22 protein-coding genes are annotated in these 42,169 nt (G+C 51.3%); 17 read left to right on the top strand and 5 right to left on the bottom strand.

Annotated features, from left to right (window positions below; translation table 11 throughout):
• The coding region (locus tag B036_RS29060; protein ID WP_044102529.1) for an SdrD B-like domain-containing protein at positions 1 to 7,669 on the top strand (7,669 nt) is incomplete at its 5' end.
• A 316-nt stretch (positions 7,670 to 7,985) separates the two neighbouring features.
• The gene (locus B036_RS0111670; protein ID WP_026231902.1) at positions 7,986 to 15,221 is read left to right on the top strand and encodes a T9SS type A sorting domain-containing protein; all 7,236 of its coding nucleotides are present in this window, start codon (positions 7,986 to 7,988) and stop codon (positions 15,219 to 15,221) included.
• Positions 15,222 to 15,394: 173 nt separating this feature from the next.
• Here B036_RS0111670 and B036_RS0111675 read toward each other — a convergent pair whose 3' ends face one another.
• Positions 15,395 to 17,176: a glycoside hydrolase family 15 protein gene (locus tag B036_RS0111675; protein WP_020568904.1), complete on the bottom strand. Its 1,782-nt coding sequence runs from the start codon at positions 17,174 to 17,176 to the stop codon at positions 15,395 to 15,397.
• A 398-nt stretch (positions 17,177 to 17,574) separates the two neighbouring features.
• Here B036_RS0111675 and B036_RS0111680 point away from each other — a divergent pair, with 398 nt between their 5' ends.
• The 12 genes from B036_RS0111680 (at position 17,575) to B036_RS0111740 (ending at position 34,165) form a co-directional block, all read left to right on the top strand.
• Entirely contained in the window at positions 17,575 to 20,706 is a 3,132-nt protein-coding gene (locus B036_RS0111680) for a PD40 domain-containing protein (RefSeq protein WP_020568905.1), read from the top strand.
• Between the two features lie 359 nt (positions 20,707 to 21,065).
• Positions 21,066 to 22,097 (top strand): FAD:protein FMN transferase, encoded by a 1,032-nt coding sequence (locus tag B036_RS29065; RefSeq protein ID WP_020568906.1) that lies wholly within the window; start codon positions 21,066 to 21,068, stop codon positions 22,095 to 22,097.
• A gap of 86 nt (positions 22,098 to 22,183) precedes the next feature.
• Positions 22,184 to 23,080, top strand: a complete 897-nt coding sequence (locus tag B036_RS0111690; RefSeq protein WP_020568907.1) for a DMT family transporter — start codon at positions 22,184 to 22,186, stop codon at positions 23,078 to 23,080.
• Between the two features lie 84 nt (positions 23,081 to 23,164).
• Positions 23,165 to 24,625: a BamA/TamA family outer membrane protein gene (locus B036_RS0111695; protein WP_020568908.1), complete on the top strand. Its 1,461-nt coding sequence runs from the start codon at positions 23,165 to 23,167 to the stop codon at positions 24,623 to 24,625.
• 3 nt (positions 24,626 to 24,628) lie between these two features.
• Entirely contained in the window at positions 24,629 to 25,513 is an 885-nt protein-coding gene (locus B036_RS0111700; protein WP_020568909.1) for an NAD kinase, read from the top strand.
• 945 nt (positions 25,514 to 26,458) lie between these two features.
• Entirely contained in the window at positions 26,459 to 27,286 is an 828-nt protein-coding gene (locus tag B036_RS32005; RefSeq protein ID WP_020568910.1) for a hypothetical protein, read from the top strand.
• Positions 27,287 to 27,514: 228 nt separating this feature from the next.
• Positions 27,515 to 28,834, top strand: a complete 1,320-nt coding sequence (locus B036_RS0111715) for a hypothetical protein (RefSeq protein WP_026231904.1) — start codon at positions 27,515 to 27,517, stop codon at positions 28,832 to 28,834.
• Between the two features lie 310 nt (positions 28,835 to 29,144).
• The gene (locus B036_RS0111720; RefSeq protein WP_020568912.1) at positions 29,145 to 29,696 is read left to right on the top strand and encodes an RNA polymerase sigma factor; all 552 of its coding nucleotides are present in this window, start codon (positions 29,145 to 29,147) and stop codon (positions 29,694 to 29,696) included.
• A gap of 8 nt (positions 29,697 to 29,704) precedes the next feature.
• On the top strand, positions 29,705 to 31,330 hold the full coding sequence (locus B036_RS0111725; protein WP_020568913.1) for a hypothetical protein: 1,626 nt from the start codon (positions 29,705 to 29,707) through the stop codon (positions 31,328 to 31,330).
• Positions 31,331 to 31,342: 12 nt separating this feature from the next.
• Positions 31,343 to 31,954, top strand: coding sequence for a hypothetical protein (locus B036_RS0111730; RefSeq protein ID WP_020568914.1), 612 nt, complete (start codon positions 31,343 to 31,345; stop codon positions 31,952 to 31,954).
• Between the two features lie 219 nt (positions 31,955 to 32,173).
• Positions 32,174 to 33,553 carry a cytochrome P450 gene (locus B036_RS0111735; protein WP_044102532.1) on the top strand — a complete coding sequence of 460 codons (1,380 nt, stop codon included), beginning with the start codon at positions 32,174 to 32,176 and terminating at the stop codon, positions 33,551 to 33,553.
• A gap of 33 nt (positions 33,554 to 33,586) precedes the next feature.
• Complete coding sequence (locus B036_RS0111740; protein ID WP_026231906.1) at positions 33,587 to 34,165, top strand: Maf family nucleotide pyrophosphatase; 579 nt, start codon at positions 33,587 to 33,589, stop codon at positions 34,163 to 34,165.
• A gap of 248 nt (positions 34,166 to 34,413) precedes the next feature.
• Here the strand turns inward: B036_RS0111740 and B036_RS0111745 are convergent, their stop codons facing one another.
• From B036_RS0111745 to B036_RS0111760, 4 genes are all read right to left on the bottom strand, one after another.
• A complete protein-coding gene (locus tag B036_RS0111745) occupies positions 34,414 to 35,682 on the bottom strand; it encodes a glycosyltransferase (protein ID WP_020568917.1) in 1,269 nt (422 codons plus the stop codon).
• A gap of 6 nt (positions 35,683 to 35,688) precedes the next feature.
• The gene (locus tag B036_RS32010) at positions 35,689 to 36,015 is read right to left on the bottom strand and encodes a PLD nuclease N-terminal domain-containing protein (RefSeq protein ID WP_020568918.1); all 327 of its coding nucleotides are present in this window, start codon (positions 36,013 to 36,015) and stop codon (positions 35,689 to 35,691) included.
• Between the two features lie 43 nt (positions 36,016 to 36,058).
• Positions 36,059 to 37,708 (bottom strand): M1 family metallopeptidase, encoded by a 1,650-nt coding sequence (locus B036_RS0111755; RefSeq protein WP_020568919.1) that lies wholly within the window; start codon positions 37,706 to 37,708, stop codon positions 36,059 to 36,061.
• Positions 37,709 to 38,031: 323 nt separating this feature from the next.
• Positions 38,032 to 38,934: a DUF3137 domain-containing protein gene (locus tag B036_RS0111760; RefSeq protein ID WP_020568920.1), complete on the bottom strand. Its 903-nt coding sequence runs from the start codon at positions 38,932 to 38,934 to the stop codon at positions 38,032 to 38,034.
• 519 nt (positions 38,935 to 39,453) lie between these two features.
• Here B036_RS0111760 and B036_RS0111765 point away from each other — a divergent pair.
• From B036_RS0111765 to B036_RS34105, 3 genes are all read left to right on the top strand, one after another.
• Entirely contained in the window at positions 39,454 to 40,287 is an 834-nt protein-coding gene (locus B036_RS0111765) for an outer membrane protein assembly factor BamD (RefSeq protein WP_020568921.1), read from the top strand.
• Positions 40,253 to 40,600: a DNA-directed RNA polymerase subunit omega gene (locus B036_RS0111770; RefSeq protein ID WP_020568922.1), complete on the top strand. Its 348-nt coding sequence runs from the start codon at positions 40,253 to 40,255 to the stop codon at positions 40,598 to 40,600. Before B036_RS0111765 ends, B036_RS0111770 begins: the two co-directional genes overlap by 35 nt.
• A 183-nt stretch (positions 40,601 to 40,783) precedes the next feature.
• Positions 40,784 to 42,076, top strand: coding sequence for a bifunctional phosphopantothenoylcysteine decarboxylase/phosphopantothenate synthase (locus tag B036_RS34105; protein WP_020568923.1), 1,293 nt, complete (start codon positions 40,784 to 40,786; stop codon positions 42,074 to 42,076).
• Positions 42,077 to 42,169 lie beyond the last annotated feature (93 nt).

Raw genomic sequence — 42,169 nt, forward strand, 5'->3', positions numbered from 1 at the left:
TACCGGTTCTATCGACATCACTGTCGGTGGCGGTACGCCGGGCTACACTTACAGCTGGTCTGGCACCGGCGTTGTTGCTGGTGACGAAGACCAGAGCGGTCTGACGGCCGGCATCTACAGCGTGACGGTAACGGACGCCAACGGTTGTATGATCGATGAGACCTTCGAAATTGAAGAGTCTACGGATCTGGAAGCTACGGTTGCTGATACGGACGTTCTCTGTAACGGCGACGACAACGGAACCCTGACGGTAGTAGTAAACGGCGGTACGCCAGATTACACTTACGCCTGGAACACAACTCCTGCACAAACTGGCGCTACGGCTACTGGTCTTGTTGCTGGCACTTACTCAGTGACGGTAACGGACGCTAACGGTTGTACCGAGACTGCCGAAGGCACGGTTAACGAGCCTGAAGTCCTGATTATCGATGAAACGATCACTGAGCTTGACTGTAACGAGTTAACCGGCGCGTCCATTGATCTCACCGTAACTGGTGGAACTACGGATTACAGCTTCGAATGGACCGGACCTGGTGTAGTACCAACTTCTGAGGATCAGACGAACCTTGGCGCTGGAACATACATGGTGGTAGTAACCGATGCAAACAATTGCATTGCTACTGAAACCTACGTGCTTGCACCTGCGTCCTCGCTTGAAGCAAGTATTGGGAATGATACAATTTGTCCTAATACAGATCAACTCGGTAGCCTTACCGTAGTGGCAACGTTGGGTAGTGGAAACTACACCTACCAATGGGATGCTGCTACCGGCGGTCAAACAGAAGCTACGGCAACTGGTTTGGCGGCAGGAACCTACACGGTTACAGTCACTGACAACGATTCAGATTGTTCCATTGAAGTAACTGGAGAAGTTATTGAAGATACCGATGCTTGTGCCAGCCTTGGCGACTACGTCTGGTTAGACACTGACGAAGACGGTGTTCAGGACGATGACGAAGAAGGTGTATTTGGCGTCACGGTTAATCTGAAAGACGCAGCTGGTAACGTTATTGCTACAACGACCACTGATGAGGAAGGATTCTATATTTTCGAAAACCTGGCTCCGGGCACTTACAGTGTTCAGTTCGTACTGCCTAATGAGTTCCTATGGACAATATTGGGTGAAGTTGCAGGTACAAACGAAGATGTAGATAGCGATGCGAATCCTGCGATGGACGGTATGACGGAACAGGTAACACTGGAAGAAGGAGAATTCTACCCAGACCTTGACGCTGGTATCGTTCCTGAAATTACCTGTGCAATCATTGCTGAGGTAACAATTGATCCTGAGTGTAATGATAATGGTACGCCAACATCCCCTGGTGATGACTTCTACACCGTTACTGTCTTAGTAACTGGTGAAGGAACATCCGGACAGTGGGTGAGCAGCCGCCTGGACGTCAATGGTAACCCCATCACTGGCACCATTGGTGAGCCATTCATTTTCCGCCTGCCTGTTGTACAGGAGGGTGGGGACTTCTCGGACATCACTATCAATTTCTCCGACTCGGAGGATGCTGAATGTGTGGCTATGGTCACGTTCACGCCAACGGAATCCTGTTCCGATCAGTGCCTGATTATCGCCAGTAACACCACATCACCATACTGTGATGATAATGGTTCACCTTCCGATCCTCGTGATGACGTTTTCTACTTCGGTATTACTACTCTTGGTAGAAATGCAGTAGGTAGTGGATGGACAGCCACTCTTGGAGACGGACGTGTCGTTGGTACCGGAGATTACGGAATCGAGAATATGGAAGTAGGACCATTCACCATGCAAGATGTAGTGGATGGAAGGGTTACAGTCACCATTAGTGACAATGACAGTGATGGCTGTATCTCCGTTGTACGTGTAAACGTAGCGGGACTGACCTTCCCTTGTTCTGATGAATGTTCTATCTCCGTTGAGTTTGACGGCCCAAGCTACTGTTCCGACAATGGCACGCCAAATGACAACAGCGATGATGTATGGTACGCGGATGTTATCGTAAGTGGACGCAACTTCGTCCGCTGGACATCTCCAGACCTGAACAGCGGTGGTGGTAGCCTGGCACCAGGCCGTTACACTTTCGGTCCTTACCCGAACCCTGAAATCGCCAGAGAGATCACGATCACGGTTGAGGCCGTTAACGTTGACAATGAGTGTACAGCTACGACAACGTTCACCTCTCCCGGTGAAAGCTGTTCCGAGGACTGTGAGATCGAAGGAGCAATTCTGGACATCTACTGTGATGACAATGGTACACCTGCGGATTCTACCGATGATGTGTTCTTCGTAGTGGCTACCGCCAGTACGGTAGGCACCAACAACGGAAACGAAGGCTGGGTACTCCGTGACGGTAACAGCCGACTTGCTCCCATCATCGGTGTAGGACCGATCTTCGGTAACACCTACACTTTCGGTCCGTTCCCATTACACAATGCGGACGGTACCCTGAGAACGACGGCCTACTTCCGGATTGAAGATGCGACCAGTTTCTACTGTCGCGTGAACTTCCCGGATACTGAGCTGCCGGGTACTTGCTCGCCGGATATTATTGAATGTGATCTGGATGTTACCATTCTCGATACGGAATGTGATAACAACGGTACCGCAACGGACGGAAGTGATGACACTTACTCCTACACTATCCTGGCCACTGGCGCAATTGGTGACTACACCGTAGTCTACTCCTCACCTGCAGGACGCGCGAACGACCGTGGTACCTTCGGCGTAACGGAAACGTTCTCTGGAGTTGACGTTGATTTCAACGTGAGCGCTGTAATCATTCCTGATGATGACAACTGCGACGAGCGGGCTTCGCTCTTCGTTCAGTCTACTGGTGAATGTGTTGACTGTCAGATCAGTGTTGTCGAACTCAGCAATGAGTGTGATGACCAGGGCACGGTTGATCCATCAGATGACACCTTCGTAGTTACCCTCCAGGTAAACCACGAGGGAGAAGGCACCGCCTACATGGTGGATGTTCCCGGCCAGTCACAGGTCATTGGTACTTACCTTGGTAACCCGACGGTTACGCTCGAATTCCCGATTGCGGGTAACGAGAACGTATTACTGACGTTCATCGACATGACCTTCCTGGGTGCCTGTGACTTCACCATCATGGTGGAAGCTCCGGAAACCTGTAGTCCATGTGAACTGATCGCAAGTGACGTGGTAGAAACACCATGTGATGATAATGGTACTCCAGAAGATGGAAGTGATGACTTCTTCACGGCAACCTTCACGGTATCTGGCGCGAACGCAGGTGCAAACGGATGGATCTCTGAGAGCAATGGAATGTCTATCTCCGGCGCCTACGGTGAACCATTCACCCTCACCCTGCCTACCGGTACTGGAAACCTTACGTTCGAAATAGTCGACGCTGATAATGCTGACTGTGGAACGACCATTGAGGTGGAAGTACCTGAAAGCTGTGTAGTGGTCCCTGAATGTGACCTCACCGCAGAAGTGACAACCGATCCGGTTTGTAACGACGAAGGTGGCTACACCTTCACGGTTACGGTGACCAACTCGGGAGATGCTTCTGATAATGGCTGGGTAGCTGATAACGGACAGTCTGGTCAGTACGGTGTGGAAACTACCATTACGGTAGCTGACGCTTGTGATGACATCCGGGTTGTATTCCGTGATGCAGACCACGCTGACGATGACACTTGTCTCGATGTAGTCGAGGCAACTGCTCCTGCAATCACCATTACTGCTCCTGATGATACCGACATGGTTGATGATGGCGGAACGATCCGTGATCTGATCTGTGACGATTACTCCGGCATCTTCGGTGACGGTGGCGCGCTGACGGGTACACCAACCATTACCGGATGTGGTATCGAGTCAACGGACATCATTGATACTTACCTCAGTGGCGGTCCGGATGCTGATCCGACCAGCTGTGAGGCTACGGTGATCCAGCGTGTATTCACGGCAACGGCTTGTAACGGGTTGATGGTGGCTGATACGCAACGGATCACGATCCGTAAGCCACAGGTTACTGATATAATCTTCCCTGCCGGACCTGTCGATTTCGACTGTGAAGGTGATGGTTTCCCAACCGATGCTAACGGCAACCCTGCTACTTCGGTAACGGGTATCCCGTCCATCGTAACGGTCTTCGGTGGCACTATTAGCTTCGACGATGTCTTCTGTGGCACGCTCAGCGTATCCTACAGCGACGAAGAAGAGCAGACCTGTAGCGGAACCATGACGATTACGCGTACCTGGACTGCCGTGGACGCTTGTTCTGACGATGTAATTACCGCTGAGCAGATCATCCGTACGGGTGACTTCAGCGCACCGGTAGTAACGTGTCCGATCAGTAACCACTACTGCCCAATCCTGGAGAATGACATTATGCTCTTCCCAATGGATCACTTCGACTGTGTGGCTAACCTGGAAGTGCCAACTCCTGAAGTAACTGATGCCTGCTCTGACAGCTGGACGATTGTTACCTACGTTGTTGACAACCGCGGTGAAGGTGATACGCTCTTCGTGATCAACGAAGGTGATCTCCGTGACATCACACTGCCTGCTGGCGACTACGTATTCCGTTACCGCGTAACGGATGATTGTGGAAATGTCGGTACGACTGACTGTATCTTCCGCGTAGCAGATACGCAGGAACCTGCGGCTATCTGTATCAGTGACATCAACGTTAGTGTTGGAGGCTACGGCATCGCCCGCGTCTACAGCCAGATGATTGACCTGGGCAGCTACGACAACTGTGGTCTTGACAGCATCCTCGTTCGTCGCCAGATTCTGGTTGATGAGGTAACTGGTGACACCCTTGACATTCCTACCTGGAGTGCATGGGGACCATACACTGAAATGAATTGTAACGATGCTGGAAGTGTTGTTGTCGTTCAGCTCCGCGTAGTTGACTTCGGTGGAAACGAAAACATCTGTACTACGAATGTTGCAGTCGTTGACAATACCCTGCCATACTGTACTGGCCTGGAAGACATCTTCCTTACTTGTACAAACGTACCAGCAGGTATTGACTTGACCGATACGGTTGATCTCCAGAGCACCTTCGGTACGCCGGTCGTAATTGACAACTGTGCTGCAGATGCCATTGAGCTTTCTCCGATCGTTGATCTTGATGAATGCTTCGGTGCCGGAACTATTACACGCCGCTGGTTAGCAATTGACCGTGTCGGTAACGTGAGCGCCCAAGAGTTTACTCAGGTAATTACGATTACTGCAGACCTCGGCTTCACCCTGGTAATTCCTAAGGATACGATCACTGATTGTCTCGATGCTGCCCAAGGCTTCGATGTCTTCGGACTCAGCTGTGCTGACATCAGCGTAACCTTTAAGGATACACTGGTAGAAACCCTGGCTTCTGATGGTGACGCATGTATGGTTATTGAGCGCCATTACACGGTTATCAATAACTGTGTATTCGATCCTGAAACGGACACCCTGATGGTGATTTCACGTGATGAGGACTGTGATGGTCTGGAAGGTGAATCTGTTTTCTACGGTATCGTCTCCGGTGACTCTACTTACGTGGATGTCGATACGACGTTCAACAATGCCATCCCTGCTGCGGGTACCCGCGGTACGGAGTGTACTGGTGAAACTAACCGTGCGGGCTACCTACGTTCCTTCGCCAATACTGGTGGATGGTCGTACACCCAGCGTATCGTGATCTTTGACGAAACGCGTCCAGTCCTCAACTTCGATGTGCCAGATACCTTCTGTGCATCTGAAGAAACCGACTGTGAAACGGTTGTTGAGATTCCGATTTCTATCTCAGGCGAGTGTACTGCTGCCGGTGCTAACTGGTTAGTCCTGATCGACCTTGGTCGTGACGGCAACCCGAATATGCGCCTGCCGGCTGAACTGGCGGTACAGGGTACTTTCCCGAACTACTTCATCAAGGCTGCTCTGCCAATTGGTCAGCATAACCTGATGATCCGCTACACTGATGGATGTAACAACTCCGAAGCAATAGCTATTCCGTTCGAGATCGTTGACTGTACTATTCCTGACCCGATTTGCTACAGCGGCCTGATTGCCAACCTTGACAATCTGGAGACTCCGGTTGTCGGAACGGACGGTGAACTGATCGAATCCGGAGTAGTGGTAGAGGCAGGCCGCCTGGCCAGCTGTAACGTTGAAGACTGTAGCGGACCGCTGCGCTTCTCCGTGAACCGCATCGGTGACGTACCTCACGTTGACAGTACTTCTGTTCTGCTGACTTGTGATGATCGTTACACCGTAGACCTGGAGGTTTACATGTGGGACAACGCTTTCAATCCGTTTGCTGTCCAACCTGATGGAACGGTTGGCGGACCGAACTGGAAGGTTTGTACGGTAGAAGTACTTGTACAGGATCCTGACCTTGTTTGTAACGACTGTAACGCTGATGGCTCGCTTACCCTTGGTGGTGGTATTACCACTTCACGTGGAATCACACTTCCTGGCGTTGAGCTCGAACTCGCAGGAACTACCAGCAGCATGGTGCTGAGTGGTGATGACGGTAAGTATGCCTTCCCTGGCGTAAATGTCGGCACTTACACGATCACACCTTACAAAGAGGATGATGCCGCCAACGGTATCTCCACACTGGACGAGTTGATCCTGCAGCGCCACTTACTGGGCATTGAGCTGATTACCGATCCGATGATCTTCATGGCTGCTGACCTTAACAACAGCGGTGACCTGACGATTATTGATCGCCTGCTGATGCGTAATCTCATCCTTGGAAATACGGAAGTACTTCCTGATGGAGAAACCTGGCGCTTCGTGCCGGTCAGCTACTTCGACGGCTCAAATACCATCGAACTTGACCGAATGATGGAAGCTCCGCGATCCATCAAGCTCTCCGATATCGAATCCTGCCTCTCTGGCAATGATTTCTACGCCGTTAAGAAAGGTGACCTCAATAACTCCGTATTCATTAGTGCTTCCAACGGCACCATCCTGAATGGTACCCGTGGCCGGAGCTCTAACGATACGCACCCACTGGAAATCGAAGAGCGCCACCTCAAAGGTGGTGATCTCTTCGACCTCCCGGTAAGGGTACGAGATATTCAACAACTTGCTGGTATGCAATTCACCCTTGACTTCGCTACTGATGCTGTTGAAATTCAGGGAGTAGTTCCTGGTTTGTTGGATCAATCTCAACTTGGAGTAACCCAGGTTTCCAGAGGCTATGTTTCTGCAACCTGGACCCAAAAAGAGGAAGTTCGCTCCGGTGAAGCAGTACTCTTTACGGTGCGCCTGCGTAGCCTGCGTCCGGTATCGATCAGTGACGCTATTTCCTTCATTGATAACCCGACCTACTCTGAAGCCTATCAGATTGGTACTGAAGAGCTAGTAGACCTCGCACTGAACATTACGGAGGTAAACACAGGAACTCCGGTCTTGATTTCAGATCCCGGTATAGGACTCGAACCCGCCATCGTACTTTCTCAAAACTACCCCAATCCGTTTAAGGAGGAAACAACAATCTCCTTCACTTTACCGGAGGCAGGTGAAGCAACCCTCAATGTATACGACCTGAACGGACGTGTCGTTAAGGAGTTCTCCGGAGAGTACGCTGCAGGTGAGCATGCTGTGAAGCTTCAGGGAAAGAACTTCCCCGCTGAGACGCTGATTTACACACTAACATTCAACGGTCAACGCCTGACCAGAACAATGCTCCGTGTGCGCCGATAAGACATCTATCTGCTGATAGATGTCGTAAATAAGGGAGAATGGTAGTACTACCATTCTCCCTTTAAATTTTCTACGAAAATTGATTAACTTTGCATTATGATTTAGGTACACAATTCACTAAATTGTGTCAGCTCCTTCAGAGAGCATATTCGGATATTATTGAGCGGCCTGATCTCCCTTCTATTTGAAGGCCATAGAGAGCTTATCTACACACAAATATTGGATTAATCTAGCTCAATGCACCTTGCTGGTACATTGGCTATAGTTGGTTTTATTTTCTGCTTTGCGTTATTACTAACACTTGAACAACAACAACATGTATTTTCATCTTCCCCATCCGGGAAAGCTTGCGTATAGCAGGCTTCCTTTTCTGTTATTGCTTTTGCTATTTTCTTTTTTCGCAAAAGCTGAAGGAACGGCTAATCTCAGAACTTCTGATGGAGATCCGGTGATGCTCTTTGTGGGTAATCCAGACTTTGGCAATTTTGCTACTTATTCCAGCGCGGAGAATAGCCGTTTGAACTTCAGCATTGCAGCAGCAGGTGAAGTTGTCTATTTTGGAATGGCTCGTGCCTTCAGGAGCTCCGGAGTTCCTGAATCATTCGGACAATATAATTTTCGGATTAAGAGCGCCGCTGATGGAAGTGTTGTTTTTGGTCCAATCCGGATTAATGCTGACCGGGAGAACCTGACCAGTTTCGAGCAGGCTCAACTGGGACCAGAGGCACTTGTTGCCGGTGGTTATCCTACAGATCAGAATACTACATTTGAAGCTCCTGCAGCAGGAGAATACTATATTGAGTTTGATCAGGTTGGCAGCCGTCCACGGTATATTGGTATGTGGGACATTACGATTGCCAGCCAGGGTGTAGAGCAGGTTGGCCGGGTATACTCACGGAACTGGGCCTTTAGGGTACCAGAACTTGAACCGCAATTACCTGAATGTGCTTTCGGTGCAGAGTTAAGTACAAAATTTTTCTCTTATACGTCGGACGGGTTTGTTACGGAAATCGACTTTACCGATTCAGGCTTTCAGCCATTGTCCTTTAATCTCGCCTTTAACCGGTCGGGGCCCGGTGAAACCGGTAATCTTTTGCTCGACCGCCAGTCGATCGCTGAAGAAAATGCCACCAATAACGTAGCGGAGCATCTTATCTTTCTTGAAGAACCAGATGCGAACCTTTTCCCGGACGGCGCTTGTGGCAGCGTTGAAGTCTCCGGTGCCCTGACTTGCCAGGAAGACGATACGTTCTGTATACCAATTACAGCAACATTGACGGGACAGGTTCAAATCTTGCTTGATTTCAATAGTAATGGTGTTTATGATGCAACAACTGATCGGCTTTTAGCTTACAGATTTACTGACATTAACAGCCTTGAAGCTTGTGTCCCCTGGGATGGGGTACTTGCTGATGGAACGCGGCCCGCAGATGGCGCGACTGTGGACATTATTGTGGACTATACCCAAGGTGTTCAGCATTGGGCTTTGTACGACGGCGAATTGATGCGGAACGGGTTCTGTGTCACCCCCGTTCGGCCTATCTGTGGCGAAGCCGGTACCACACCCTTGTACTATGATGACATCAATATTCCGGACGATCCGGGGAATGGCGCGCCCAAACGGGTGCTTACCGGTTGTGAATGTCGTACGGGAAACTGTCGTACCTGGACGAACTTCGATGCTTATGCTTCGGAAGACTGTAGCGTAAACAACGATAACACTACGGGTTACGGTGACCGGAATACCTTGAACACCTGGTGGTTTGCTTCCAGCCGTACGGTTACTTCATTTGATGTGCCGATTGATGCTGTAAGCGTTGATGGCCCTCTTATGCATTGTCCTGAAGAGGACGTAGCGCTGATGCTCAACTATGCAGCCGCGAACGAGATTGAAACAGTCCGGTGGACCGGCCCTCAAGGTCCGATTCCTGCGTTTGACAATGAGCAAAATGTAACGGTAGGCCAAAGCGGTATTTATACCGTAATCGTTACCGATGAGTTCGGTTGTGAAAGCACGGGGAAGTATATGTTGATGGATGTGGAATGCGACCTGAACCTGGTGTTACTAGGTGTCGCATGTGACGATAATGGAACGGATACCGACGCAAGAGATGATGTATTCACTGCAAGGGTCCGGGTGGAGGGGGCCAACAGCGCCAACTTTGTTTCTGGTGGCGTAACCTATGATTATGGTGTCGAAATTGAAATAGGTCCGTTCCCCATTGCTGGTGGAAATGTTGTTTTTTCTGCTACGGACGCCATTTATGACTGCTGCACAGAATCGATCAACATCAACGCTCCAATGGCCTGTAGCGATGGTTGTGCCATCACTACTGGTGATATCGTAAATACGACCTGTATCGATCCGGGAACTCCAACCGACCCTACTGATGATGAATTTACGTTTAGTCTGATCATCGACGGTATTAACCTGGGCGATGGCTGGACTGATGGTGAGGGCATGACCGGTAACTACGGCGAAATGGTAACCTTCGGCCCATACCTGATCGCTGATGGTGCCCAAAGCTTTGAATTTACCGATGTCGATAATCCGGATTGTGTACTGTCGGCCACCGTTCAGCCTCCGATGCCTTGTTCCGATGAGTGTATTTTGGAACCGGAAATCACTAACGCCATTTGTGACGATAATGGGACGCCGTTTGACTTAACCGATGATGTTTATTTCTTTGACCTCATGGTCGCAGGAACAAATACAGCATCCCCTGCCTACAGCCTCAACGGGATTGGCGCATCTTTCTACAACCAAACGATCACTTTTGGCCCATTCAGGAGCCTTGATGCTGACTACACCTTTGTTGTCACAGATCTTGGCGGAGGAGAAGCCTGTACGATTACGTTTACACTTCCGGAAGCTCCGGCAGGGTGTGAACCAGCATGTAGTCTGAATATCGAAGACGCCAGAGTAGTTTGCAACGACTTTGGAACCGAGGACGAAGAAGACGACGAATACGCGATAGAGATTCTGGTAACAACTGAGAACCCGCTTTCGAGTGGATGGGAATTGCCTAATGGCACCCAGGGTGCTTTTGATGAATACGTAAATGTTGGAAGAATCTCTCCCGGAGCTGGAGAACTGAGCGTAATGATTTTTGAGCAGGGGAACCGTGAATGTACTGCCGCAGTAAATGTGACTGCTCCGTCGATTGAGGTGATTTGCCCTGACGATGTAACGGAAATCGACCATAAGGTCGGCCTGCAAAGGTTCGGTGGTGAGCTTACCACCAATAGTGAATTTGAGCCCGCGAACCAGGAAATCTGCTGGCAGCAGGATGAAGTGCTAGACGGACAGCGTCGTTACTTCGGCCGCTACGCCATCAGCCGTATGGAAGAAGGGGCCACGGGCCTACGACTGTTCAGCTTCTACCTATATGCTCCTGCAGAGGTAGAGCTATTGGGAGCCGTGTTCAGCCAACAGTTGGAAGAAACGCTGGATTGCTGCCACCTGACCAATGATGGGCCGGTATCAGCAGCTCCCACCAACGCTCGCTCTCTCCCCATTATCCCCGACAGCCTGCGGCCGGATGGTATGGTGCTGCAACAGCGGTTCTCCGTAGCGCTTCGGCCCGATCAAATCTACACCCTGATCGTCAGCAGCCCGAACGCCGGGGTGGTAAGTGATTACGAATGGCTCGTAGTTTCAGCAGAACAGGAAGAACTGTTTGTTCAGATGGCTGATGGGCCAGACCCGGTCAGCACTTTCAGTAGCGGATCGGTAGTCTTTGACCTGCTGAACTTTGAATTGACGGGCTTCCTCAATGACCCGGCTTCCATCGCTACGCTGGGCGGCCCGGAAGTAGAAGACCTTTGTGGTGTTGCGAACATTGCCTTCACCGATGAGGAGCTTGACACCTGCGACCGCGCCCAAATTGTGCGCTCCTTCGGCCTTGACCTGGGAGATACCACCCTGATGGAGGTGTGTGAGCAAAATATCAACTTCCGTGCCCTGGGTATTATGGACATCACCTGGCCCGAATCCCAAATCCGCTTCGGCTGTTCGGATACTTTCCCAACCGACCTGAACAACCACCCCGCGCCAAGCTATACTGGCTATCCCTACGTTTACCGTGGCGGTGTACCAGTTGCGCTCAGCACGCCGACACTCGATAACCTGATAATCGACTACGCAGATGTTGAGGCGCTCCGGCCAGACGGAGGAACAAATATTCACCGGACCTGGACGGTACAGGACCCGTGCCGTTTCACTTTCAGAACCTATACCCAACTGATCAAACTGGAAAATAATGGACTGCCGTTCTTTACGTGCCCGGTGACCAACCACTATTGCCCGATCGTAGAAGAAGACATTATGCTATGGGCAACTGGTTTCGAAGATTGTCTTGCAGACATCGAAGTCCCTCAACCAGAACTGGCCAATATCTGTGACTCTGCCAACTGGGTCTTCACTACTGAAGTACTCCGCCTGGAGCTTAATGGAGATACGACCCTTTACCGTTCGCTCGAACTTGGCGATAGCCGCCTGGTGGAAGATGTTCCTCCCGGGGATTATTTCCTCCACTTTATTGGCTCTCACCCGCAGGAAGTTATCGAGGATCGTTATTGCCGGATTCGGGTGGCTGATCTTTCCGAGCCGGTTACCGTCTGTAAAACAACGGTTAACCTTTCTCTGCCTGGTAGCGGGCAGATTACTGTCCCGGTCAGTATCGTCAATCAGGGGAGCTACGACAATTGTGGCATAGATACCCTCCAGATTCGTCGCTGGCGCGCTGACAGCACCGGCTGGTCTGACTGGAATGACGTCGCACTGATGTTTGACTGTGAAGACGTTGGCACCATAATCGAAGTTCAGGTAGAAGCCATTGACGCGGCGGGCAACCGGAATTTTTGTACCTCCTACATTACGATCAAAGACAATACGGAGCCGTACTGTACTGGCCTCGAGTCCGTTTACCTGAGCTGTGACGACCTTCCTGGTTATTTCAACGCCTATGATACCACCCAGCTCCGCATGATGTGGGGCATGCCCGAGGTGATTGATAACTGTTCGGCAAGAGCGGTTGAATTTCCTCCGATCGTGACGGGAGACAACTGTTCCCCCGAGCGGATTCGGCGTCGTTTCCAGGCCGTAGACCAGCATGGTAACCTGAGCACCGGTCTATTCGTTCAGGACATCCACGTTACCCCATCGCTCAACTACGCCGTTCGGTTCCCGATGGATACGGAAACGGACTGTACCGACTTTGTCGATACGCTGCTTATTACTGGTGCTGGCTGTGACAGCATTACTATGGCGTTTGTTGACATCTTCTTGCCAACGGAAGGAGAAGAATGCCGCTACGTACAGCGCAATTTTGTCGTCACCAACTGGTGTGAATGGGATGGTGTTTCGCCGTCCATCCGAGTAAACCGGAACGAAAACTGCAGCGATACGCCGGGAGACGCCGACGTATGGCTGGTCCGTACCGATGATGGCATCTTCATTGATACTGATAGCCTGCCAGGCAATAATCTGCCAGCTGCAGGAGCATTGTGCAATGGCCAAAACCCAGAGGGGTACGTTCGGGAAGTAACCGACCAAACCGGCGGTCGATACGTTTACAGTCAGCGCTTTAAAGTGTTTGATACCACTGCTCCCGAACTTGCGCTGACGATGATCGATATGATCTGTGTTGACACCAGTTTGTGTCGTGCGGAAGTGCCCGTAGGTATTCAGATCATCGACGCTTGCCAGGTAGACCCCGGTCAGCTGGTGGTAGGAATTGACATTAATAACAATGGTACGGTGGAGTCGACGAGTGAAACCACCGGCGAACTGACCGGAGTGTTTCCGAACTATGTCTTCACGACCTCTTTACCAATCGGTGACCACCGCTACGTATTTACCGTAACGGACGACTGCGGCAACACCTCCGTCACCGAGCGTGAGTTCCGGGTCAATGACTGCTACGTACCCGCATTGGTTTGTCGGGGAGACCGGATATATAACCTCCAGCCTCTCCTCGAAGAAGGCGACATTGATGACGATGGAATCATTGAAGAAGCGGCGGTTTTAGTAGAAGCTGTAGACCTGGCACAGTGCAACTTCCTTGACTGTAGCGGAGACCTTACTTTCTCCGTGAACAGGGTAGGGGAACCAGCCGACATAAACATGCAGAGTATTTTCCTTGATTGTGGAGATCGTTACGAAGTGTACCTGGAGGTATACGTTTGGGATGAGACCTTCAATCCATTTGTGGTACAGCCTGATGGCAGCATCGGTGGCCGAAACTGGCGCTCCTGCGTCGTAAAGGTCCGGGTGCAGGATCCTGGCCTTGCCTGTAATTCTTGTCAGGTGGAGGAAAGCATTACGGTCAACGGACACGTGAACAGCCTCAGTGGTACACCACTTGATGACGTCACCATTTTAGCGAATGATGGGGAAACCCTGACCAATAACTTTGGCGCTTACCAGATTGGTGGCACCGTGGGGGAAAGCTACGTGTTGAGTGCTTCAAAAGACGTTGATCCGAGAATCGGCCTTTCTGCCATTGACCTGGTCATTATGCAGCGTCACTTATTAGGCATCGAGACTTTTAGTAACCCATTTATGCGCGTGGCGGCCGACATTAACCGGGACGGGTTTGTGGACCTGACAGACTTCATACAATTGCGTGCACTGATTTTGGCTCGCCGGGAAATGTACCCTGTCGGTTCTATGTGGCGATTTGTTGCTGATAACTGGGACGGAATCGGTGACCCGCAAGAAACAATCTTACTGAGTGAGCTGGCGTCCTGTTCCTTTGATCATGACTTCATTGGACTTCGTTTGGGTGACCTGAATGATTCATACGGCGCGGACGCAGGTGCAGCGAACGGTGGAAGAAGCAATGTAAAGCACACCGGACGCCCAGTATCCCTGGAGTTGAATCACCAGTCCTTCCGGGCCGGAGAACTAGTGACGGTGGCGGTTAATCTTCCCGATGTCGCTGATTACATAGGTGGCCAACTCGCCCTTAGCTGGAATACAACAACCCTGGAACACCTCGACCAATCCAGCGTAGAGCTTGACGACAACGGCAACATCCGCGTTGGTGAAGACCACCTTTGGTTAGTCTGGGGTACTGCACTTGAAGAGGATCGGGTCATGACCTTGCGCTTCCGCGCGCTGAAGGATGGTCTGCTCGCTGGTAACCTCTTCCTTGCTGCGGACCTGGCGCTCAACGAAGAAGTTTATGACCAGGAGCTGGGGGTGCACCCTCTGCTCCTTACCTGGACGGAAGAAACCATCACTGATAACCCCGGCACTGGTTCTGATCTGCAGGTATTGGAACCCGGGGCAACCAGTAAGCTGTTGGGCGTACTGCCCAACCCCGCCAGAAACTTTACCCGGTTGGGTATTTTGCTCAATAAGGCCCAGAGTGTTGACGTGACCATCACGGACCTCAACGGCCGTGTGCTGAAGCAGGGACCCTCCCGGGCAGAAGCCGGCGAACAGTGGATACGTGTGGATGTAGCAGGATGGCCGACGGGCGTTTACCTCTTCAACATAACCACTTCGGATGGGCACTTTAGTGGTCGTATCGTAAAGCAATAATGACTGGCTAACGGCTGGCGGTTCAATAAGCCGCTCCGGGATCCGGCCCCAAATATGTTCAAGTGTGTATGGGAGCCACCGATAGTATATCGGTGGCTTCTTTTATGCCCGTAAAGGCCTGGCGTGTTTAGCCTGATTGCTATTCTCCCCTACGTTTTTTAGCCTTGTAATGCTTATAACTGCTTGTCGATCTGAAACGCTGCAGAAATCAGGCTAAGGTGAGAGAATGCCTGGGGGAAATTCCCCAATTGCTCACCGTGTATCCCGATCTCTTCGCTGAACAGGCCGAGGTGATTACCGTAACCAAGGAGTTTTTGCATTACGAGGGTAGCTTCCTCCACCCGGCCGATCCTGGCCAGGCATTCAGCGTACCAAAAAGAACAAATGGTAAAGGAGGCTTCTTCGCCTTCCAGTCCATCGGTGGCACCATGCTCCTGTTTGTACCGAAAGATGAGCACATCGGCGGATAATTTTTCCTCAATGGCCGCAAAAGTCTTCAGCCAACGGGGCTCCTTGCTGGAGACGAAGCGCAACAGCGGCATCAGTAGCGCGCTGGCATCTACGGTGTCGCTGCCGAGAAACTGTGGGTAAAAGCCCTTCTCTTCGTTCCAGAAGTCGTCGTAGATTTCCTGATAAATTTCGTCTCTTATTGTTCGCCATTTTGACCTCGGGTGAGGCAGGGAACGGGCTTCGCCGATCTTCATGGCCCGGTCGATGGCCACCCAGCAGCAAACGGCGGAGTGAAGGAATCGCTGCTTTCCGCTACGCACCTCCCAGATGCCATGATCCTTGTCCCGCCAATGCGCAATGACGTATTCGACTAATCCCCGGATTGCTTTCCAGAATTCATTGGTTATGCTACCGCCTGCATTATTATAGAGATAAATGGTGTCGATCAGCTCCCCGTATATGTCCATCTGTTGCTGGTCGTAGGCACCGTTCCCGATGCGGACTGGCTGGCTACCCATATACCCTTCCAGGTGATCCAGCGAAATCTCCTCCAGGTCCTTACGTCCGTCAATGCCGTACATGAGTTGGAGGTTGTCCATGCATTGCTGCTCTATCCAACCGACAAAAGCTTCGGCTTCCTCCCGGTAACCGAGGCGAAGAAAGGCATACATTGTAAAGGCCGAGTCCCGGATCCAGGTAAAACGGTAGTCCCAGTTACGTTCCCCGCCGATGGTTTCCGGGAGGCCGAAGGTAGCGGCAGCTACGGTGCTGCCGAAGTGGGAGGAAGTGAGGAGCTTCAGGGTTAATGCACTGCGCATAACGGATTCCCGCCAACGACCACGATAAGTAGATTTAGCTACCCAGGCTGACCAAAAATCGCGGGTTTTGTGGAAATGGCGAATCCAGTCGAGTCTGAAAGGTTTGCCGATATCGAGGGTAAGGATGAAATCAATGTCTTCTCCTGCGGCCAGGTTCAGGTTTCCGGTAAGCCCCTGATCGGTAATGCTGAGTTTAGCTTTAGTGATCAGCCGCATTGCCGGTTGCTTGCCGGAAGGATCACTAAGGATGTAGCCGTTACCGTCCGGAGCTTCTGTGGCAACACATCCCCCCCGTGCATAATCAAAGGATGGGGTAATGTTAACAACGATTCGGTGATTGCCGTAAACACCCTTTAGCCGGCGGAAAATGGCAAAGTCATCCTCCTTTTTCGCAATCGGCATAAAATCGGTGATTTCAGCAATGCCGTCTTTACTCAGGAATCGGGTAACCAAAATATTGGTCCCCGGGAGGTAGAGTTGCTTGAAATTAGTGTTATCGTCCTGACAGATGAAGGAAAAGCATCCGCCCTTCCCTGCATCGAGCAGTTGGGTAAAAACGGAAGGGGAGTCAAACCGCGGCAGGCAAAGAAAATCTATGCTGCCTTTGATGCTGATCAGAGCGGTAGTGTGCAGGTTGCCGATGATGCCGTAATCGGCGATGGGGAGGTAGGAAGGGCTGATAAGCAATATATATAAAGCGATAAGGGAAAGCGATTGGCCGGCCCGCTTACTCAAAGTGGACAAGCCCGGAATCGGAGGTGTAACGCGCTTATGGGGAGTATGTTTTTGGATTGGTGTTACTACGGGTACTCTTGCCGTCCGACAAATCCTTTTGGCTTGGCGGAGCCGGACAAAAGTTTGTCTGATTGCTACAGATCAAACACAATCTCTTATCCATTACTTGCTCCTCGTCCCATTTCACTGCACCTGCGCCCGCGCCTGCAAAGTCTTAACTTTTATTAGGAAATTCATTAATCTTATAACTTTTCTTTAATAGTTGTCGCTTGAGGGGGAAGCGCAATTATAGTGTTATGTAATCGAAAGGCCCCTGGCCTTGTTTGAGATTTAAGTGCAAAATGAACATAATGAAAACCAACTATCATCCCTGGTTGATGCTCCTGGCATTGATCCTGCCCGTCTTGCTGACGGCACAAACCGGTGGCTTTGGCCGGAATAAGCCGCACTATGAAAACTTTGATTTCAAGGTGCACGAAACAAAGCACTTCGAACTGTATACCTACCTCAATAATGAGGAGTGGCTACGCGACTTTCTGAACGACAGCGAAGAGTGGTACAAGGTGCATCAACTGGTGCTGCAGGACACGATTGCCTTCAGGAACCCAATGGTAATCTACGCCAACCACGCCGACTTTCAGCAAACCAACGCCATCAGCGGTGCCATCGGCACCGGTACCGGCGGTGTGACCGAGGCCTTTAAGAACAGGGTAATATTGCCCGTTGCCCACACCAACCAACAGACCCACCACGTGCTGGGCCACGAGCTGGTGCATGCATTTCAGTACGATATGGTGATCCGGGGCGACGGAACAAAACTCCAGGACCTGCAGAACATCCCACTATGGATGGTAGAAGGCCTGGCGGAGTACCTGAGTATCGGTTCCGTGGACCCCTTCACTGCCATGTGGATGCGGGACGCCGTGCTTAACGACGACGTGCCCAGTATTAAGGACCTTAGCTCCGGAAAATATTTTCCTTACCGTTACGGACAAGCCTTCTGGGCCTTCGTCACCGGACTAAAGGGGGATGACATCATTAATCCTTACTTCCGGGGAACCGCTCAGTGGGGATTGGAAAAGAGCACTAAAATGGTGCTGGGCTATGAGCTTAAAGACCTGAGCAAACTTTGGCAGGAATCACTACAGAAAACCTACGGCCCACAGGTCGCTGGCGCAAAGGAGGATCGTAACGTTGGTAAGGAACTCGTTTCCCCAAATTCCGGTGGTGGTCGCATCAACATTGCCCCGGAGATCAGCCCTAACGGTAAGTACCTCATCTTCTTGTCTGAGCGTGACCTGTTTAACATCGACCTGTTTTTGGCGGACGCACGGACCGGAGAAGTCATCCGCAAGATCAGGACCAATACCACCCGCGGTCACGTGGATGACCTGAGTTACATCGAGAACAGCGGAACCTGGTCGCCAGATAGCAAGCAGTTTGCCTACACCATCGTCGCAAAAGGACGGAATGCCCTGGTGATTGCCGACGTGGATAAAGGAAAGGCGGTACGCACCATCTTCCCGGAAGGTGTTGACGCCTTCACGCTTCCGAGCTGGAGTACCGACGGTAAGTCAATTGTGGTATCGGGGCTGGTAAACGGACAAACGGACCTTTACCAGGTGGACGTCCGCTCTGAGCGGGTGACACAACTGACCGACGACGCATACAGCGAAACGCATCCTCACTGGGGGATTGACGGACAGACGATTTATTACAGTACCGATCGGGTTGCCATACAGACGAAGAGCCGCCCGCACGGTGCCCTGCGATTTAACCTGGCTACGCTCAATGTGGTCACTGGCGAGACGAAGGACCTGCCGTTATTCCCTGGTGCTGACAATTTTAACCCCGTGCAGGCTGAAGACGGCACGCTTTACTTCCTTAGTAACCGGGACGGTTTCCGTAACATCTACCGCTTCAACCCCGCCAATGAACAATTGGAGCAAGTAACGGACCTCATTACGGGCGTTTCAGGCATTACGCACTTCGCTCCGGCGATGAGTATTGACCGTAGGAACAACCGACTGGTCTACACCTACTTCAACCAGAAGGGCTACCGGATTTATGGTGCTCTGGCCGACCGGCTCGAAGGAAAGATCGTCAGTGCGGACAGCGTAGACCTTACGCCAGCTACTTTACCGCGCCTAAACCCTCGTGCTAACCTGATTGTAGACCGGTTGCTGGCAAATATGGACAAGGATGAGGTGCTTGCCCCGGAAGACATCAGTGAGCGGCCCTATAAGCCTAAGTTTAAGCTGGACCATATCTCCGGCGGTACCGGCGTAGGGGTGAACAATAATCCGGTCTTCGGGACCAACGCCGGCCTGGCCGGCGGCGTGCAGGCATTGTTTAGCGACATACTGGGCAACAACCAACTGTTTGGCGGCCTGTCCCTGAATGGGGAACTGAGTGACTTTGGCGGCTCGGCCGCCTGGCTTAACCGCAAACACCGGGTGAACTACGGCTTTACCGTAGGGCGTACCCCCTTTCGTAGCTTTGGCCAGCTGGCTCCCCGCCTAGAAACACTTGACCTGGGTAACGACGTAACCGTGGATGTGGGCAATGCGCCCTACCTCATTCGCCGATTATATGAAAACCAGGTAGGTGGCTTCGCCTCTATTCCGTTTAGTACCAAGCTGCGCCTGGAAGGGTCCGTCAGCGCCAGCCTCTACTCCAACCGGGTAGATCAGTACAACCGGTACTTTGACCCGGTTACCGGCCGCAACGTTAACCTGATCAATAACCGGCCCGAACGCCGTGAGGATCTGGAGACGGAGTCGTTCTTGCTGGGTAAAGCCGGAGTGGCTTTGGTTGGGGACGATTCCAAATTTGGCCTGACGGCACCGATCAGCGGTTACCGGTACCGGCTGGGGGTAGACCAGTACGCGGGTGAATTTGAATTTACCAACGTGACGGCAGACTTCAGAAAGTACATCTGGTTCGGCAAAGGCGCCCTGGCGCTGCGCGCCATGCACCAGGGACGGTACGGCGGGAACGGTAACGATCTCTTTCCTCTCTACCTCGGTAGCCCGTGGTACCTGCGTGGCCTGACGGGCAATGATGTAGTACCAACGCTGGCCGCCGGTGGGCGGGACGTGAATGAGCTGGTGGGTAGTAAGCTGCTCGTTGCCAATGCCGAAATCCGGATTCCCTTTACCGGACCCGAACAGCTGGCACTGATTAAGTCGAAGTTCCTCTTTTCCGACCTCAACTTCTTCGTCGACGGTGGTCTGGCCTTTACGAACATCGACCAGTTTGGCGGCCCCACCTTTACCCTGGATCAGAACGGCGAACCGTTGATCAACCCGACGACCGGCGAACCATACATCGCCAGCCCCGGCGTTAAACCAATCTTTACCGCTGGCGTTTCGGCCAGGGTGAACGTGTTCGGCCAGCTGGTGGTGGAGCCCTTCCTGGCAAAGCCCCTGATTAAGAACGCGGGCTGGAGCTTTGGGGTGAATTTATTACCGGGGTGGTAGGTTAGTCTATTGGACTTTTGGGCGGAAATAGACCAATAGACCAAATAAGAATATTTAGTGTGTGTATTAGTATCGCGCGGACTCAGGGCTTTTGCTCGGGTTCGCGCTTTTTTTTGGCGCATTGGGACTATTCCTATTTAATCATCTGGTTGTTCATGTACTCAATTTACTTTTTTGATGGTTGAATTTATGTTACACTATCTCGCTAAGAAGCTCAATGGTACCAGCGCCGGCGGGGTTACCGAAGCTTTTAAGCACAGGGTAATATTGCCAGTAGTGCATACCAACTAACAGTCCAATAGACCAATAGCACCAATAGTCCAATAAGTACCTTTGCCAACGCAAAACCTTTCAACTCAATGCGGTACCTCCTCCCTGTAGTCTCCCTGCTTTTTTTGTCCTTCCTCTGCACCTGCGACCGCGCCCCCGAAAACACTGCGGAAACCATCACGCAAAACCCGCCACCCATCTGCCGTTTACAGGGCGAGGCAATGGGCAGTTACTTTCGGGTGACCTACGTGGGAGATAGTATTCCGGGCCTCGGCGAACGGATTGACAGCCTGTTGGATGCCTATAACCTGGAGTTGTCGGCCTGGGTACCCACGAGTAAACTGACGGCATTTAACGAAAGCCAGAAGGGTGTTGACCTGTTTGGAACGATGCATTTTGCCCCGAACCTGGAACTCGCAAAGCGCGTGAGCCGGGAAACAGACGGCGCCTACGACCCAACAATTGCGCCGCTGGTGAACTACTGGGGCTTTGGAACCGGTACGCCCCGGGAATCATCTGAAGTCATCATGGAAGAGGTCCGGGCGCTTTTGCCGTTGGTCGGTCTCCAGAACATAAGCATGGAGGGTACGATGCTGCGTAAGTCTTCTCCGGGGGTGATGCTCGACCTTAATGCCAGTGCCAAAGGCTACGGTGTCGACCTGATCTCGCAGTTACTGGCGGCCGCCGGCCGCCCGGATCACCTGGTAGACATCGGCGGAGAAATGCGCGCCGGCGGAAACAAATATGGCCGCCCCTGGAACGTGGCTATTCGTCTGCCGGATGAGGACAAAGCAAAAATTGCTCAGGCCGGGACCCTGCCCCTGAGCAATGGCCGGGCCATTGCCACCTCCGGCAATTACCTGAACTATTATAAGGTGGACGGCGAAGTCTTCAGCCATACCATTAACCCCAAGACCGGATTAGTGGAACGCAACCGTTTATTGAGCGCCAGTGTGCTGGCGCCCGACTGTGCCACGGCAGATGCTTACGCCACCGCTTGTATGGTCATGGGCCCCGAAAAGGCGCTGGAGCTGATTAATGCCCGCCCGGAGCTGGAGGGATATTTTCTGATAGCCAGTGAAAACGGAGGCTTAGAGACGGTGAAATCGTCGGGGTTGTAAACTGTCACTTTTCCTGCCGCCGGATGCTAAATACTTCCGCTCCCGGACTACAATGATTCATTGCCGCCTGACTACCTTGCGGCCCCATGTCCAAACCCGCCCCCCCAACCTACCTGGATTACTTTACGCTCGTTTTTCTGGCCCTCATCTGGGGAACCAGTTATATCCTTATCAAGAAAGGGCTGGAGGTATTCAGCCCTTTGCAGGTAGCTACACTTCGCTTAGGCATTTCTGCACTGGCTTTAGCGCCACTTGCCTATACCCATTTGCGGAAGATTAAATGGAAGCAAGTACCCTTATTAATTGTTATCGGGATAACCGGGACAGGGTTACCCTCTTTTTTATTCCCGTTTGCCCAAACGGAACTCAGTAGCAGCCTTACCGGTATGTTAAGCGGACTGGTGCCCTTATGCACTTTTTTACTGGCCTGGTTGTTTTTCGCTAACCGCGACGCTGGCATCAGGCAGTTGTTGGGGGTGTTGTTGGGGTTAGGAGGAGCGGTGTTATTGGCCTGGGCTGCGCCCGGAGCAGCGGGGCAAACGACACAGTTCGCTTACGCAGGGTTTATTTTGCTGGCTTGTTTTTGTTATGCATTGAGTTCAAACCTTGTGGGTGCCTATTTTAAGGATATTTCTTCGCTGACCATTACGGTGTCCAGCTTTTTTCTGGTAGGATTACCGGCTTTAATTTGGGCGGGAACCGCAGGTGCAGTGGGAGAGACGGTAGCAAAGGCCGCTGGCAATACCGGTTGGTGGGCCCTGGGCTACGTTACTGCACTTGCCCTGGTAAGTACCGTGCTGGCGAGTATCATCTTCTTTAAAATGGTGCAACGGACCGGAGCCGTATTCAGCAGTACCGTGAGTTATATTGTCCCGGTTGTTGCCATATCCTGGGGGTTGCTGGACGGGGAAGGCTTTGCTGCCCTGCAGTTACCGGCAATTGCTCTGATTATGATAGGAATTTTCCTTAGTCGACGTAAGTAAGCCCAAACAAGCGCTTTTAACGGGGAAATTCCGTTATTGAGGGCAATGAAGTGCATAGTACTAGTAGTGTGTTTAACATTGTTGATGGCAGGAGGCCTTCGGGCAGCGGGCAGCGCTGCGGATTCACCGTTGTTTGACCACAAGTCTTTAGCGGCCCCCGCCTTCGGGCCGGTAGCTTTGGATGCGCCGTCTGCTGATTCGACGCAAGATTCTGTGACGATTGTCGATATTTTTCTCCGCGGCCACAAGCGGACCCGAAGTGCAGTCATCTTTCGGGAAATGACTTTTGGTAAGGGCGCTAGAATTGCCGCCGATAAGCTGGAAGGTGAAATTGCCCTGACCTACAGTGCCTTAATGAATACTGGCTTATTTGCCAGTATGGAGATTTCTCATTCAGATAGTCTATTGGGTAAGGGCCTGGAAACCATTACCATTGATATCCGGGAAACCTGGTACATCTACCCGGTGCCGGTTTTCTCTCTTGCTGACCGAAATTTCAACGTTTGGTGGAGAGACCAGGGTGGTTCGCTGGATCGGGTCAACCTCGGTGGTAAACTTTCCTACTACAATTTTACCGGCCGACGCGACCGGTTTAAAATAGGTTTTACCACCGGCTATACCCGGGAATACGAAGCGGGCTATCGTTTGCCTTACCTTAATAAAGAAGGCAGTATTGGCGTAAACGTTGATTACAGCTTTAAGCAACGTAGGGAGCAGAATTACCAGACGGTCAATAACCAGCAACTATTTTATTTAGATGAGGATGCCTTTGTTTATAAGAATACCAGCGCCGACATAGCAATGACCTACCGGCGTAAGTTATACGTATCGCATGTGTTGAGGATGGGATACCGTAGTACGGAGATTGCCGATACCATCGCCAGGGTATTGAACCCTGAATTCTTAGGGGATGGAAGAAGTAGCCAATCCTACTTTCAGCTGGAGTACCGCTATCGTAATGATCGTCGGGATGTAAGAAACTACCCATGGAATGGCTACTTTATAGAAGCCTCTTTAGTGAAAGACGGCTTAGGAGTGACTAATGAAAGACGCGGATTTACTGCCGGATTAACCTTGAGAAAGTTTTGGCCGCTTAGCGATAAGCTTTCTGTGAATGCAGGCCTGGGTGGCAAATACAGTTTAATCCGCGATCAGCAACCTTTCCTGGAGAACCGCGCCATCGGTTTTGGGAATAATGGGATTGTGGGGTATCAATTTTACGTCGTAGATGGGTTAGACATGGCCATCTGGAGATTTGGTGTCCGCAGGCAATTATTTGATACTGATCTGGATTTAGGTAAATTGGTCTTTATTCCTGCTTTCAGGTATATACCGGTTCGGGTATTGCTGGCTTTTCAGTTTAACCAGGGCTTCGCAAATGCACCATTTGCCGGCGAGAATAATGAGCTGAATAATACGCTGTTGACGGGCGCTAGTCTTGGGCTGGATGTAGTTTTGTTTTACGATATGGTGGGAAGTCTGCAGTATAACCGTAACCACCTGGGGGAGGGGGGAGTGTTTCTGGCTTTAAACCTTAATTTCTAAATTATGCAAGTAGTTATTTATAGTCAGGTACTAAAGGAAAAGGACATTCCGCACGTCCAGGAACTGTTTGACCTGCTGGCGGACGGGCAGTTCTCTACCTACGTGTATGGCCCTTATCTGGAGGAAATCAGGCAGCACATAACCTTTAAACGTGACGTCGGTGTATTCGAAAGCCACATCGATTTTAGCCTGAAGCGCTTTGATATGTTAATTACCCTGGGGGGGGATGGCACGATTCTTAAAGCAGCTACGCTGGTGCGGGATTTTAATATTCCCATCCTGGGTATTAATCTTGGCCGACTGGGTTTTTTGGCCCGGGTGGAGAAGACAAAGCTTAAAGAAACGTTGAATTTACTTGCTAAAGGCAGGTTTGAGACGGAGGAAAGAGATATGCTTTACCTCGAGAGCAACATGCCCATTTTTGGCGATACACCGTATGCATTGAATGATTGTACTTTGCTCAAACGGGATACTTCCTCGATGATCACCATACATACCTTTATTAATGGGGCTTATTTGAACAGCTATTGGGCGGATGGCATTATTGTCGCTACGCCTACCGGATCGACTGGATACAGCCTGAGTTGTGGCGGGCCAATTGTTTTTCCGGGAAGTGGGAATTTTGTGGTAACTCCGGTCGCCCCGCACAACCTGAATGTCCGCCCAATAGTCATCAGTGATGATTCAGTGATCAGCTTCGAAATAGAGGGGCGTGCGGAGAATTTTCTTTGTACGTTGGATTCTCGCTTTGAGACAATAACGTCTGTTCACAGTCTGGCAGTCAGGAAGAATTCTTTTGGGTTGAACCTCGTAAGATTACCAGGAGTGAACTTTATGGAGACGCTAAGGTCCAAGCTTAACTGGGGTGCCGACCGCCGCAACCATTGATAGTCCACCAGGATATCCGCTTTATATCGACATTGATGAGCGACCAGGTTGCCTGGTCGTTAGGGTGGCGTTATGCGTTAGGTTGATCTTGAAAATTGGAAAGTAACAACTGGTTGAATCGGGATGATAAACGGCTCTGATTTGTAATTCAGTGTTTACAATCAGCGGTTCTCCGCTATTAATTCCAGAGGTATTGTTAGGCAATTGAAAGTGGCATATCTTGACAGTAATATACTCCTCACGAAGTGGTTTGGAAAATTACGTGGCGCTGAGCGCCGGCAAACGCTATTGATCTCAGGTCGACTGTATCCCAAACCTTCACGGTTTGGGTATAGTAGGAGCATCGCTAATGGAAAATTATAATTCTGGTGAGGATTATTACCATTCTGTATTAGGGAAATTATCATACATGATGCCCCCATCACGTAAGCGCATAAACTAAATTCTTGCAATGACCCGGCGTAAGTACTTCAGTGCTGCCGGTAAGTACAAGAATTCGTTTTACATCCGGCAACCGTATCCCAATGTTTTTTAGATTGGTGGGTAATATGTAGCGACCTGGATTAATTTTAATATTTTAAATATTTATAAATAAAATTGACGGAAGGACCGGTAAACAGGTTCGGTAGAGTTGTATGAACCGGTCATTAATACAAAGTCAACACTGTGTGGTAAAGAAAAATAACCGCACCATTCGAGTAGTTAGAAGACGCATTCAGGTAATCGAACAGCCTCATTTAATGATAAATTAAGGGGGAGGTATCCTTGGAATTGAACAATATTAGTGTATATTATGTATATTAAAGACTATCTTTGCGGCGAGTAAATGGATTCTTCAATATAATCAGACACATAATACACTTTGTTTTTCCTACTTATTTAACACTAAGTCAGGTGCTTATTGTGGCTGATGGCCAGAAGGGTACCTGAACTCAAAACAGATACATGGCTAATTTAAAAAAAGAGGTAATGAGCCTCATCAGTCGCTTTGATGCGGCACAAGAAGCTTTTTCGGCAAATTCAGTAGAGCTGAAGAAAATAACGAAGAAGCATAAGAAAGCGCTTAAGGCTGCACAAGCAGAAGCTAAAGCTGCACGTATAGAAGTAGAAGCGCTCAAGGCTGAACTTGCTATTATTAAAGCTGGTGCACCAGCCAAGCGTAGTGCCGGCCGTCCGAAAAAGGCAACCACCAAGCCGGCTGCCAAGCGCGGTGCTGGTCGTCCGAAAAAGACTGCTGCGACTTCTGAAGTTGCAGCTGCTGAAGTTGCAGAGACTACGGAGACTGCTGCAGCCAAGCCAGCACGAAAGCGCGGTCCTGGTCGTCCGAAAAAGGCCGCCACTGCTTCCGCTGCTAAGCCGACTGCCAAAAAGCGCGGTCCTGGCCGTCCGAAAAAAGCCGCTTCTGCTTCCGCTGCTAAGCCGACTGCCAAGAAGCGTGGTCCTGGTCGTCCGAAAAAAGCCGCTTCTGCTGCTACTGCTGGAGTCGCAGATGCTGCTCCCGTTAAAGCAAAGGCTACTGGTGCTAAGAAAAAAGGTCCTGGTCGTCCACGAACCAAGCCAGCTGCTCCGGTCAGTGCATTGCAATCCGTCAAGGGTGTAGGTCCGGCCATGGCAGCTCAGTTCGAAGCTGCGGGTGTAAAGACTCCAGCGGCGATGTCTAAACTGTCTAACGTGAAAATGGCCGCAATCCTGGCTAATTGTGGCCCCCGTTACCGCAATGCGGACAATGCCAAAATGCAGCGCTACCGCGATGCCGCCAAGGCTGCGAAGTAGAAGAAATTACATTTACTCAAATGTAAAAAGGTCATGTCTCTCCGGGGACATGACCTTTTTCAATTTTAAACGTCTAACTCTTACCGAGATTATTATCACATACTTGTATGGCGAATAATATCCGTGTGATCATTACCGTTACGGAGGCTGTGTCGTGAAATACAGCTTTGTAATTTTCATGTTGTAATCACATTTTTTGAATTCAAACCCGCTAAAAACCAATATTTTATGCGTATTTTAACTCGTCTTGCCGTGCTGATGTCAGCAGCGGCTATCGTTCTTTTTTCTGCAGGCTGTGATCCGGATACTCCCGGTGGCGGCGGCGTTACTTTGCCTCCCGTTATTACCCTGAACAGTGGTACTGACGTGATCAGCTTTAACCAGGAAAGAGACCTTTCTAATCCTACTTTTAACGTAAATATCTCAGGTGAAGACGGAGATGCTCCTCTACGTGACCTGGCCATTCTGGAAAATGGTCTCACTATTCCTGCCAACCAACTGAATTTTACTACCGGCCAGACTGCCAATAACCCCATCCTGACTGCTGGTGCCGATGCCGGAGGCTTCACCTATGGAGTGGAGATAACGCCTTCAAACACCACAGTTGGACCAGTTACCTTTTCTTTTCGCCTTACGGACACCGACGGTGAAATAGCTACTACTGAGGTAACCATTACCTACACGGCTAACCCACCTAACATAGACCTGTTAATTGCCGATGGATTTGTTAGCGGAGACGCAACGGTCACCAACTTCGGTACCAGCTTTGATGTGCGGGTACAGCTTGATGATACTGAGGATTCGCTGTCGACTTTCACTGTCCTCGAAAACGGAACGGTAATGGACGCTGCTCTGCTTACTTACACCGGCTTTAGTTCAATGAACCCCCTTCAGTTAATTCCTGCAGAAGCAGTAGGTGTTACCTACACCATCAACATCAACCCCGATGTAACTATGATGGAAACCCGTACGTACACTTTCCGGGTAGCTGATATTAATGGCATCACGGCGGAACGCACTGTTTCCATTACGTTTGACCCCCCAATGGGAACAGCGCTGACTTTTGACACTACCGGCGTTTTCTTTAATGCAAGTGGTATGAACTTCGGTGGTATCGACCTCGACAATGGAACTGCCGTCAGGTTCAACAGCCCGGATGCAGAAATTGAGGACGAAGGCCTCGATAACACCATTGCGGTGGGTATGGAAAACTGGCGTACCCAAATCAGTGCTTCCAATAACGCAGAACTTCGTATTGCTGACCTAAGCCTGCTGGGCGACGGAACTACCTTTGATGATGTAGTGTTCAGTGAGGCCATTGCTCAAGCCTTTGATGACGGAAATGCCGTTCTTGGCGGATCTGATGCTTCCAACTTTATGGACATTCCCGGTGATGACAGCAATACCGAAATCGTAACCACAGCGCTACAGGCAGGTGATGTATTTGCTGTGCGTCGCGACGGACGTAGTTACCTCATTCGAATCGATGAAGTCAACTTTGTTGCTGGCAGTAATCTTGACAATTACAAGATATCGATCAAGTGGTAGTCAAGTTTTCAGGTTGTCGGGAAAATCTTGACAACCGACAACTTGATAACCTGACAACTCGATAACTCGACTTCCAGCGGGGATCTTCACAACAGTGGAGGTCCCCGCTTTGCATTTCAGCCCATCTTTGCACCTGCGGCCGCGCCCAAAAAGCATGGAGGAAAAAACTGAAATTCACCTCCACGGCACTAGGTCGGACATTAGCAAAAATCGTTAATTTCTGGCACTGGCAGCGAATTCCCCATAAGAATCGTTTAACTTACGGATATTTTCCAGCCTCACGTTGTTGGATCCACTTATCCTTATCCCTATGGACTTTACCATAAACCTACATAACGACGAAAAACAGTTCATCGCCGCCCTTGTCAAAGGTGACCGGGGAGCGCAGAAGGTGCTTTATGAGACCTACTACGGACAGTTGATGTCGATTTGTCAGCGTTATGGAGGAAGTGAGGATGAGGCCATGGATTTGTTGCATGAGAGTTTCATTAAAATTTTTAAAAAGATCGGCCGCTACGAATCCGGAACAGCCTTGCTGGCCTGGATGCGCCGGATCACCGTAAACACCGCCATTGATCATTATCGCCGCAACGTTCGTCGGCGTACTGAAGATTTGGACCAGGCATACAGTCTGAGCACCGATGCTCCTGACGTATTTGCCCAATTTGGTGCCCGGGAGATTCTGGCAGCTGTGCAAAAACTTCCTCCTACTTACCGTACGATTTTTAACCTCTACGTGGTGGAAGGGTACAGTCACCGGGAAATAGGAGAACAATTGCAAATTACAGAAAGTACGAGCCGCTCTAACCTGGTTAAAGCCCGGGGCAAACTGCAAAAAGTGTTAATCGCCCCCGGCCGGTAGTAATCCCAATGAACAAATCAACTAAACATACTGACGCACTGCTCCGGCAACGGCTGCTGAAAGAGCTGCCGAAGGACTCGCCCTCCGAGGCCGGGTGGGCTGCGCTGTCAGCCCAAATGGACGCAGATGCCGACCTCGGCCTTCAGGCTGCATTGCAGGGTCTGTCCGCCGCCCCAACTGCCTTAGGCTGGCAGGCACTGGAGCGCAAATTAGATCCGATAAATCAAGCTGATTCCGATCTTGCCGGGAAGCTGAATGGCTTACAGCCAACTGTGACCATCGCTGGGTGGGCTGCGCTGGAAGCGCGGCTGGAAAAGGAAAATGATCAGGCCGTTGACGCTATTGTCGCAGACGGCCTGGCGCGTACAGGTGTCGGTGTTACTTCCGGTTGGGCCGCTTTGGCGGCACGGCTTGAACTGATCGGCTGGCGCCGTGGTTTTGTCTCTGCCTGGAAGATAACCGAAGCCTCCCTGTTGCTCAGCATGTTATTGCTCGTGGTTCGCTTTGGTCCATTGGCAGAAGGGCCGGTCCTGCCCATCGCGAAAGCAGAGAATGGCTTTCCTGTCCCGATGGAGGTGGCTGAAGCGGTCGCTACGATTCAGGACGAAGCACCACTTGTGGCGGACATTAACAATACTCGATTTAGCGCCCAGCGTCCGGTAGCCAACTCCGCTAAGAAGAACCAGATCCGGAAAGATTTTCCGTTGGTGCTCCCTACTGCCCTTGTGGATATTGGCTACGAGAAAACTGTTGCGCGGAAAGAACGTAGAGACTTGTTAAACAATGAGGTTGCTCTGGTAAGGGTTCCTTCCCTTGAGATCAAGCAACTGAGAAAAACTGTTTATTTGCCAAGCCCGGTATTGAATTTGCCTGAGGTAGAAAGTAGTGAGCCGGTTCAATACTACGTCAATGCTTTTGTTTCTCCCCTCGATATTAACCAGGTGGTAACACCGCGCACATCGATCGGAGAATTTGACATTAGCGGTGATCGTCGTTTCACTTATGGCAGCAGCGTCGGTTTACTCTTCGATTTCATTCAAGGCAAAAATGGCCTTCAGGTTGGTGCGATCTATTCGCGCCGCTCCTATATCCCAACTGCCCTGAAATGGTACCTGCAGGATGAATACACGGCATTTGAGCCGATTAAAGGTTATCAGCGCTTTAACTTTGAAAACATCACTTTCGACTTTAATTATAAGCGGACCCTGCTGACTTCCGAAAATTGGCGCGTAAGCGGCCGTATGGGTGTGTCCCTGAGTGTGATTGCGCGCTCTTCGTTTGACGGTAAGGATGAAGTAGTAGCTGGCTTCAATGAGTTTGAAGAGCGGGTCGGCAATTTGCCTGATGGGCAAAGAAGCAGTGGCCGGCCTACTGATTTTAGCGGTCAACGGAAGCTTCAAAATCCACCCAATGGCTGGTTGGAAGGTGGTTCTATTCTGGCAAATTCCAGTTTTTATCTTGGCGGTGGAATCGTAGTGGAACGGCTGATGAACCCACGTTGGAGCATTTATGTTTCTCCCGCAATTGGTCGGGTAGTTTACCTTAAGGTAGACCAGGGAATTGGCCCTTACAACGATCGGATCCATCTGAGTAACCTGCGTTTTGGCAGCCGTTACCTTTTTGGCGGAAAATAGCGGAATTAAATTATGGAGTTCAGATTCAGTACCCTCTTATGTATTGCCATGATTGCCCTGACCGCCTGTGCCGGGGAACCCGAACAAGTGAAAATGGACCGCCGTTTCCTGACGGGAGAATCATTGGAACAGCAATTGGCTGAACTGCGGGAAGCCATTAATGGCGAAGTACTCGACGAGCATATTGGGGCAAAGGGAGAGGATCAAGTTTTCTCGATGCTCACCCGTGAATACGATGATTCAGGTGATTTCGTCGGCATCTTTCTGCGCCATTACGAAGTTGGCAACATTAATTCGAAACTACTGTGGACGTATCAAGACTCCATTAGCTGTGTTGGATCAGGCGCGGTCGCAGGTGCAGCGTTGGTTAAAAACACCTCGCCGGAACTGCGTCCGGTAGCTGTATTAGGTAATGACCAGGAGCAATTCGTTCTGCGCTATATCCTGAACTGCTCCCCAGGTACCAGTAATGAAAGGGTGGGCCGCACCCTCGTCGTCATCAATGCCCTGTCGGGAACACCTGAGGTTCGGCTGGAAGCCGAGGAGGGTGTAGAAAAAATACTGGCTCGCCTTGATCAGGTGCCAGCTGCCTTGTTGCGGGATTTATGGGAAGAGCGTTTATAGACCCGACTATTTGGGCTCGCTTTTTGCCGTCATCTTTCGAACAATAGTTGCGAAGCCACCGTGCCTCCCTCCGGGCTGTTCTCTGTGAGAACATTTGCTGCTTTAGCAGCCTCGGCAGCTTTATTTCCTGCCCAGTCTTACGACATTCTTTTGGGGGCTGCTATGGTAGCAACCTTTAAATTAAACTGTAGTTTAGCGACACCTAATAGTTCCTTCATCATGCACGAACCCCCCAAAGTCCCCCTGGCCCGAGTCCTGGTTAATATGCCCCGGATGATGGTCAATCCGATTAAACGGTTTAACCGTTACCTGGGGGAGTACGGCCGGGACTTTATCCTCTCGGTGGGAGGAAGCCGCCGGACTCACTTCACCGTCAACGCAGATGTTATCCAGCATGTGTTGCAGAAGAACCATAAGAACTACCACAAGAGTGCCATCCAGACCGACGAATTGGCGCGTTATCTCGGCCGTGGCCTGCTGACGAATAACGGCCAGCCCTGGCTTACGCAGCGGAGGTTGATTCAACCGGGGTTTCACCGGCAGCGCCTGGAGGCGCTGGTGTCTGAGATGCAAGCGGTGATCAATACTTCCTGCAAGGGGCTTAACCAAACGGCGGAGGAAAACGGACGTATACACCTGCAGGAGGTTACCCGTGACATCGTTTTCAGGGTGATCACGCGTGCCATTTTTACCGATGGTTTCGACGATGCTGAAACCCGAAAGCTGAAGAAGACCCTCGATGCCATTCAGCGTTATGTGGTTTATCCGGTCAGAATGCCCTTCCTGTTAAAGCCCCTCCAATGGTTGGGCATCGAAGGCCGGAAACTAGCCCTCACGCAAGACGTACGGAAGCGAGTGCAGGAACGCATTGATGCCCGCCGGGCCGGAGTACCAAAAGATGACCTACTGCAGATGCTGCTTGATAGCCGCTACGAAGATGACGGGCAACCGATGCCCGACCAACAACTGGTAGACGAGATCATCATCCTCTTCGCCGCCGGCCACGAAACCAGCGCTAACGCGCTGGCCTGGACCATCTGGTTGCTACTCCGCCACCCGGAAACCCTGGCCAAAGCACGCGCTGAAATCACCGAGGTAGAAGGGGAGGGGGCCATTAATTTCGACAACGCTCGTCAGCTGATTTACCTCACCCAGGTGATCGAAGAAAGCATGCGCCTTTATCCTCCAGCCTGGATCACCGACCGGGTGGCCCTCGGCCCAGACAAGGCCGGAGGTTTTGATATCCAACAAGGCACCTCCATCGGCATCTTCTTTTACGGCTTACACCGTAACCCTGAATACTGGGAAGATCCCGAAGCATTCCGCCCCGAACGGATGACACCTGAGGCTAAAAAAGCCCGCCACCCTTTCTGCTTCCTCCCCTTTGGCGGCGGTCCCCGCCTCTGTATCGGTAACCACTTCGCCATGCTGGAGATGCAGCTGATTCTGGCCCGGTTGCTAAAAGATTACAACTTTGAGTTGCCTGCTAAAGCAGATCTGGTAAAACAGAAGGCTTACATTACTTTACATATGGATCGACCTTTAAGTCTCCGGCTCAGTAGACGCGCAGCTAATCTACCAAGCGCGAAACGCGTCTGAGAAAGCCGCGTAGCGACTTTATATATTTGCGTGATGCAAATATCCCCCAAGCTCTCCCTAATCCTAGCCTCAAAATCCCCCCGCCGATCGTACCTATTGGAACAGGCAGGTATACCGTTCACTATCCGTACGGCTGATGTAGAAGAAGTCTATCCGCCCGATACACCGGTGATGGAGGTCGCGCCCTATCTGGCGACGCTGAAGGCTGCAGGAGCGATGCATCTGCTGAAAAGCGACGAAGAGGTTTTACTTACGGCGGACAGCGTAGTGATCATTAAAGGTAAGATTTACGGCAAACCAGCCGACCGGGAAGAAGCAGCGGCAACGCTTCGGGCACTTTCCGGCAATAAGCATACGGTCGTAACGGGTTGTTGTTTGAAGAGCCGGACCAAACAGGAGGTGTTCTCCGGTGTATCTGAGGTTTACTTCTCAGAACTGAGCGACGAAGAAATTAATTGGTACATCGATACCTGCCGGCCTTTTGATAAAGCGGGGTCCTATGGTATTCAGGAATGGGTGGGCCTGGCGAAGATCAACCGCATTGATGGGACGTACCCTAATGTGATGGGCTTGCCGGTGAATTTGGTGTATGAGCACCTGGTGGCTTGGTGAGATAATGGAAGAACGGCTGAATGAGTGAATAGCTGCCGCAAAGGGTAGCTCGCTGCTGCTCGTGATTTCGCGTAGCGAATACACATTGGTTACCCTGGACGAAGTCCGGGGTAACGGCCGGATAGCTTTTTCAATACGACGAGCATCGTCGTCAAACGCTCATGATGCTATCGTCACTTGGGTGTGCATAGAGCCTGCTTGTTCCGGGTAACTCAACGGATAGTCCATGCAGTGATGATGTTGTTCCACTACCGCGTTAACTCCTCAAGCAACGCCTTCCCGGACGCCTCTCCAGCCATTAGTTGGCCCAATTCAATGGCTTTTTCCCCGTAAGAAACATTAGACCTCAAGTCCAGGATCAATTGCTCAAAGGTCGTTTCATTCAGCTGTTTAATCTTAATACCCAACGGCCCCGCGCCCAAGGCTGCCACCCGCTTGTTCCAGAAAAACTGGTCGATGATGTGCGGAATAATTAAGCTGGCGCATTGGTGCTTCAAGGCAGTATGCGTAGTGCCTGAGCCCCCGTGATGGACCACACTATGTACTTTCGGGAATATCCACTCATAGGGAATGTTATTCACGAAATGAATGTGCGAAGGCACGTCCTCTTGGTGAATAAGGCCTCCGGAAGAGGTGTTGATGATGGCCGGTATCTGATGCTTACGCAGCACTGAGAGGATAACATTGGTGGTCGCATCTGGGGCCGCATTAACCATACTGCCGAAGGTGATGAACGTAGGGTGCTCGTCCTTGAAGCGGGCAAGGAAATCCATCAGGCCGGCAGGTGGGGACCAATTGCCGGTTTTTGGCCGTTCGAAGTAGCCGGGAACCATAGCTTGGTCAGGCCAGTAGGCAGGACGTGGAAAGAGGGTAGGAGAGACGAGGTAGAGCGCTCGTTCCTGTTCTTTCATGTACTTTGCAATGGCTTTTCGGTTAAGTTGGTGGCCTGGAAAATCTGCGGAAAAGGCTTTGACGGACCTGGCAGACATGAGCGCCGTCAGGTAATTGATTACTGCGTAGCTCAGGAGGTTGCTACGCCGACCAAAATTAGTGTTGATGGCAATATGTGGGTACTTTTCGACCGGATGCAGCCAGTTAGGAATAGGGCTTATAACAATTGCCCTGCCAGGATGGCAAATGCCCCAGGCCCTGGCAAATACGCATTTGGGATGGTAAAGAATGCGATCGGGCTGGTGCTTAAAAATGGCGTCCCGCTGTTCTTTGACCAAGTCTCTCTGGATACTAAGCGACTCCCACGCCAATTTACCTAACTGCACCACCCGGTTAACTGCACTTCCTTTTTGCCCCATGATGGCTCGCCCGGCGGAGCCGTCAATTAGTTCGAGGAACCTCCTGTCCAGCGCTTCAAAGGGAAAGCCGGCACCTTCCGCCAGTTCCTGAAACTGTGCGGGCATCACACAGACAGTCTCATGGCCGGCTTTCAGGAGCATGTCGCCCACCGCCAGGAAGGGTTCCATGTCGCCCCGGGTACCTATGGAGAGGAGGAGATATTTCATGCAGGACTATACAAAGTCATCCTGGTTATTGTCCAACCTGCTTTGCACCTGCGGCCGCGCCTGAGGATCCTCCAGAGGTGGCAGATATTCCCGGTCGTTACCTTCAGTGGCTGCCAGCAGGTTTTTACGATTGAAGTAGTAAATGATTGGCCCAATTCCACCTAACAGCAGGACAATGATGAGCCAGATGACTTTGTCTTTTTCACGTTTAAAGGGTTTGGTGGCAATTTCGATGGCCGCCCAAATGGTTAGGACGAAAGTAGCCATTAGGAAGAGGCCGAAAGCCAAAATGATGATTTCAGGACCCAGGAAATTGAATAGAAGAAAAGGCATACTAGTAGGATTTGTTGGCTATTACTGAAGACTGTTTTTATGGTCATTTGATTAGCTCAAGATTGACGAGGAAGTGGTTTTTATCGATGGTAACATCCCGGGGACTAAACCCTTTACCCATTACCTGCCACTCCTGCGTGGCATCGAGCCGAACCGGTTCGCTGCCGATAAGTACGTCGACGGGGTAATTGAAACCGGTAACATTGGTACGCCAGCGGTACGCCACTTGTTGTCCCGTTTGCCGTAATTCTAAGACGGGGAGGTCGGGGTGCTCCAGGTATTGCTCAAAAAAAGGAGACAGGTCCTTTTTAGCATATCGGGAGAAATAATCAATTACCTGCTGGGTGTTCACAATGCTTTGTTGGTGGTCCTGGTAAAAGCTGCGCAGCATGCCGAAAAACAAGCCGTCATCGTCAAGCACATGCCGGAGGGTATGTAATACCCAAGACCCCTTGTAGTAGTGGTCCGAACTGCCAAAGTCGTCAAAATTGACGCCCTGAGGCCCAAGTATTGGAGATTCGTTTTTAATGTACTTTAATTGTGTCTTCAGGTAGCGGACAGCATCTTTTTTACCGTAAAGATATTCCACGTACAGGGCTTCCATATAGGTGGTAAATGATTCGTGAATCCACATTTCACCGTGATCGGCCACGCTGATGGAATTGCCGAAGTATTCGTGACCGGTTTCGTGGATGATGATAAAATCCCAGTCCATGTCGTCGGGGAGCATACCGCCGAGGTAGCCGCGCATATATCTGTTGCCATAGGCGATTCCGCTTTGGTGCTCCATACCGAGGTAGGGCGTCTCGATCAGGGCGTAGCCGTCGTCCCAAAACGGATATTTGCCAAAATAATGTTCGTAGGCGGCCAGCATGGGCCCAACTTGCCGGAAGTGCTTCCGTGCCCGGTCTTCGTTGTAATCGAGTACGTAATAATCCAGGTCAAGCACTTCTCCGTCAAAGGCAACGTAGGTACTGTCGAAGTGTACGTAACTGCCGATGCCAAGGCTGATGTTGTAATTGTTGATGGGGTAGGAAACAAACCAGTCGTAGCGTTTTTGGTAGCGGTTTTCCAATTCGACTTCCTCGCGTAAATTTCCGTTGCTGGCGACGAAGAAACGCTTAGGGACAGTTACTGATACGAGCATAGAGTCCGGTTCATCGCTGAGGTGATCCTTATTTGGCCACCACAGGCTGGCCCCGGTACCCTCGCAGGCGATGCCAACCCAGGTCCGGTCTTTGTGGTCGAGGCTCCAAACGAAGCCGCCGTCCCAGGGAGCATTTTTTGCCGCTACTGGTTTACCGCCGTACCAGATGGACATGCGCCGAATCGCATTGCCGGGGCTGATGAGGCGGGGTAGGGTGATGAAAACAGCGTTAGCCTGTCGTTCGAAGGGGAGGTGGCGGCCGTCCTGTTTAATGCTGTCGATGGCCAGGTTCTGGAACAAGTCGAGCTGTAGCCGGTTGGTGGCTTGCACGACTTTATAGTCCATATCCACCCGTCCTTCGATGGATCGTTCGGTAGTGTTGACCTCCAGGTGAAGCTCGTAGTACGTTACGTCGAAGCTGGTCCGCTCCGGGCGCAGCGCGCCGCGCAGAGTGTCCGCCTGGGTGAATTTGTGGTGGGCGAAATAATCCGCGTGTTCTTGCGCCAGTAAGGGATTAAATGGGGAAAGAAAAAGGGGCAGCAGCATTAGGGCGCGGCCGCAGGATGCAAAAAGGGCGTTAAATGAGCAGGGTAGGGGACGTCGTTGATTCATTCGGCTGGGGATGGTTTCGGGAGGGCTAAGATACGGCGGCGGAAGCGGGAGAGGAACCATTAAGACACTAAGGCATTAAGAAGTTACACTAAGGTAAGAAGGGGAACTGTTTGGCTGTCTTGGCTGCTGCGCAGCGTACCGGGCTCCTGCATTTATGTTGGCAAGAGAGTGATCTATTGGTCACTTAGCGTTATGAACGAGCGAAGCGAGCTACCTCATGCGGCAGCTACTATGAACTACCAACTACCGACTATGAACTAATGCGTCTGGTCAAAATCCGAAATCACCCCCAGCATTAAGGTTATATCAGTATAAAATTTGCGGATGATACTGAAGGAGAGGTTGGAGGAGAAGAAGTTCGGCTCCAGCATGTCATAGTCGTGGGCTACGCCGATGAAGAGATCCTGGTTGTGGACGGCGAAGAAGATGTCCTGTTCCTGGGTTCTGGCAAACTCCAGTAGGGCATCTTGCATGGGCGGGGTCAGGATGCCGGCTACGTGCGTTCCAGCGTGGGCGTAAACGGCGAATTCTTCCCGGAAACCGGGGTTCATGATCTCGATGTCTGCCGGCTTGCCGCCTTTAGAGACGTAGGCATCGACGGTCCGTTTGAGCCGACGGAGGTTATGCCGGGGCCACACTGCGATGCGGCCGGTGGTCGGCTCATTGAAAACGGCATGGACGAACAGACCGCTGAAGACCGTCAGCAACCGATTACTCGCCGGGCTGATTTCTTTGACGTAGGTTTCTCCCATCTCGAAGGCCATCTCGCCCACCAGGCCTTTGATGTAGTCTTCGGCGTGGTAGCTGTCGGGCATGGGCCGGAAAAGCCCGCTGCGCTCAAACCGGTCCTGGTGTATGGCGTGCTTGGGGTCGTAGGTCAGGGAGCGGTAGTTAGGCGCATCGTTAAGGAACTCCAGCAAAAGATTGATGATGGCAGGCTTGAAGGCTTGCCGAAATTTCTCGATCCGGTAATACAGTGACCCTACGTAAAAGATGATTGGCATCGCCAACAGGAAGATCAGGAACCCCAGGTCAAAGACGACGAAAGCAATAAAGAGGATTACTACAGCAATCAGTGATACCATTATTCCCCGGATCAACCGCACCCGAAGCCGTTCGAGCCGGTAGAGCTCTGGGCGGATGGTGGTGTTGTAGTACATCCGTAATTCGTCGATGCGGGGAGGAGAGGCGATTGGTCTGTTGGAGTTATTGGTCTATTGGGACTATTGTTCTATTGGCTGCAAGTTAAGTGTTCTCCCGGATAGGGGGCCTAAATAGTAATCACGAAGTCGCTCGTTCGCCGATAGTCGTGTAGCGACGATGCATGAGTTGCCTGGGACAAGGAGGCACGACGCAGTCCCAGGCAACGAATGGGCTACAACCGCCCTACGACGCGTTGCGTCGTGGAGACGAGCCGGCTCCTCATCCCTTCTCTTTGCACCTGCGGCCGCGCCTCCTCTATTCAGGTTGACGCGTAAAGCTCGGTAACCAACCTTTACCACCCGTAAGCGACTCCTTTTAGCGAAATTTCAATTCCAGATCTTCTACAACAAACGCGTTGTCCACTGCCCTGGCATAGTAGAATCCTATGAAGCAACAAATCGGTAAGCAAAAATTCTTATCATCTTCCGCAGTGCCGAATCGCTTTTGTCGTAGAAACCCTTATCTTTGCGCCCCTTATGAAGTTTACTTCCATCCTTTCCCTACTTTTCGTTGCCCTCATCACCTTCGGCTGTAAGTCCGAATTTGAGACCGTCCGTACCAGCGGAGACGCCGCGCTGTGGCTGCAGAAGGCCAATGAATATTACGATGCGGAAGAGTACCAGCGGGCCCAGACCCTCTACGAACTCTCCATCGCTCCCTTCCGTGGTAAGGCCGAAGCAGAGCAGATTGCCTACCGCTATGCTTATACTTACTACTATACCCGGCAGTTTGTGTTGGCCAGCTACTATTTCAAGAACTTTGCCACCACTTACGGCGGTAGTAATTTAAGGGAGGAAGCAGACTTTATGTCCGCCTATTCGAACTACCGGCTGAGCCCCGTTTACCGACTCGACCAAAGCTACAGTGTAAAAGCCATCGACGGCTTCGAGGAATTTGCCAACCGCTATCCCAACAGTGAGCGAATTACCGAAGCCAACCGCCTGATTGACGAAATGCGGGCGAAGATGGAACTGAAGGATTTCGAATCCGCAAAACTCTATGTAGACCTCAGGCGTTTTGAATCAGCGCAGCAAAGTTTTGAGAACGTCCTCAAAGAGTATCCTGAAACTCAGCGCGCCGAGGAAATCCGTTTCCTGATGGCTAAAAGTCAATACCAGTACGCCGATCTCAGCTACGTTACCCGGAAGGGAGAACGTTTTGATAAAGCCGAAAAACTGATCGATGCCTTTATTGAACGCTACCCTGACAGTCAGTACAGCGAAGAAATAATGGATCTCAGTAAAAAAACCACAAAACAACTAAAAGAACTCGAAAATGTCAGATATCAAAGCACGGGCTCAAGGCCTTAGTCCAGACGTAAGCGCCCGCGACATCGCCAACGTGGTGAAAGACACGGGTAATATTTACGAGACCCTCGCCATCGTCAGCCGCCGTGCTCGTCAGCTGGCCGTTGACCTGAAGCATGAACTCGACCAGAAGCTGGAAGAGTTTGCTGAAGTAACCGATACCATCGAAGAAGTAGTCGAGAACAAGGAGCAGATCGAAATCTCCAAGTTCTACGAAAAACTACCCAACCCGGTACTCATCGCCATGCGCGAATACCTCGACGACGAACTCTACAGCCGGTACAACTCGGACCGGGAGGAGGAAGAAGAGGTTTAATCTCAGGTTGTCGGGTTATCAAGTTGTCGGGTTGTCCTGCTTTTCAATAAGCTGCAGGGCCGATCATTGAAAACCCTGATATCGGGCCGTCAGTTAAATTAACTTTTAACTGACGGCCTTTGTATTTTGTGTCCACCAACAGACCAACAGTACCAATAGTCCAATAGTCCAACAGCACCAAACATGTCCCTAAAAGGCAAAAAAATCATCCTGGGTGTCTCCGGAAGCATCGCAGCTTACAAAGCGGCATTGATCGTCCGCGGACTCGTGAAAGCCGGTGCTGAGGTGCGGGTACTGATGACGAAGGCAGCTGCGGACTTCATCTCTCCACTCACCCTGGCCACCCTGTCTAAGCACGAGGTCACCACCTCGGTACACGACGGTGAAAGCTGGAATAACCACGTGGAGCTTGGGCTATGGGCCGATGCGATGCTGGTGGCTCCTGCCACAGCAACGACCCTGGGTAAGATGGCCAACGGGATTTGCGACAGCGCCATCGTGGCGGTCTATTTGTCTGCCCGCTGTCCGGTGTTTTTTGCGCCAGCTATGGACCTGGACATGTGGGCGCATCCGGCCACCCGGCGCAATGTGGAGCTTTTGCAGTCTTACGGTAATCACCTCATCGATGTAGGTACGGGAGAACTGGCCTCAGGGTTGAGTGGTGCTGGCCGACTGGCGGAACCGGAGGACATTATAAAAATCCTGGCCGATTTTTTGGCGCAGCCGCTTGGTAAGGGTACTCCACTGCCAGTAAAGGCCAGCAACACGGGTACTGGTATGTCCACTAAGGCAGATTTAACGGGTACTGGCGTGTCCTCGCCAGCCAAACAAGACCTCAAAGGCAAAACCCTCCTCATTACGGCTGGTCCTACCTACGAAGACCTCGACCCCGTACGCTACCTGGGGAATCGGAGCACGGGCCGGATGGGCATTGCATTGGCCGAGGCCGCCGCTGCGCGCGGCGCGTCCGTTAACCTGGTCCTGGGGCCCACGGAGCTGACCACTACTGCCGAAGGAGTCACGCTACACAACGTTCGCTCCGCCCGGGAGATGCACGCCATTTCCGTCATCAAATGGCCGAAGGCAGATGCCGCCATCCTGGCCGCTGCGGTGGCAGATTATCGCCCTTCGCGTACCGAAGCTGGCAAGATCAAGAAGAAAGAAGGTCCAATGACCGTTAAGCTGGTACGTAACCCCGACATCGCTGCGGAATTAGGGCAGGATAAACGCCCGCACCAACGCCTTGTCGGCTTCGCCCTCGAAACCGAGAACGGCCTCGAAAATGCCAGGGGTAAACTAAAGCGGAAAAACCTAGATTTTATCGTTCTCAATTCCCCAAACGACAAAGGTGCCGCTTTCGGCCATACGACCAATAAGATTCAGCTGGTTACTGGCAATAAGGTGACGGCATTCGAGTTAAAATCTAAGGACGACGTGGCAGATGATATTCTGGATGCGTTGGTTAAGGTGTTGTAGGAGTCGCTTTGCTCCTGTTGCAGTTGTTGCAGGGGCGCTTTGCTCCTGTTGCAGTTATTGCAGGGTCGCTTTGCTCCTGTTGCAGGTGTTGTA

It is taken from the genome of Neolewinella persica DSM 23188, assembly GCF_000373105.1.
Taxonomy (GTDB): domain Bacteria; phylum Bacteroidota; class Bacteroidia; order Chitinophagales; family Saprospiraceae; genus Neolewinella; species Neolewinella persica.

Coding starts and splice junctions, on each gene's coding strand:
- B036_RS0111670 (WP_026231902.1), top strand. CDS start 7,986: ATGTATTTTCATCTTCCCCATCCGGGAAAGCTTGCGTATAGCAGGCTT.
- B036_RS0111680 (WP_020568905.1), top strand. CDS start 17,575: ATGAAAACCAACTATCATCCCTGGTTGATGCTCCTGGCATTGATCCTG.
- B036_RS29065 (WP_020568906.1), top strand. CDS start 21,066: ATGCGGTACCTCCTCCCTGTAGTCTCCCTGCTTTTTTTGTCCTTCCTC.
- B036_RS0111690 (WP_020568907.1), top strand. CDS start 22,184: ATGTCCAAACCCGCCCCCCCAACCTACCTGGATTACTTTACGCTCGTT.
- B036_RS0111695 (WP_020568908.1), top strand. CDS start 23,165: ATGGCAGGAGGCCTTCGGGCAGCGGGCAGCGCTGCGGATTCACCGTTG.
- B036_RS0111700 (WP_020568909.1), top strand. CDS start 24,629: ATGCAAGTAGTTATTTATAGTCAGGTACTAAAGGAAAAGGACATTCCG.
- B036_RS32005 (WP_020568910.1), top strand. CDS start 26,459: ATGGCTAATTTAAAAAAAGAGGTAATGAGCCTCATCAGTCGCTTTGAT.
- B036_RS0111715 (WP_026231904.1), top strand. CDS start 27,515: ATGCGTATTTTAACTCGTCTTGCCGTGCTGATGTCAGCAGCGGCTATC.
- B036_RS0111720 (WP_020568912.1), top strand. CDS start 29,145: ATGGACTTTACCATAAACCTACATAACGACGAAAAACAGTTCATCGCC.
- B036_RS0111725 (WP_020568913.1), top strand. CDS start 29,705: ATGAACAAATCAACTAAACATACTGACGCACTGCTCCGGCAACGGCTG.
- B036_RS0111730 (WP_020568914.1), top strand. CDS start 31,343: ATGGAGTTCAGATTCAGTACCCTCTTATGTATTGCCATGATTGCCCTG.
- B036_RS0111735 (WP_044102532.1), top strand. CDS start 32,174: ATGCACGAACCCCCCAAAGTCCCCCTGGCCCGAGTCCTGGTTAATATG.
- B036_RS0111740 (WP_026231906.1), top strand. CDS start 33,587: ATGCAAATATCCCCCAAGCTCTCCCTAATCCTAGCCTCAAAATCCCCC.
- B036_RS0111745 (WP_020568917.1), bottom strand. CDS start 35,682: ATGAAATATCTCCTCCTCTCCATAGGTACCCGGGGCGACATGGAACCC.
- B036_RS32010 (WP_020568918.1), bottom strand. CDS start 36,015: ATGCCTTTTCTTCTATTCAATTTCCTGGGTCCTGAAATCATCATTTTG.
- B036_RS0111755 (WP_020568919.1), bottom strand. CDS start 37,708: ATGCTGCTGCCCCTTTTTCTTTCCCCATTTAATCCCTTACTGGCGCAA.
- B036_RS0111760 (WP_020568920.1), bottom strand. CDS start 38,934: ATGTACTACAACACCACCATCCGCCCAGAGCTCTACCGGCTCGAACGG.
- B036_RS0111765 (WP_020568921.1), top strand. CDS start 39,454: ATGAAGTTTACTTCCATCCTTTCCCTACTTTTCGTTGCCCTCATCACC.
- B036_RS0111770 (WP_020568922.1), top strand. CDS start 40,253: ATGTCAGATATCAAAGCACGGGCTCAAGGCCTTAGTCCAGACGTAAGC.
- B036_RS34105 (WP_020568923.1), top strand. CDS start 40,784: ATGTCCCTAAAAGGCAAAAAAATCATCCTGGGTGTCTCCGGAAGCATC.